Here is a 57,671-nt window from a genome sequence, read left to right on the forward strand (position 1 = left end):
CAACAGTAATACTATTGGACTTGATTGCAGTGACAATGTTTTTTCTTTGGTGTGAGTATTTAAGTAATATAATTTTAACTTTTTCTATCATATATAGAAAGTATTTTTATTGATATAGAAGAATATGGTATACTATATGTTGAGTATTATAATGGAAGTGAATTAAAAGAATATTATTGGTATGAAAAGGGGAAATGATGTTTAATTTTTTTAAAGAGAAATTTAATAAACATATTAGAAAGATAACAGATGAGAATAAAGAAATGATATTAAATATAATATTTAATGAATCACTTGAGTGGGGGAGGAAAAGGATGAGACCCATTAATGAATTAACGATAAAAAAATTCCCCAAACTTAATAGTAATGATATTACCAAAATATCTAAATATATAGAATCTGCAAGGAATGATATTTTTGGACAAATAGAAAAAAATTATTTAATTAATTTAAATAATCTTAAAGAGATTGAAACTTATATTAAAAAAGAAGCTGAATTTCATATTAAAAATAATTATCCATGGATGAATAGTGAAAATATAAAAAGAGTAATCAATCAAGGCTTTTATTATGCATGGCACGGTTAATATTAAATCTTACATAAATGATTTTAGAATAAATAATTGCATATTCGGACTCCAAAACCATATATACAACATGAAGTCTTTTTTAGGCTTCTTTTTTATAGTATAATGTAGTGTAAGGAGTAGGTGGTTAAATGGTTAATTTTTTTAGGGCAAGAAAAATAAAAAATGAATTGCCAAGTATAGAGAATAGCAAAAAATTCTTAAAAGATATGTTAATATTCTTAGGTTCTGAATATGATGTTCAATGCTCAATGATTGAAGAATTTGCACTATGGAATTTATCAGATGATATTGCAAGTGAATGGTATTGGGATTATTTTAGCATCTTTGTAAATGTACTGTTAGAAGATAACATAATTACTGATAAGATTGCTGATGAATTTAAAACAATTGCTGATGAGTTTGATTTGAGGTCTAGAGGCGGAGATTTGTTTGATGAATATATTTGGACTCATGAAGGACTAAAAAATCATGTGTTTTGGTCTGAACAGAGACAAAGAGCAATGGCATTATATAAGTACATGGATAAATTATAATGATATTTAAGCGTTTTCGGTCTCCAAAACCGTTTTATTAGAAAAAGGATTTTGCACAAGTATATAAAAATCTTGTTATTTTATATTTGTTTAAAAGGGAGATGATTTAGATGAAAGGATTTTACGGTGATAAGGTTAATAATAAGTATGGTGTTAAGCAACTTGATGGAAAAATAGAAAGTGTATTCTTTGGAACTTATAGTTTTATGAATCTAATATTATTTTTGTATCTTTGTATTTTTTATCAAATCAAAGTTATTGATATTATAATTTTTATTATAATTATAATTATGAGTTCATTAGTTTCATATATATACAGAAATGTTTATATAAATCAAAAGAAAAGAAAACCTAAAAAAACAGATCAATGGATACCGATTACTTCATTTGTGTTAATTTTGTTTTTTTCATTTATTACTATGTATATGGGGGTTCATATCAGTGAACTAACAAATATAAATCTTTATAAGAATATTGGATTAGCACTTGCGTTTGTTATTGTAATTTTTAGTACATTATTTTTAATCATTAAAGAATAGATACATTGAAAGGGAAAACGCTGTATTTTCGGTCTCTAAAACCGTCAGTTCGGTTTCAATTAACTGAAATAAGCAGTTGTTCATATTAAATATAAGTTATCCAACCTAAATGAGATAAAAGTTCTGGACAAAACTACATTGTTATCAATTTTAATACTCTTTAAATTTCAAAATCATTGCCACTGAAATCAAGTCTCATATCACAGACTCAGTTGCTCATTTACTTGCAATGGTTTTTCTATTGTATATACTAGGTCTACTTCCTACACATCCTATTGATGAAGTGTGAAGCTCCTTGACCTCTCTGTAATGTAGATACTGATTATGCCTTTCACCTTTCAACATAAAAAAACATTGCCACTCTTGAGCAACTGAGTCAATAGTAGTAGCGTTACTATTGTACTTGGTTGCAGTGGCAATGTTATATCAAAATTTTGCAAGAAAATTAGTTTCTATATTAACCAAGGGAGTAATATTAAATTCTATTCCAATAAGTTAAGTAGTCTTATCTTCTTAGGATAGATTTAACTACCAGTTACGATGTTCTTCTGTGATATCATAATCAAAGATAAATCCTAGATTGTTTCCAGTTAAATTGATAAATTCATAAATTAGTTCTCTTTCATTTGTTGGTAGTGTAAAAGTTTTTCTTAAAACCAATACAAAACCTTATATATATTTTGTTTTTATTCTATAATAAGTATCCCCCCCTGTATTTTGGAGGTTGCTCGTTATATTTTTTTATCATATAAATACAAAAAGATAGATACCCCTGATATAATTAAGTCACCACAACCAACCATACAGGGGGTATCTATCATGGTTAAAATTATATCAGTTCTTTCAGTATTTTTAAAGTATTTAAACAAACTACTTTATAAATTTATTCTTTTTCTAGATTCGCACATTATTTCTACACATAGTTCTAAGTCATCTGGCACTTATTATGAACCTTTTAGGAAGTTCACTGTTGATGGTGAACCTATTATTCAGAAGGTTGAAAAGCTAGATTATCAAGAATTGTTTAATGTGTATTTTTTAAAGTACAATAAGCAATTAAAACCTGTTTCTAGAAGAAATCCATCAAAACTTGATTTCAAAGGAAATTGCCCTATTTGTGGTGCTCCTCATGATTACATATATGAAAATAATATTAAATCAAAACAGTTACTTTGTAAGGTATGTAGTCATACATTTACCTTGAATAATGATTTTCTTGAAAAGATTATTTTAAAATGTCCTCATTGTTCAAAGAACCTTGAAAGAATTAAAGACCGTAATAGTTATATTATTTATAAATGTAGACATAAGAATTGTTCCTTCTATTTAGATAAATTAAAGAAATTAACACCAGATCAATTAAAACAATTCAAAAAGAAACCAGGTAAATTTAAACTTCATTATAACTATCGTGCTTTCGATATTAACTTTGATTCCCTAGAACGTGACTCTATGTCTAATTTAAATATGAAGGTTGATTTAGCCAATATCAGACATTCTAAGCATACTCTAGGCTTAATCTTAACGTATTACGTTAACTACGGTTTGTCGAGTAGGAAAACTGCAGCTATCATGTATGATATTCACCAAGTTAAGATTTCCCATCAAACCGTGATGAATTATGCAAATAGTGTTTCTACAATGATTCGTCCCTTACTTGAAAATTACCCATATGATTTATCATCTGACCTTTGTGGGGATGAAACATATGTTAGGGTTAAGGGGAAGAAGCATTATATCTTCTTCTTCTCAGATAAAATTAAAAAGATTATTACTTCTTATCAAGTTTTTAGTAAACGTGATACTTTTTCAGCAGTCGTTTCACTATATCAAACATTCAAAAAATACACTGAACTACCTAAGAATTTGAAAGTAGTTGTGGATGGTAATCCTATTTACAACGTTGCATGGTCATACTTTAAAAGCATGAACATAAATTTCGATTTATTTCAAGTTATAGGACTCACTAATAACACGAAAACAGACAAGGATTACCGTCCATTTAAACAAGTAACTGAGCGTTTAAATAGAACTTTCAAAGACGATTATATCCAAATGAACGGATTTGGTAATATCAAGAGCGCTAATGCTTATATGGTCTTGTTTACAACGTTTTTTAACTTTCTAAGACCACATAAATCGTTAGGTTATAACCCACCTGTTAAATTAGAAGAGTTTGATGATTTACCTCATATGCCAAGCAAATGGCTTTCTCTAATAGATATGAGTTACTCTTATATAAACTAATTCTTAACTAAGGAGTATCTCTATTTAAGCGTATTTGAATATGCTTTTTTTTATTTACATAAAATGCATAGTACGATTAAACTGAGTATTGTAGTCCAACACACTACAAATTCAGTTCTTTTTATTTTTGATTATAGAGTTTTTATGTGTTTTCATAATTTATTTGACACTACCCATTTGTTTCTATTAATTGATAATCAGAATCTTCATTCAGATTATTTAATTCAACTACATATTCTTTTACTATTTTTAAAAAGTCTTCTTTTGTCTTCCACGCTCTAGCATTAAAGTCAAATTCATATGAACATAATCTAAAAGACTCAATATTTTTCTTTATGTTTCGATTCAATGTTTCATTGAATTCATGAAATTCTTTCATTAAATTTACTATTTCTTCTATACTTGAAATTTCTTTATTAATTTTGATTGTTTTTTTCTTTCTTTTCAATTTCTTTTTTTCTTCAATTACATATCCATCATCTAAAACATCAGGATTCATAATTAATGCTCTTGCAATATCATAGATAATACCCAAACCTTCTGATTTAGTAGATCCATAGTACTTGGGTACATAGTTAATTTTATCTCCTTCTATATTGCAATAATCCTTAATTTCTTTTTTAGTTGTTTTCATTTCCTTAGTTTCTTCATCAAATTTACTAGAAGTTACAGAACATCCATATAAAAAGCCAATATCAAAATTTCTTTCTTCTTCTGATAGAGGAATGTTACCAATAACTTTCGCAAAACCAGAGTTGAAGAAATAACCTATTGTTAAGTATGGTCGCATCAACAAATTATTTAAGTCTAGTGGTTTATCAGGCATTTTAACATCATTAGTTGCAATCTTATAAAAAAGAATAACATAATCAGGTTTTCTTTGGTTATCCTTGTCCATTATATTTACAGAAGTACTTAGTACTTTACCATAAATATAACATCCTTTCTGAACCTGAACTACAAAAATATCACCTTCTCTTATTTCACCATCGTAACCTTTAAAAAACAAACCCTTATCTAATAGATTCAACTTCTTAGATAATATATCTAATTTCTTTTTTATTTCCTTTGGTTGTGTTTCATAGGTTTCTAAATACTGCTTTGTAAAATAGTCAATTTGTTGAGTAAAAAACATTTTAATATCCCCCCTATTATTCTAAAAATAGTATTCATTTAATACTTTCACTAATCTTACTCAAATCCCATAAACTCAACAACAATTATACCATATTATTACAGTGCTTATGTAAAAAATAATTATGTGGGGTATTTTGAATCGAATTATTCATTTTATCCATATGATTTTTGCACAGATAAACATCGTAATTTAATAACAGACTTTAAGGTGATTGCATTTGATAAAGAAGGTAAAACTGTAGCACTATCTGAAAAAATGAATTTTAATATTAAGAATGAGTTATACACAAATATATACGGGAGAATAACTTATAATCAAGAGGATAATGAATTTGTAAAAGATACACATACAAGAGATCTTGGTGTAATAGGTTTTATACTTGTGCTGGTTTTATCTCCGATTGCATACTTTAAGTATTTTCTAGTATCTATTTTAATAGAGTATTTTACTGCATTTTTTATGAAATTCAAAAGAAAGTTTACTGCTTTTGTAATATTAGTTAATGCTATTTCTAAAGCTTTGATGTATGCAAGTTACTCACTTAGTAGTATAAATTATTTAAGATTTTTACTTATATCTGAAATTATAATTTATATAACTGAAGGTATTGTGTATTTACTTTTCTTTAATAACGAAGATAAGAAATAAATAATTATTTATACAATAGTTGCAAATACTCTATCTTTATTAGTTGGATTAATTATGTTATGGTTTTTTAAGGATTTTAGATTCTCTTTAATTTTATTCTAATGTTATCAACAATTTTTTAGTAAGCGTCAAATATAACACACATAAAAAATCCTCATTAACTAAAATGAGGATTTTTCTTATGTGTTTAATTTACAATTTTCAGGTAGTTCATCGTAAGCGTCAAATAGGTTCTTTCCAAAGTTATTGGAATTTTATGTAAAAATATGTTATAATAAAGGTATCAAAAGTGGAGGTACCTTATGGACGAAATAATTAAAATGCTTGACGAAAGTCTTGATTACATATCACATGAGTTAATTGATGATACTTTATACATTAATGTAAAATCAAATAAGGAGTCACTCCCATGTCCTCTATGCGGAGAGGAAAGTACAAAAGTACATTCTAGATACAATAAAAGCTTTCAGGACTTGCCATTACAGGGGAAAAAAGTTGTTATTGCACTAAAAAATAAAAATATGTTCTGTACAAATCCAAATTGTAAGAAGTATACATTCTCAGAAAGCTTTGGTTTTATTGATCAAAAAGGCAAGAAAACGAAAAGATTAATTGATGAAATTATACGAGTTTCTTTGACACAAAGTTCTATATCGGCGGCAAAATACCTTTCAGATACGACCGTTGAAATCAAGAAAAGCTCAATTTGTAATTACCTAAAAAAAAACTCTAGTCATAAACAAGAGTGAAGTTAAATATGTCTGTATAGATGACTTTGCGATAAAAAAGAGAAAATCATATGGAACAATTATGGTAGATATTGAAACTAAATGTATTATAGACTTATTAGAATCAAGAGATAGTATGAAAGTTACGGAATGGCTTACTACGTTTCCAAATATTAAACTCGTCTCACGTGACGGCTCAACAACTTATCGCTCGGCTATTGCAGACGCTCATCCTAAAGCCACTCAGGTAAGTGATCGTTTTCATTTAGTTAAAAATTTAGTGAAATCCATATCAAAGTATATGAAACGAATAATTACAGGTCGCATTGAAATACCACTCATATCACAAGATGGAAAGAAACGTTATGATTATCTTTGTGGTTTAAGCCGTAGAGAAAAAATTATTGAAGCCAGGCGTTTATATGCAAAGGAAGGAAATAGCTATGATACGATTGGAAATAAGTTAGGTGTTTCACCAACAACAGTTGCTAAATATATAAAAATGAAGGAAGAAGATATACCTAAAGAGAAAATAACTGTACGTGGAAAAGAGCACATCAACGCCATTTCGAAAGTGGAACAGAAAAGAAATAAGGTGCTAGAATTATGGAATAAAGGGTATACAAAAAGAGACATATCAAAGAAAACAGGATATAGCACTACAAGCATTGATACTTATCTCAAAGGTGAATTCAATCCTGTGCACGGACAATATGGAACAGGCCGAAATGGTAAATTAATGCCATTTAGAGATGAAGTTATTGATATGCGTGCTAATGGGATAACATATAAGAAGATTACAGAACATATAAGGGAAAAAGGATACACAGGAACTGTAGATGGATTGAGATTTTTTATCTCAAAAGAAAAGCGTTTAGCTAAAGACACCTCATCTACAAAAGAACCTACAGAATTTTTAGACAAACGTTTGATCAATAAATTATTATATAAACCACTTGAAAAGGTAAAAGGGATCACGGAGAATCAATTGAATGAATTTTTCAAAAAATATCCAGACATAAAAGTACTCTTTGAAAGACTAAAAGAATTCAGACTTTTGTTACTTGAAGATACAGAAGACAGTTTAAGTAAATGGATTAAACGGGCAAGAGAATCTGAAATTCAGGAAATTGATAGTTTCATTAATGGTATACAAAATGACCAAGATGCCGTAGAAAATGCCATAAAGTATAGTTATAATAACGGTCTAGCAGAAGGAAGTGTTAATAAACTAAAATCTATAAAAAGGATTATGTATGGCAGAAATAAATTTGATCTACTGAGGTCTAAAGTATTATTATTGGAATCATTAAAATGATAGATTTAAGTAAAGTAGGCAAATAAAGTCTACTATTAATTTTTACTATAAATTCAATAACTTTGGAAAGAACCGTCAAATATAACACACATAAAAAATCCTCATTAACTAAAATGAGGATTTCTTATGTGTTTAATTTACAATTTTCAGGTAGTTCATCTGACCAAGGTAATAATGTGTCTAGAATTTGTTCATCATTCAAATCTACATTTGGTAATCTATCAAATAAATAGGTTAGATATTCAATTGGTTTTATATTATTCTCCTTCGCGGTTTCAATAACACTATATATGATGGCACTTGATTTTGCTCCTTTAGGAGTATTAGAGAATAACCAGTTTTTTCTTCCAATCACGAAAGGTTTAATTGATCTTTCAGCTCTATTATTATCAATTTCTAATCTTCCATCAAGTAGGTATCTTCCAAGATTATCCCATTGATTGAGACAATATTTAATAGCTTTACCAAGTTTACAATTAGGTAAAATTTCTTCTGCTTGATTTTTAAGCCATACTAAAAAATCATCCAAAATCTCTCGACTGTCATTATTTCTTATTTCATACTTTTCTTCAGGTGTTAAGTCCATTATTTTATGCTCAATTGAGTATAACTGATTACAGAAAGTTAATCCCTCTTTCGCAATGGACACATCATCACTCGATAGAGCTTTTACTATTTCGGCAAATCCTCTCCTCGCATGTGCCCAGCACCCAACAAGTATTACATTAGGAATATTATGATATCCAGTATATGCATCCACCTGAAGATATCCTTTAAATCCTTCAAGAAACTCTTCGGGATGTTTACCTGCTCTTGTCGTCTGATAATCATATAAAACAATTGCTTTCCCCTCTGAACCTGTTCGATAAAGCCACATGTAGGACTTTGATTTTGCTTCTCTCCCGTTTTCCTTCAATACTTGGGTAGTTGTCTCATCTGCATGTAGGATATCTTTTTGAAGTAATAATTTATGCATACGATTATATAAGATTTCCAACCAAGCAGCACCTTTAATTACCCAGTTAGAAAGATTTTGTCGCGGTAAAAATATTCCCAATCTTTCAAATTGTTTCTCTTGTCTGTAAAGAGGTAACCCATTTGTATATTTTTGATCCATTATATACGCAATTAAAGATGATGAAGCTAAGCTTCCTGGTATTGCAGGATAAGGCATATTAGCTTTTATTATAGGCGTTCTAATTTCACTTTTCTCACATAATCGACAGGATACTATATGACGGATATGTTTCTTGATTTTTACTTTAGGCGGAATAACTACAATTTCAGTTCTTTCTTCAGTACTCATTTCATGAAGTAGAAAACCACATTGTGGACAATCTTTTTCTTCAGGATAATAATGTATTTCTTCAACAGGAAGAGTTTTTAAATAATCAGTACTTTTTTTCGTCCTTTTTTATTTCTAGTATAGGTAATTTTTTCAAGTTTAGGTTCTTCGCGATTTAAATTTGATTCCTTTTCAGCTTCATTAAATAATTCTAGACTTTGTTGATTAGGATCAATTTTCTCGCTAGAAGATCCAAAACGCTTTTGTTGATATAATTTAAAGAACTCTTCATAATTTTTCACTTTATTTTGAAGTTCTACTATTTCAGAATCTTGTGATGAGATATATTCAATTAATTCTTCTTTAGTTAGTTTATTTAAGTCTACTTTTTTCATTGCTTTTCTCACCTTTTTTTGATACTTTATTTTACCATAAAATTAGAAAAAAGTCTAATTATATAAAGAAAAGGGGACTATACAATTCCCCTTTGCTTAACCTCTTTAAAGGCCTTTCCATTACGTATTTCATAACCATCTAAAAACCAATAAAATTCTTTTAAAGTCGCACTTGTAATCTCCTGTTCACTTTTAGGCCAATTAAATTTACCACTTTCTAATCGTTTTTTATATATCCAAAACCCATTATAATCCCAATGTAAAATTTTTAAAATTTGTCTACTTTTATTACAGAAAACAAATAAGTTATTTGAAAATGGATCTAAATCAAACTGTTTTTTTACAATAAGAGATAGTCCATCAATTGATTTTCTTAAATCAGTATATCCTGTCGCGAAATAAACTGTTTTTACGTCCTTGAGGCTAATCATAATTCTGATAACACCTTTACCACATCTTTTAAATGATTCCCGTTGAACCCTGGTTCAACCTTTATATTACATTTTCCTATTTTAATCGTTATACATTTTTCTTCATTCATTTCAACCATTTCATGATTAACAGGAATGGGTATCCAATTAATTTCTTGTGCTTGATTTTCATTTTGATTATTCTTTTTAATCCAATATAGAAGTTGATGTAATTTATACCCATTTTCCCTACACCATTTTGATTTTGATAATCCACTTTTTTGATATTCTTCAATTCTTTCTTTCCATTCAGATCTTAACTTATTATAATTCATTATAAAATCCTCCTAACATATTAGCTAAGAGGATTATCTCATATTATTTTCATAAATTAAATGTGTGCTATATTGTACGCTTACATTTTTTATAACAGCGCCTTATTAATCTTTCTTCAACTGTTTTCTAAAAATGGAGGTTATATTTTAATAAATGATAAGTCAATTTGACCTTTTTGTTTTCCAAGTATCTCCTTCACTTCACAAACTTTTAACCTTGATCAACAATCTGATAAATTCAAGTTATATGAAAGTTCATTGAATTCAGTATGTGCAGAGATTAATAAGATAGTTTCAAAATAATGTTATGATATTAAATCATGTGATTTAACAGAAAACCAACAAAAGTTCATTGATCATTAATAAAAATTTATTCGATTCTAATCAATATGAATTTTTATATAGAATATTCAAAGCAAATGATACTGAATACTTGAGATATATAATTATAGATACAATCTAGTGATAATTTTAGAACAAAAGGAAATTTACTAACGGATTTTAATAATTTTAATAAAAGTAAAAGAAATAAGGAGTATATACATGAATGTTGTAAGAGAGATATTTAACAATTTAAATAATAGGAATGTAAATGATGCCATAGCTATTTTAACTAAAAACTTAGAATTAATTGAAGAACAGCAAAGAGTTAAAATTGATAATTCATCTATTGAGCATGCTGTTAAACTTTTACACAAAAATAAGTATGAAAGTATGTTTTGGGAATCGATAATTTTTTCACTTGATATTGAATCAATAACAGATGAATTAATTTTATATTTAATTAAATATAATATTGCTACTTCAGAATTAGCGCACTCAGATATTGGTGATAAATGGTTACTTATTTTAGGAAAGGAATATATAGAAGCATACCAAACATTAATTGTAAGATATTTTACTAATGGTAATATATATTATAAAAGTAAACATGCTACAGTTATTGAATTTGAAGAACTTCTAGGTGAAATAGGTGTTAATGAGTATTTAATGGATTGGGTAGTAGGTAGCCACTATTTAACTCCAGATGATATCAAGAAATTAGATTTACTGTATAAATATATAATTAATAATACTAATTTTGATAAAGAACTAAAAGATAAAACTGAAAAATACTATTTAAATAAAATCAATATTTTCCAGTCATAGTAAAGTTCAGCATTTATATTATTTCAAGTAAACCATTGCAACTGTAATCTAGTCTAACATCACAGACTTAGTCGCTCATTATAGGCAATGGTTTTTTTGTTGTTATAACATAGGTCAACTTGCTACACATGTTATTGATCAAAAGTTAGGCTATAACACCTATTAATAGGATGTAAAGCAATTTGTCCTCAAATCAAGTCTTTCACTGTGAAGTGAACATTATTGTGACATTTTTGATTGTTAATATTAAATACTATTTTATTATACATTTTTTAAGTATAATGTAATTATAAATATTATCTTAAAATTTAGGGGGGAACTATGATTACATTTGATGATATCATGAAGGAAATAGCTAAGAAAGAAGCAGAATATAAGAAACTTAGAAAAAGTGAGGTAGCTTCAATACCTGATTATGAGTTAAGAGAAGCGGTAATATACTGGATGAGAGGGATGTTTAAAAAGGATTGGTCTGATGAATATGAGGTAATTAAAAAATTGCCTAAATCTTGTCAATATGTTTATTCTTGTTGTGCTATTATGGATGAAGTATTAAATGGGGGATTTGAACAACTATACGTTAACTCAACAGCAAGAGATATAGAAACAGCTTTACACGGATTTATAGATATTGGAACTGAAGATATTTTTAACTACTAGCAGAATCTCTTAATATTTACAATCAAAATACAGATATTATTGAAGGACATGATGATGGAACAGTTGAAAATTTTTCTAAGTTATATGAAGAAGAACTCTTTGATAAATAAAACAATGAATTCAGCGATGTAGAAGTGAACTTTGAACAAAAGCTAATTGCATATATAATAAGTAATGGAACTTCTTTCGGGTTCTAAGCGTTATAACATAATCTGTCTTTATGCAACCATATAGGAACAATCTATTGTCCCAATACAATATAACATCAAAAAGAGCGATATCATATTAATCGCTCTTTGTTATTGAACTTTATCAAATTGCCTTACCTTTCACCATTGTAAATACTAACAATAACATGTTTACTTAGGTGTAAATACTTTTGAGTTGTTCTTAAGGTATTGTTACCTAATAATAATCTTAGTATATCTAAATCTTCACCCTTTCTTATAATATTTGTAGGAAATGTATGTCACCATTTACTTAGGGGGAGTACAATGCATATATATTCTAAAAAGAACAATATTAAAAGAAAGAAATTAAAATATGCTCAGGTCTCTCCTTTTGTAGTAGAAAAATATATACCGGATAAATAATAATTAGAAGTCTTTGTAATCTCAATTTTGGAGCGAAAATCCTTGTGTCGGCAATTCGATTCTGCCCCGAACCACCATTTTAAATTATTGTATCTATGTTTTTATATTTATAGATAACTATTATCAATCATTAATTATTATCTGAATCTGTAGAAATTTGTCATTTTTATCAAGAAGTTACTACAGTTATATTTACAATTACACGCTTACATTATATAATTAATATATTATGATTTAGGAGGAATATTTATGAAATGTAAGCTATTTTTGGTAGCATTCGTAGCATTATCTTTACTAACTGCATGTAGTAGTAAAGAAAAAACAGAATATGAGATTTTCAATGAACTATTTAGTAAAGCTGTAGAAAAAATAAATGATAGTGACAGCTATACATTACATGAAAATTCATATTATAACTTTGAAATTAATTCAAAGACTGTAAGAACATCACTAAAAACAACATCCGATGTGATAAGTGATCCTTACTATTATAAAGGATTAATTACACAAAATATTAGTAATGTTGGAAAAGTAGATTCTCATGTCTTAGTTTTACAAGATGGTGAAAACTATAAAATGTATACTAAGGTTAATGGTTACGTTGCCGAGAATACACAAACAAAAAAAGAATTTGAGAAAAATCATGTAAATAATGAATTAAATATCACTTTAAAAAGAATACCTGAAACAGTAGAAAAGATAGAAGAAAAATCGGTAAATGATGAAAAAATCGTAACTTATGAAACGAAATTTACATTAAATGACATAGAGTCAGAAGATCAGATATTATTTGACCAACTTCTTGAATTTTATATTAGTGATACTTCAACTAATACAGATTTATTGGATATTGAGATAACTGAAACAATCGTATTAAATCATACAACTGAAGAATTTGTTTCTATTTCGTATGATATGACAGATTTTTTAACTAAAGCATTTAATGATTACTTAAATATACACAACCTAGATTGGGATATATTAAATCCTATAAGTGGTTATTCATTTCAATTTAGTAATTTAAACAATGTTAGTAAAGATACAACATATATCAATCAAATGACCAAATAAAAATAGAATGAAATTTCGAGGCTGCTGAAAAAGTCTCATCAAATTATGAATTGGGAAGAGTATATTAATTACTCTTCCTTTTTTCATATAAATACAACGAAAAGAAAGTGAAAAATGATATAATGAAGGTAGAAAATAATTTGAAATTGGTGATAGTATGCTACCTAATAAAGAACTTGTCTTAAGTCCATACAGTAAGTTGTATGATATTGTGGTTCTAAAGAATCATATATTAAGAAAATTTAAAGAATTAGTGGATTTTGAATTTGTTTATGAAGAATTAAAAGATAAATATACAAAGGATAATGGAGCGACAGCGAAATGTCCTATTTTTATGTTTAAATTATTATTATTAAAAGTAATGTATCCAATGTCTGACCGAGATTTAGTTGAGCAAGCACAATTAAATATGGCATATAAGTATTTTTTAGAAATAGCTCCAGAAGAAACAGATATTATCCATCCAACAAGTTTAACAAAGTTTAGAAAGTTACGATTAAAAGATGGAGAATTATTAGATAAACTAATTTCAAAAACAGTAGAGCTAGCACTAAACTTAGGATTAATAAAATCAAAACAAATAATAGTAGACTCAACACATACAAATAGTATGTTTAATTATAAATCACCACTTGAAATCTTAGAAGAGAAATCAAAAAATTTACGAAAAGTAGTATATAAGACTGATGAAAGTTATAAAGATAAGATGCCTGAAAAGCCAATATCAAAGAATATAGACGATCATATAAAATACTGTAATGAATTAGTTGAATTAATTAGAAATGATGAAAATTTACTAATCAGAGAAAATATTAGATTAAAAACAAACTTATTAGAAGAAATAGTAAATGATAATATTGAAGAAATAAATTCAATGGTAGAAAAGGATGCAAAAGTAGGACATAAATCAGCTAATACATCATTCTTTGGATATAAAACACATATCGCGATGGTGCCAGAACGAATTATCACAGCGGCAGTTGTGACAAGTGGAGATAAACACGATGGAAAGCAAGCAAGAGAATTATATGTGAAATCAAAAGAAAATGGAATTGAAGTTGATGCTTTTATAGGGGATGGAGCGTATTCAGAAAAAGAACTAATAGAATATGCGAAAAAAATGAATTTAAATTAGTTTCAAAATTGAGTAAAACAGTATCTAAAGGAAATAAAAGAAAATGTGAGGATTTTGAATATAATAAAGATGCGAAAAGATATGTATGTAAAGCAGGTCATATGGGAGTTAGAGTTGCACTACATGGTAAAAAGAAACATGAGATAGAAGGAACTCCATTGCGAGAAACGCATTATTTTGATGTAGAAAAATGTAAAACGTGTCCATTTAAAGAAGAATGTGGATATAAAGAAGGACAAGATAGTAGATCTTATACAGTTACATTAAAGAAGGATAATGTTCATGCAGAACATGAAAAATTTCAAGAAAGTAAAGAATTCAAAGAATTAGCAAAAGAAAGGTATAAGATAGAAGCTAAAAATTCTGAATTGAAAAATAGTCATGGATATAAAAGATGTCAATCCCATGGCCTTTTAGGTATGCAGATACAATCAACAATGACAATATTCGCAGTAAACTTGAAAAGAATTGTAACACTAATGGGATAGAATATATCTCATTCTTTAATAGAAACAATAAAAAAGTTAGAAAATGAAGTTAAATCATTTCTAACTTTTTTTATTTAATATTAGTTATCTGAAAATAGACTAGATTTTCAGCACCCTCGAAATTTCATTCTATTTTTTTATATCAATTGGATTGTAAATTATTTCCTAGTTCTTTTTGTGAATGATCTTTTCCACTGCTGATAAAAGTTACCCTTTCAGCGATTAAATCAGGATAATTTATTTTTTTATTGGTATCTATTTCTATTGACTTAGTAATAAGTCGTCCTTTTATACCGATAATACTCCCTTTTTTACAATGATTAGCTGTTGCTTGAGCGACTCCTTCCCATAATGTACAATAAATAAAATCAGTATCATATTTACCTGTTTCATTATTTTTGTAACTTCTATTTACTGCAAGAGTAATGTGAGACACTTTTTTTTCATCACTAGTTGTTTTAACTTCAGGATCTTTTACTAAACGTCCCACGATAATCACTTGATTTAACATCATATCCACCTCATTTTTATTATTTTATTAATACTGCATATATTATTACGATTAAGTTTCATATTTTTCCCTTTTTTTCACAAAAAAAGTGTTAAATTAGTTTATAATAAAACAAGTGAGGGTGATAATAATGTCACGGAAATATTTTAGTAGTTCAAGTTTAAAAATTATCGCGATTAGTTTGATGTTAATCGATCATATAGCTGCATCAAATTTATATAAAATATTGGCTAATGCACACTATTTTCAATTACCTGGGTATCAATATTCTATATATGTTTTCATGAGATTAATTGGTAGATTAGCATTTCCAATTTTCGCATTCCTAATCGCAGAAGGTTTTTATTATACCAAAAATTTTAATCGTTATCTTACAAGATTGTTTATATTTGCGTTAATTTCAGAAATACCATTTGACTTAGTATATAATCATACTCTTTTTTCGTTTGATTATCAAAACGTCTTTTTCACACTAACAATTGGACTTATTGCGATTTATTTATTCAATTTATTCAAAGATAAAAGTATTTATATAGGATATATCACTTTATTTTTATGTGGCATATTATCAATTATTTTAAGGACTGATTATAGTTTTGCGGGTATTCTTATGATTTTTTGTTTTTATTATTTCCGTGGACATTTTATTAAAATAGTGATGAGTATATTTTTTATTAATTTTATATTAATCTATGATTCACTTTATCATTTTGATATAATGGGTATTATTCAAATATTTTCTGTATTATCACTAATCTTTATCTATTACTATAATCATAAAAGAGGATATCGTTTAAAATACTTATTCTATTTATTTTATCCTGTGCATTTATTAGTGTTGTATTTTTTAATTAATTATTGTAAGTAAAGTTAATGAGATTTAGGGTGTTTTATAAGGGAGTTAAAAGCAGATGAATAAAAATATAGAAAAGACAATAAAAAACTTAGAAAAAAATAATATTCATAGTATATTTATTGATAATAAGGAAGATGTCTTAAATTATCTTGATAGGTTTATTAGAGATAAAGATAAGGTTTCTGTTGGAGGTTCAATCACTTTATTTGAACTAGGAATTATTGATTATTTAAGAAATAGAGACATTATGTTTTTTGATCGTTATGAGGAGGGATTATCTAGTTTAGCTTTAAAAGAAATCTTTCGAAATTCTTTTTTTTCTGATGTATATTTAACCAGTTCTAATGCGATTACAGAAGATGGCTATTTATATAATGTTGATGGAAGAGGTAATCGTTGTGCAGCGATGATTTATGGCCCAGATAAGGTGTTAGTGATTGTAGGTGTAAATAAAATTGTTAGAAATGTTGAAGAAGCAATTAAACGTGTTGAAAAATTTTCAGCACCATTAAATGCTAGACGTATAAATAAAAAAACACCATGTGTTAAAACAGGTGTATGTTCTCATTGTGATAGTAAAGAAAAGATATGTAGGGATTATGTGTTAATCAAAAATTCAATTCCCAATCGAATATTTGTATTGATTGTAAATGATAATTTAGGTTATTAAAAAACTCGTTAATTAACGAGCTTTTTTTAACATGTTTATTATTGAATACCGTGATGTTCTTTTTCAATCATTTTAATAAGCATATGAGTAAGGGAATGTCTTTCTTCTTGTGTTCCCACTTCCCATAGTTGTTTTAATAGTTTTTGTTCTTTATTTTCTGTCTCGACATTGTTCATTAAAAAGTCACCAACTTTTTTACCAATATCAGTAATTGTATCTTCTGATAGATTCAATTTTTCTGAAAAATGGATTACCTTATGAAGAGTACTTTTCCATTTGTCAAAATCTTTTATTGTTTCAACATTTCCTATATCCATTTAATAACCTCCTAATACTATTTTTAGAATTTTAAAAAAAGTTATGAGTATTAATTTAGAAAATAATAAAAAAATAGTATTAGGTGAATGTGTATGTTTAAATTTGTTAAAAAAAATAAAATTGTAAATAAAATAAAAAATAAATATCCTAGGAAAACGAAATTTATAAGAGAGGTTTTTAATATCTTAGGGGAAAAAGAAGTGCGATTATTAGCACCATATATTGCGTTTTTTATTTTATTATGCTTTATCCCTATTATCACATTAATATTTGAGGTTGTATACTTAACAGTTAATAATAATCGTGAGGTATTAAGTACTTTAAAAGATGTTTTACCTAGTCATGTTTATACGGTTTTAGATAAATTAATTGGGCATAATAGTGGTCATATTAGTATTTTAACAATCACAAATATTATTTTATTATTTGTTGCTTCACAAATTTATTTATCTTTTTATACAAGTTATTTATTAATTTATGATGTCAAAGCAAGACCACATTATATAAAAGATCGTATTATTGCTATGATTAATACCATTCTATTAATTTTACTAATTTTCTTTTTATCAATGATTACTGTATTTAATAATTATTTATATAAGTTTTTAGAAATATATATAGTTAACTTTACTGTGATTTCATATTTGTTTAATTATATAAATTTAGTTTTAAGTATCATGATTATTAGTTCGATTGTAACTTTTATGATGTATTCTATTCCTGATATTAGACAAAGAGTGAAAGATGTAATTCAAGGGGCATTATTTGTCACCTTTGGTTGGATACTTGTTTCATTCGGTTTTAAAATTTATACAGACCAATTTGTTAATTATCAAACGGTTTATAAAACATTTGCATCAGTAATTGTATTTGTTACTTGGATTTATTTATTAAGTTATGTACTAATTATTGGAATTGTGATAAATAGGGCTAAAATTACCACTTATGAAATGAATGAAACAACCAAAAATATTAATGAATACACCGGAGGGAGTGAATATTGATGACGATAAAAATCAAAAAAACAATCGGTGTATTTTTCTTATCACTTGTTATTAGTCTATTTCTAAATCAAATTGTTAGTGCGAATACTACAACTTATGGATGGGGTATGAAACCCGGAAGAAATGGAGAAAAACCAGATGTAGGACAGTTATATGAGTCTATTATTTCAAGACATAATGCGTTTTACATTGATAAAACAACTTCAAAAAGAATTTATTTAACTTTCGATGCAGGCTACGAAAATGGATATACTTCGCAAATTCTTGATGTCTTGAAAAAACAAAAGGTAAGTGCTACATTTTTTCTTGTAGGGGATTACTTGAATAAAGAAGAAGAGTTAGTCAAACGGATGGTCAAAGAAGGACATTATATTGGTAATCATACTTGGTCACATCCAGACTTAACAAAATTAAGTAAAGAGCAGTATGCTGAACAATTAAAAAAATTCGAAGATCGTTATACTGAAATCACTAACAAAAAGCTAATGAAAATTATGCGACCACCATCAGGCACATTTAGTGAAAAATCACTTAAAATAGCCGATGAATTAGGTTATTGTAATATATTCTGGTCATTAGCATATAGAGATTGGGAAATAGATAGACAACATGGATGGAAGTATGCTTATAATCAAGTGATGAATAGAATTCATCCTGGCGCGATTATCTTGATGCATCCAGTATCAAAAGATAACGCAGAAGCTTTAGAGAAAATCATCATTGATTTAAGAAAGCAAGGTTATGATTTCGTACCTATTACGTCGTTATTTATGCCTAAAACATTATATGTAAATGGTTTTTAAAACCCAAAAAGGTATGGATTTTGTCCATATCTTTTTGTTTAAATAATATTTTTTAAATTAAGAAAAAGATAAAAAATATTCAATATATATTTAATTAAAATAAATATTATAGTATAATAATATAATAGATATTAATTAAGTCATAAACTAAGAATATTAATCAAATAAATACAATTAATTTACAAATAATGGTATAATAATTATAGATAAAACGATTTGTTTATGGAATAATCAATTCATATAATATGAAATAGATGGGGAAGTCAAGTTAAATAATTTTATTTTTGCTTAAGTTATAATCTGGGGGCTTTTTCGGCTCCTTTTATACTTAATGATATTGTGGAATGGAGGCGATATAGATGAGAGTTAACACAGGGCAATTTAGTGAGTCATATTTACCTATCTTAGATGGCGTTAGTACGATTGTGACAAATTATGCTGACTTACTAAATAAGAAATACGGAAAAACAATAGTTGTTGCACCAAATTATCCTGATTATGTGGATGATAAATCATATGATGTCATTCGATATAAATCAATCGCAATACCCAAACGTCCACCTTATCGGTTAGGATTACCTAAATTAGATAATCAATTAAAAGAAAAATTGAAACAACAAAATTTAGATATTCTCCATGTTCATTCGCCTTTTAGCTCTGGTAAAATCGCTTTGAAAATCGCAAAAGAAAGAAATATTCCAATTGTTGCGACATTCCATTCTAAATTTTATATGGACTTTAAAGAGTCTTTTAAAGTTGATTTTTTGGCGAAACATTTTGTTAATAAAATTATCCATTTTTATAATCAAGTAGACCGTGTTTATACAGTCAATTATTCTACGATAGATACATTAAGATCTTATGGATATAAGGGTGATGTTGAAATAATTAAAAACGGTTCTGATTTTGTTTATGATGAAACGAACTTAATTAAAGATAGAGAGTATATCAATCATCTATATGAGATTGAATCAGATACAAATGTATTATTATTTGTTGGGCAACATATCTGGCCTAAAAATATTAAATTAATAATAGAAGCATTAGCGAATCTAAAAAAACTAAGACAAAAATTTAAAATGTTTTTTATTGGAGACGGATATGCTCGTGAAGAAATGATTAAACTAGTAGAAGAGAATAAATTAAACCGATATGTTGTATTTGTTGGGGAAATAAATGATAGAGATCAATTAAAGAAATACTATAATCGAGCGAATTTGTTTTTATTTCCATCTGTTTATGATACATCAGGTATTGTTATTAGAGAAGCAGCTAGTTTTCGTTGTCCTTCTTTAGTATTAAAGGGTACCAATGTTTCAGAAGTGATTAAAGATAATTACAATGGATATTTATCTGATAATAATAGTTTATCTTATGCTCAACGTATTATATCAGCATTAAATGATCGAAATAAAGAAAAGGTAGGGTTAACTGCACAAGAAACATTAGCCACTAATTATGAAGAAATTATCGATGAAGTTTATGAAATGTATTGTGAAATAATAAAAGCAAGCAAACAATATTGATGAGGTGAAGCAAATGAAAGATAATTTTCAGACATTACTTACAATAAAACGACTAGGAATCAATGGTGAAGGAATCGGTTATTATAAACGCAAAGCAGTTTTTGTTGATGGTGCACTTCCTAATGAAAAGGTTATTTGTCAATTTACGAAAGAGCACCGTAATTATTTAGAAGGAAAAACAATTAAAATTATAAAACGTTCAGAAAATCGTGTGGATGCACCATGTCCCTATTTTGGAAGATGTGGTGGTTGTCAACTTCAACATTTAGATTATAAAGAACAATTAAAAATGAAAAAAGATATTGTTATTCAAGCATTAGAACGTTATTTACCGAATTATGAAAATTTAAATATTAATATTAAAGATACAATTGGAATGGATAATCCTTATAATTATCGTAATAAAGCCCAAATGCCAGTTGCTTTTGATGGAGACAAAGTCGTTACAGGATTATACGAAGCGAATTCTAATCGTTTGGTTCATATTAATAAATGTATCATTCAAGATGAGATGGTAAATAAAGTTGTTAATACAATTAAACAACTTTTAATTAAATATCATATTATGGTATTTAATCGTCGTTTTAAAAGTGGTATTTTAAGATATATATCAGTTCGCTATATTGAAAATACCAAACAGTGTCAAGTGGTTCTTGTATTAAAGGAAAAAGATTTACAATATATGAGTAAAATAGCTCATGATTTAATGCAAGAAATACCTGAGGTTACTTCTTTTTACGTTAATATTAATCCTGAAGTAAGAACCTTTGAAATTTATGGAAAAGAATATATTCATATTACTGGTAGAAAAACAATTGAGGCTAAAATTGGTGAATCTAAGTTTATTTTATCACCACAATCTTTTTATCAGCTAAATACAGAACAAACAAAAGTCTTATATGATGTTGTAAAAAATACAATTGCCTTTAAGAAAACAGATAAAATCATTGATGCTTATTGTGGAGCAGGAACGATTGGTATTTATCTAGCAAATGATGTAGAAGAAGTTCGTGGTGTTGATAAAACAACGCAAGCAATCAATGATGCCAAAAATAATGCCGCATTAAATGAATTAAAAAATACCCGTTTTGAAGCAGGTGAATCAGAAAAAATAATTCCAAAATGGATTGAAGAAGGGTTTAAACCAGATATTTTAATCATGGACCCACCAAGAACAGGAATTGATGATAAATTACTAGGTGTTTTACGTAAAGTAAAAACCAAAAAGGTAATCTATATTTCATGTAATCCATCTACTTTAGCAAAAGACTTAAATGAATTAAGAAAAGTATATCATATAAAATCTATACAACCAGTTGATATGTTTCCACAAACGTCACACATCGAGAGTGTGGTATTGCTAGTAAGGAAATAGTGTTATATATAAGGTTTTTTAAATATAAGGTGTTTATTTAAAGTTGTAATTATGTTCCCTCATACTGAGAGTATGGGGGACTTTTTTATTATGGGGGTCGTACTAGCGATTCAATAACTATAATTAAGGTAATACATTAACTAAATCAGAACATAAAAATGGTGATGAATTGCAGACTTTTGATTATATATCTCAAATCCCCCTTTTAAAACTGATTTTAGTGATATGATAGAAAAGCTAAAAACAGATAGATTTAATAGATTTTTTGCAGGATTACCTAAAATTCCTAAAAAAATAAGAATAAATGCCTATTTATGAAACATTCTTACAACATGTATTTAGTTCATTAAAAGATGGTGGAAAAGCAGCTGTGGTTGTTCCAACAGGATTTGTTACGGCAACTGGGGGGATACCTGAATTAGGGCTTCTTGCATTATTTTCAAAAATACTCATAACTGGTGGAGTAATGCTCGGTATAAGTGCGGCTATATCTGGATACCAATCCTATAGGCAAGGATATGGGTTTGGACGTGGTTTTTCAAGTTATATAAATCATGAATGGGCTCTGAGTGTAGCTATAGATTCAGTTTTGTTTTTGGGCATAGTAGGATTTAGCAAAGGTGTGGCATTTGTTAAAGCTGGTAGTAAACACGAACTACCAAATGTCAATTGTGCAAGTGAATGTTTTATTGAAGGTACACTAGTTAAAACAGAAGATGGAGATAAACCAATTGAAGAAATAGTATGTACACCTGAACATCCATTTTATATACTTAATGCTACGGATGATACTCCAGTAGTTAAATTTGAAGGTAAAGAAAATGTAAATGGAAATTGGGTAGCAGCTAAAGATTTAAAATCGGGTATGCAAGTATTGTTAGTAAATGGGACTTATGCTACAATAAAATCATTAGATGTTGAACATCTTGAAACACCAGAAACAACATATAATTTTGAGGTAGAAGATTATCATACTTATTATGTTGGTAGTGAAGGAATACTTGTTCATAATGCTTGTTACTTAGACCCAAGCGATATTAGATATACACAAGATTCTATCGGTAATACATTTGGCAAGAAAACCAGTCATCCTGGTCAGAGTATTGACAATTTAATTGATTCACTAAAAGCAGGAACAGTTTCGCCTGATGATATTCCAGCATTAAGAGTATTTGAAAATGACGGATATATTTACTCAATGTATAATCGAAGACTGTTTGCTTATAAAACTGCCAGTATTAAAAGTGTTCCTGTGGAATGGGCAAGTAGAAGTAGTATGACCCATGAATGGACTGGTGACGGAATAGATATAGTGGTAAGAGGAGGATGTAGATATCAATGAAAACAAAGATAGTTTATAAAGATTTTCAAATAAACACTGTGCCGTTGGAAACTATTATTCTTGATGAAAGTGGAAAACAAGAAAGTTGTATATTATTGGATGATGTTAATGAGAAACGATGGAAAATTGTTTTTAAGGTGTATCAAGCATTAAAAATAACAACAATGGATTGCGCAAATCTCAATTTCTTTAAGGGTGGAGACTTTGATGATGCCTGTTTTGTAGATGGCGAATCTCATTCTGTCTTTCGTAAATTTATTATGGAAGTTGAAGACTCTAAATGGATTAAAGAGTTAAAAGCAATATTAAAAAAATCTGATCCGAGTGCTGATTTTATGGACAAAGCAAGGCATTTTCTTTTACCATTATATGATAATGTAATTGAAATCATTGCATGGAATCTTGAATTGGAAGAAATGAAATAAAATTTAGAAAGTAGAATGTTTAAGATTATCTTTCTACTTTTTTAATAAATTATTATTTAAAGAGGCGAAAATATGAATGAAATAGAATTAAGTAAATTTATTAGTTTAATTTTAAGGCATAAACCTGAAATAATTAATATAAAGTTAGATGATAATGGTTGGGCAGATGTCGAAGTATTAATAAATGGTATTAATAAAAAAGATTTTAATATTAATATGGGAATACTAGAACGCATTGTTGAAACAAATAATAAGCAACGTTTTGCATTTAATGACAATAAAACGAAAATCAGAGCTAATCAAGGTCATTCAATAGCTGTTGATGTTGAATTAGAAGAATTAATTCCACCTGATATTTTATATCATGGAACAAGTAAACGTTTTTTAGAAAATATATTAAAAGATGGAATAACTAAGCAAAATAGAAATCATGTTCATTTATCTGCGAATGTAGATACTGCTTTAATTGTTGGTAAAAGACATGGCAACCCAATTGTGTTAAAAATAAATTCAAAACAAATGTCAAATGACGGAATTAAGTTTTACAAATCAAAAAACAATGTTTGGTTAACAGATTATGTAAATTCTAAATATTTTATAAATTATTTGCTGTGAACATTACCAAAGTTTAATTTGCGTAAAGGATATTTTTCTATATAAAAACGACCCCATTCACTATAAATTCTTAGTAGAGGGGGGCGTACTTTTACGCAAAATCTCTTATTTACGCGTAATATTAGTAATACCACAGTTTAAACACACGTCGAGAGTGTGGTAATGATAGTAAGAAAATAGTGTTATATTTAAGGTTTTTTAAATATAAGGCGTTTATTTAAAGATAAAAGTATGTTCCCTAAATGGAGAGGAGAAAGGAAATGTCCTTAAATCTAGAAAAGAAAAAAAAGCTTATTAGAGAAATAATTCAGATGTGTGAAACAGCAATTACTGAATGGGAAAAATGTATTTGCACTGGTATTATTAGTGACATCTCATGTGATAGTAGAAATGGACTTGAGTTTTACTATAATCAAGTTAAAAACATGATTTTACCAGAAATGAAGCAATTACTGATTTGTGCAGAAGAAAAAGGAACCCTTAAAGAACATAGCGATAAAGGAGCGAAATATATTCATATACTAATTGATTGCTGGGAACTCAAAGCACCCTTATCCAAAAAGATTTTAGAACTTTCACAACAGTTAAACCAGTAAAGAACATAGTTATTGAATATATGAAAAAGTTATAATCCAATTAATTTAATATAACCTTAATAATAAGTAAAAATTAAAGTTTTTCATATAGGGAGTGATTTCGCTTCTGTTTCAAAAAACTAAATAATATCAAGTATTTTTAGATATTTATAGTATACATAATTCTTAAACAATTTTCATCAGTAATTGACAGTTATGTTCATATATAATTCTTTTTTTGAAGGTGAAAAACAATGAATGGAAATAACTTAGTAAAACTATTAAAATACATAAAAAAGTATATTGTAGTGATTACTATTTAAATCAATTAAGATATAAAAGACTAGATCCAAGTAACAAAAAGTGATGTTTTCACATTGTTGTTACTTGGATTTTTGCTTAGTATAAATAGTTTAAAATTAATTTTGCTAAAAGGTTATTTTCTTTTAAAAAACGACCCCCTTACTAAAAATATCAAAGTGGGGGGTACATCTTTACGCAAAAGTAATTGTATTCGCGTACTATTAGCAACACTACAATCTAAACACACGTCGAGAGTGTGGTATTACTAGTAAAGAAATAGTGTTATATATAAGATTTTTTAAATATAAGGTGCTATTTTGAGGTTTTAAATATGTTCCCTCATACCTAGAGTATGGGGGACTTTTTTATTATTGGGGCTTACTAGCAAATCAATAACTACAGTTTTGTTAATATACTATTATGCAAAAATGTATAAGGTTTTTAGTGAAAAGCACCCCCTCTGCCTTAAATAAAGCATTAGATTAGGTAGATAAATTAACTTGCGTAGTGAATGTTAAAACAATAGGAAAGATATTAAGGGTGAAATAAATATTGTTAAATAAAGATATCTAAGAAAAAGATAGACATTGAAAAATAAATGACTTATGATATAATAATAAAAGCATTTTAACTTATGTTTTTTGTCTTGAAAAAAAGAGAGGCATGGATATAATGAACGATAAAAAGCAAACTCTACGCAACACAGTAAGAGCAACTAAATATATGCTCAGCTTTGTTTGGAAAGAAAAAAGTGGGAAACATTTTATATTTATAAAAGGAATAATGGCTCTTCTTAACGCTCTCTTTCCGCTTGTTTATACCATTATGCCTGGGTTAATCATCAACGAGTTGATGAACGAACAAAAGATAAATACCTTGATAATATACGTTGGTATTTTGATAACAACGCCTGTTGTAAGTCAGATTATAAACTTTGTTGCGAATAAAAATTTATCAAAACTCAGTTTAGAATTAAACTTAAAATTTGATACGGATTTTTTTGACCATGTTGCAATGATGGATTATGAAACGCTTGAAAAACCCGATATACAGATTTTAAAAGAACGCGCACAGAAAACATTATCTGATGTTGTTGGTGTTGTCAATCAGTTTAGTAGTCTGATGTTGGCAGTTTTCACTCTAATTGCTATTTCGTCTATTGTTATAACACTTAATCCTTTAATTTTAGTTCTGATAATTTGTATCATGTATGTAAACTCGTTGATTACAAAGCGAGTAAATTACAAAAAACATCTTCTCAGTCAGGAATTAAGTAAGTATGAGAGGTATCAAGGCGCATATACATATATGTTAGATCATTTCTCTTACGCCAAAGAGGTTCGTTTATTTAGCATAAATTCATTATTAATTAACATGCTTACTGGGAGCAAAAAAGAATCCAATAAACTTGAATTAAAGTATCAAGTTAATCAAGGTATACCAGCTACATTTCAATCTGTTACAAATTTTATACTGCAACTTGCTCTGTATGCGTATCTAATATACTGCGTAATAGATTGGGGGCTTTCTATAGGTAGCATGACGATTTATTTGGCAGCAGTAGGGCAGTTTTCAGGGTCTCTAGGTAATGTTTTCAACTCATACCTCAGAATTGCAAACAGCAGTCTGAAAGCACGAGAATTAATGGAATTTTTAAATCTCCCATTAAGACAGTATAAAACAGGAAACAAAACGCCGAATTATGATGGAAATTTAGAAATTGAATTCAAAAACGTATCGTTCAAATATCCTGGCAGTGAAATTTATGCCTTGAAAAATATGAACATCACTATTCGCAGAAATGAAAAATTGTGCATAGTCGGAGCTAATGGTTCTGGCAAGTCGACATTTATAAAGCTTTTAACAAGACTCTACTTTCCGACAGAAGGAGAAATATTGTTTAATGGCATTAATATAAATGAATATGATTATAAAAAATATCAACGGTTGTTTGCTCCGGTATTTCAAGATTTTGCTAGATATTATATGACACTCGGAAAAAACATCGTATTAGCGAATAAATATGACCGTGAACAACTTGATAAAGTTTGCTCCGAGTGCGGTCTTTTATCATTGGTAAAAAAAATACCAAAAGGTTATGATACTCAGGTTGGTAAATGGATTGACGAGGAAGGATTTAATCCATCTGGTGGCGAAGAGCAAAGAATGGCTATTGCAAGAGCATGTTATCACGGAGGAGAGATCTTTTTACTTGATGAGCCGACTGCGTCTCTCGATCCAGAGGCTGAGTATGAAATTTACACACAATTTAACAATATGATAACTAATAAAACTGCAGTATTAATTACACATAGATTGTCTGCGGTGCAATTGGCTGATAAAGTCGCAGTTTTTGACAACGGAAGCCTGATTGAATATGGAACACATAAGCAGCTTTATCGCATTGGAGGTGTGTATACTAAAATGTTCGACAAGCAAGCGGAGTTTTATCGAGATAGTGCACAACATTTAGTGAAAAAGTAAAAGGATGTGATGATCTGCTTAATGTGTTGTTCATTGCCCTTGATTTGGAAGCAAATATGAGATTTGCCAACTTTACGAATATATCGAATGATGAAAGGTAATGTTTTTTAAATATAAGGTACTTATATAAAGATAAAAATATGTTTCCTGATACTGAGAGTATAAGGGGGACATTAATGTTACAATAGGATTTTTATGTTTATTGATGAATTAGGTAACATATCATATCTATGTGAAAGGGAATGGAGAAATTTTATGAAGAAGATTAAATTTATAGCTTTAATTTCAATTGTTATTTTATGGAGTGGAAATTATATTCTTAATAGTTTTGATTTTTATAAGGTAAATAAATTAGAGAAGAAATACAATCAATGCAATGTAACGTTAATAAAGGAAGAAAACATAAAAAAAAGTAAATATATATTATATAAATCTGAATGTCCTTATGAAACTATATATTCAGCTGACATGGCAAAACGGAATTTCTTTGGAGGTTATAATTTTATAGCTCTTAATGCTAACTCTGGAAGTATTCTAGATGATGAAGCAAGTTTTATTATTGACCCAGATAATGAGTTAATTTTTATATTTAGTGAAGCAAATAAAATAAAAACAAAAATTGAGTACTATTATATTGACGAAGGAGAACATTATAATCAGTCGGATATAAATGAAAAAGAGATTATTATAAATTTCTCTGACTCAGATGCACGTATTAATGGAGATGATGATCAATATTATTATAAGATCTTAACGTATGATGATCTAAATATAAGATTAGAAGATTCAAAGAAAGTCATAATCTCTAGAACATTCATATTCCCTGTACTTGAATAGTTTACTTATCTTTAAAAGCACTAAAAAACACTTTTGTTGGATTTCTAAGTGAGTAAATGAAAAAATCTATCGGTGTTACCACAAAATGTACAGAAGTAATATAAATCTCACTTTATTCACAAGAATATATTTCTTTACAAGAGATTTATTTATATAAAAGAAAACAGGTATTTTAGTTTTAACCCACTGGGTGAAGTAAAAAACCTGTTTTTTAGTTTTATAAACATAAAAAAGCAATTTTTTTGTATAATTTCTTTGCATAAAAACAAACCAAAAAGGAGCTTTCAAATAGCAAGTATATCATGATTATTTCATGCCAAAAAGGGAATTAAAGAATATTTGAATATCAGTGAAAAATTGCCTTACTAATAAATACAACTTAAGTTAAAAATCTAGATAGGGAATTTCAATAATAATATTAAAAACTATCTTAAGATAGTTTTTAAGTGACCAAATGATATGAAATAACTAATAATAGAATGATTATAAGTAATAAAGTTGTAGAATCAGCTATTCTATACAAAAAGAAGCAAATAAAATTACATTATAGGAAAACTTAAAATAAAATAATTTGCTTAATATTCATATATAAAGTATAATGTAGATATAGCATAAATATTTTAGGATAGGTGAAATCATTATGAAAAAAATGAGAAAAATATTTAAAATTATCAGAAAAGCATTAATAATATTTATTGGAGTTTTAATCCTGTTTTTATTAGGACTTTTTATTTGGAATAAAATTCAAATAAAAAAAGAGATAAAAAGATATCCTGTTATAGGTGAAATGGTTGAGGTCAATAATCATAAGATACATGTTTACACCGAAGGCTCAGGAGATGAAACTTTAGTTTTTATGTCAGGAAGTGGAACTTCCAGTCCATTTTATGACTTTAAACCATTATGGTCACAACTAGTAAAAGACTATCGAATAGTGGTTATTGAAAAAGCAGGCTATGGTTGGAGTGATGTATCTAATGTCTCTAGAGACATTGATTATATTCTTGAGGAAACACGCTTAGCTCTAAGTATATCAAATATTGAAGGACCATTTGTTCTTGTTCCACATTCAATGTCAGGATTAGAGGCTATTAGATGGGCTCAAAAATATCCACTTGAAGTTAAAGCAATAATTGGTTTAGATCCTGCAATACCAGCTAGTTATGATGAAATAAAAGTTCCATCACAAGCTAATCTAAAAATAATTAAATTTGTGGCTGACATAGGTATTTTAAGATTAATACCAAGCATTATTGAAAATTCTGATGCTGGTAAATCTGGACTTTTATCTGATGAAGATATAAATGCATTTCGTAGTATTTTATATCGGAGAACAACGACTACTGATATGATAAATGAAGCAAAATTAGTTTTTGAAAACGCACAAAAGGTAAGAGAATCAGGAATCCCTAAAAGTACACCAATGTATTTCTTTATTTCTAATGGTAAAGAAGTTGGAGTAAGCAATTGGAAAGAAATATTATCCAGTTATGTTAATGAACTTGAAAATGGAAAATATGCATATTTAGATTGTGGACATTATGTACATAACATTGAAACTGAATATATTAAAAATGAAATAATTAATTATCTTAATGACCTTGATAATAATAATTAATCAGTATTTACACTAGGTTTTTTCCTATCCACTGCCTTAACCGCTGGTAGTGTTCTAGGTTGCACCTATTGTTTCAATAAATATTATAAAAGGAAAAAAATAATATGTGGTAAACAATCCGTTTCATTTGGAGATTCATATTTATACAATTATCATAATTCTTATATTCGTGTAAAACTAGGCATACATTATTCAAAACACATGTCGAGAGTGTAGTATTGCTAGTTAGAAAATAACAAGATATATTAATATATATTATAAAATTCATGTAAAATATTTGTTCCCTTAAACATCCTAGTTTAAGGGGATTTTTTTATTAAGGGCGTCAGAGATACGTATTTGCGTAGTTGTACTTTATTATGTTAAGATTATAAATATAATAGAATGTAATAAATAATGAACTATTGAAATAATTAATGCAGAGTGGTACTATTCTAATTGTATAGCGGTAAAATATAGCTGAATTACATATAATTTAATGATTATGAAACTGTAACAATGAGTTAAGTCAATTGGCCTTTTTTAATCTTGTTATTCATAAATTGTAGCATCAGTGATATGAGTTATTATCTTGTGATGTATTAGTAATATAGTTAAAAAGACACCCTAAATTTACTTAAAAACACAATTTATTTTGGATTGTAATAATAATATAAGTAAATTATAATAATAATTAATTTATATAACATGTGGGAGGAATAGTGATGGGAGCTTGGGGACCAAAATTATATGAAGATGATGTAGCTATAGATATTAAAGATGAGTTTAGAAATTTATTAGAAAGAGGGAAAACTACAGAAGAAGCCACTGAAATACTAATAAGAGATAACCAAGATACAATCGATGATATGGATGAAGGACCTATTTTCTGGTTTGCATTATCAGACACTCAATGGAATTTAGGAAATTTATTACCATTTGTAAAAGAAAAAGCAATAGAGCATTTTAGAAATGGTAGTGACTTAAGAAGATAGGAAAAAGAAAATCCAAAACAAGCTATAATAAGGAAAAAGGTATTAGAAGAATTGGAATTGAAATTAAATTCACCTAAGCGTGAGGTTAAAAATAAGAAAACTCGTAAAATGAGAAAGAAAAAAATTAATTTGGGAGATATATTTAGTATTCCATTACCAAATGGTAAATTTGCATTTGCAAGATTATTTAAAGAGAATGTAATCGCAGTATATAAGAAAACTTATACAGATATAATAAAATTACCATTATCAGAAGATTATCAATTTATAGTGGGTGTTTATCAGGATTTGCTTCAAGATGGTATTTGGAAAGTAGTGGATAATAGACCATTTGAATCCGAAGAAGATGCATGGGTTAGAGGGTTTATAAAAGATCCTATAAATGGTAAATACTCTATGTATTATAAGGGTAAAATCATTCCTTCTACAGAAGAAGAATGTAAAGGATTAGAACAGGTGGCAGCTTGGGATAGACATCATGTAGTAGATAGGATAATGGGTGATAATAAATGGAATATATCTTAAATATTTACTTTGCCAATTTAAATGGTAAAAATAATATAACCAACTAAACCACTAACACTTTTAACAGTTGGGTTTCATATTTTTACATAATTGCATCTGTATTTAATTTGAAGTAAAAAATTATTATAAATTACTTAAAACTAGAGAGACTATAGTCCAAACACACATCAAGAGTATAGTATGTTGAAAGAAAATAACAAGATATATTTTAATAATCTCGCTAAATTCAATTTAAGTGTTGATATTTTTTTATTGTTACATCTATGATGTAATAAGTCACTTTATAATGAAATTATAAAGTGAGGTAATTAAAATGATAAATAAAATAGATTTAATTAATGAATTAAATAAACTATCTACAAAGAATTATGAAGATGTTTTTAGTTTCATTATGTCTTTCAATAACCCTATAGAATCTAAAAGCGATATTTGTTTGAATTGTCCACATTGTGGTTCAGTTGAGTTTGTTAAAAATGGAAAAACAAACAAAGGAATTCAAAGATACATTTGTCGCGAGTGTAATAAATCATTTTGTGATACATCTAACACTCTTCTTTATAGAAGTAGATGTACTGAAGATATATGGCTAAAATTTATTGATTGTGAAATATCAGGATTATCTTTAAAAGAAACTGCTTATTATACTAATTTAAGTGTCACAACTTGTTTTTATATGCGACATAAGCTTTATAAAGCAATCAGAAACTTAAAGATGAAGGAAACTTTATCTAGTAAAGTTGAATTAGATTGTATTTATACAAAGATAAATCTTAAAGGAACCAAACCATCAAATATGCCTAGACATAGTAAAAAGAGAGGTAATACATCTGCATATTCAGGTATATCTCATCACAAAGTATGTATTGTCGCTGCAATCGATGAAAATGATAATATGTTGCTTGAGATAGCTGGAGTTGGATCGGAATCAATGGAAAAATACACTAAATATACCGATAAATTTATGGATACAACTTTAATTATTTCTGACAGTAAACCATGTATTCAACAATTTGCGAATAATTTAGGTGTTAAGAATGATAAAGTTCCTGTGATAGCCAATAAAAAACGTTATACTACTAATCTGGGTAATAGTTTAGGTGATTTTAATCAATTGGCTACCGGGATTACTAAGATTATAAAAAATAGTCATGGTGTATCTATAAGACATTTACAAGATTACTTATCGTTTTACCTATATAAAAAACAATTACATTATAGAACTAATCGAAAAGATCATGCAAATATAATGTATAACTTATTAAAATACAATCATCATTTATCTAATAAGGATACGTTAAATTTTGATTATCCAATATCTTTAAAAGATGTTTTTATGAATATCGATATGGGATTTTTGCATAATCATCAACACTTAAATTGAAAAGAACGAAAAAAATCAAAAAAAGATAATCGATTTGATGATAATTTTATGTTAAATAATAGTTTACATGAAATATTACTAAGGATTGTTATGAAACAATGTGATGTAATTGAAAGTATTAGTGCAACAATATTACAATTTTTTAAAGAAATTAAGCAGGATATTCGTTATTTCATAAGTGCAATAAAAATTATACAATTCATGGAAATAAATAAATTAAATTATTGTTTTCCAAACTTTGTAAATTCGCATAAACCGACTATAAATGCATTAGGATTATATGATATTGGTTTAGCCACTTATATTAATTGTAATCAAATTAAAAACACTGTAATTGAGAATGACTTTAATTATAATAGTTCAAATATATTTTTTGTTTCGGGTATTAATCAAGGTGGAAAAACGACGTTCTTAAGAAGTATTGGGGTATCTCAGCTATTTGCTCAAGCAGGTTTAGTTGTACCAGCAAATGAATACTCATGTACTGTTTTTAATACGATCATCTCATATTTTAATAAATCAGAAGACACAACATTAGAAAAAGGTAAATTTAAGGAAGAATTAATAAGATTAAAAGACAATTTAAAGCTTCTTGACAAAAGCAATTTAATTTTATTTAATGAACCTTTCTCTAGTACAACTACAATGATAAGGGTAGATTTATCACTAGATATTATAAAAGCTTTATCACATACAAATTCAATTATAATATTTGTAACACATTTATATGAATTGACGAGAAGAGTAAATGAGCTAAATGATTTTATGAAGGACAATGCAAAAATTACTAATTTAGTTTCATTAATAAAAGAAGATAATCGTAATATTGTAAGGCATTTTAAAATTGTTCCTGGTGAACCAACTAAATATATTGATATTCATCAGTTTGAGGAAAGTATTACAATAAAAAATTAAAATCCATTGATTATAGACAAAAAATGAAATTTAAAAGAAAAAACAACAGTATGTAGGTTTTGAAAAAAAAGGTCCTACTGAAGGAGTTTCAAAACATAAACCAGGTATTAGGTTCATTTATAAGTATAATGGTGCACGATATAGAAACAAGTCGATTGCATCTTACAAAGAAACAAATATACTAAACCCGTTTGTGGATTTGCCAGATAAATAAAATAAAACCTTTATACTAGGGGTTCTACTATTTCGCAAAACTCAGTCTAAACACATGTCGAAACTTTTGTTTACTAGAGCGAGGATAAAAATTTAAGTCATCAAAATTATAGAACGATGACTTTTTTAATTTGTAGTTGTTAAGAAAAATTATAATTGCTATAATTAAAATTATGAATAGTATTTTATTAGGAGATAATGTTATGTATGTTAGAGTTTATGACTTAAAAAATAATAGATATTATAAATCTATAGTTTATGGAATAGTTGATGGTTATATTAAACAATTTATTGTTTTAAATCCTTTTCTTAATGCATTTGAACTTGTTGATTATATTGATAAACGAAATAAAGAATGTAATACGTTCATAAATATGATTAATCCTGATAAAAGTGAGTGGGTTAGTTTAAAAAACGCTTATCTTTTAAAATATAAAAAGTACTGTAAAGAAAAGAATGTTAAATTTTCTCTTGAAGCATTCAACGGATATGAAGATATTTATAACAACTTTGAGTTTATGGAAAAACTGATAAGAGATAAATTAGTTCCAGTTGAAAATTTGAATGTTGAATTAAGAAACCTTGATGATGAAAATGAATGGCATTATATTAGAACACAAGATGATGCTAATGAGTTTTTAAAATTATTTGCTAACTTTCATGATTCTACATTAGAAAGTTTAAATTACACTGAAGATAATAACACTCGTAAGTTAAATGTGATTTTTAATAATACTTGTTGGTATGGAATTGTTGAATTATGCTTCGAAGGCTTAATTGCGATGAATTTAAGACCTGCTGGTGACAATTGTTTTAGATACTTGTATTCAGGATGTTTAATCGTAAAAGATGAATGCGTGTTTTGGGCAGATGAATACCTTGAAGATGAGGATTTAAACTACGAATATAACTTTATAAAAGCATTTAATGTTAAATGGAAAGATATCGAAGGTACTAAACAGTAGATTTCAATTTAGTTTTAACTGTTGAAAAATTTATACTCCATATGTATCACTATAAAACTATGCACGTATCAGTAATTTTGTAGCTAAGAAATCTCATGTTGAGAGTGTGTTCTGGTTAATAAGAAATAAATAAATATATCTTAATGAAATTATGTTCCATCAAATAAAAGAACTGAGGGAGTTTTTCTATTAAAGAGGATTGCACTAGTGAAACAATAAGTACAGTTTTCCGTATTGTATATTATTTTGCGTTCCTGCTTTTCTCTTTATCTGCGTAGACTCCGACAAATATCCAACCTGGATTGTTAAAAGGTACGTTGTCTAAGTAGAATAACCACACTTTTCAATCCTTAATTTAAAAATTATATTAAAATCAAATAGATTATGTCTCGTTTTATTGTTATAATGAGTTATGTTAGATGAATAAGAATATATTTCCATTCTTGTGATTTAAGTATTGAATGAGCTGAAGTAATAGGGGGGATTATAAATGAAAAAATGTTACTTACTATTTGTTTTATTTTTATCAATTTTTATTCTTAGTGGTTGTGTTAATGAGACGCACAAAGAACGAAGTACGGAACAAGGACAAATTACAACACAAGTACAAATGACAGATGAACAAAAACAACTAAACACTTTATTACAAAATGTGGAAACACTTATTAATGAACAAACCAATTATACCTTGTCTACATCGGTTGCGATTCGCTATTACAAACAAAGAGATGCCATTACCTATACCGAGAATACCTTAAACATAATCGAAAAATTTGATTTTGAACATATGTCTTATGAATATGGATATTATCAAAAGGTAGGTTATGAGAAAATTGAAGAAGGTAAAGAAGCTTATCGAATAGTTGATGATCGTCGGGTTTCCTTTCAACTGTTAGATGGTACAACTAAGGTTGATGAGATAACCCCTTATGGTGGAAACTTTTCGAATGATGCACTAATGAACCTGAAAATTTTGATGAAGAATTTACCACAAAGTACTGTTACCATCGACAATGTGGGGAGGTTAGTCGTACAACAATCGTTATTTAACATGACTGATGAGTTGAAAGAGTCAAAACTCTATGAACTGGGGCTTACATATTCAGAATTAGAAAAGAAACTTCATTTTATCTTTGATTATGATACGGAAGTAAATGCATTAACAATTACAGTTCAAGAAGATCATTTCCCATTAAGCGAGATGGCTTACAGTCATGCTGAATTGAAGTATGTCATGACTTTCAATGATTTTGGGTCTACAGAGATTATTTCTTCAGTTGTAGATTATAATGGTAAAGTTGGATCAAGTGAAGAAAGTGTTTTGTTATACAGTGATTTTGAGGATCTATTTACTATTTCACATACAAACTATAACTATTATAAAATTCGTGTGAACAAACCCTCTATCTATCGCTTAGAATGGGTTAATGGTCGTAAAAAACCTTATATTGTATATAAGAGTGTTTATAGTAATCATGAATGGATCGATGATGAAGCAATCTACATTGAACCAGGTGATTATATAATCAAGGTATATGACCCATTTAGGTTAAAGAAGGAAGACTATATTAAACATAGTGATTACCAAATCGATTATACCCAAACGTTCACCTTCCAACCTCAGGGGCCATTTGACTATACAAAACTGTACATTCACACCGGAACTAATTATCGAAAGTATGCAAAAATAAAATTAAGCGATAATGGTCAGTTTTATGATTCATTACTGAACAAGGAGCAATACCAAGTTGTTAAAGATGAAAATGGCTATTACTATACAAATGGTGATCTATTCTACTTAATGAGTAGTGATGGCAATCCAGTTACAGTAGAAGTTACTTATTATGAAATTCATGAAAAAGACCAGGCTCCGACTATCACCACTACCTATAGTGACTATTACTATTCTAATAGAGAATATCGTGATATCATTACCTATCATGTTCTAAAAATCAATCAAGCAGGCGATTATATGATTAGCGCAAATTACCTAGACAATCATCCTTCAGCGAATTTGGTCATCACCGATCAATATGGAGACTTGCTGTTTGAAGGTGAAAATCATCCGGTTGTTCACTTAGAATCAGGTATGTATTATGTTTACCTCAATACAGATGATGACTGCTTCTATCAGATGAAATATACGAATATATCTGAATTTGAGTAACATTTTAATTAATTATTAAGAAGGATATGTGTTCCCTCATAACAAGAGTATGAGGGATTTTTTTGTCGAGCGACGATATTAGTCAACTGAAAGTATTTTTAAATGTAATGATAATAATTATATTTGTTTCTTTATATAGGAAATAATGTTTAGAATACATTTGATTAATAAGTTTCGATAAAATTATGATGAATTATTTGCTGGATAAAACATATAGATATAATTGTTTAAAGATAATAAAGAATTATAATAAATGTTCTCTATAAGTGATTTATAAAATGAAAAGGTGATATAATTGACAAAAGGTATTTTAAAATAATAAATTTTCTGAGTTTGTCAAGGGAGATGTAGTAAAATAGTTAACCTCTAATATTATTTATAATTTAGGGGTTTTTCTTTTGAAAAAAATTGACTTATACTGTTGACTTTAACCTAAGGGGAAGGTTTAAACTGAAAAAAGAAAGGAGTGATAATTATGTGTAAAACAGTTTTATCAGTAAAGCATCTAACTAAGAAATATAAGAACTTTTGTGCAGTAAATGACTTAAGTTTGAATGTAAAAGAAGGACAGATTTTTGGATTGCTAGGTCCTAATGGAGCAGGTAAGTCAACAACTATAGAATGCATTATTGGAACAAAAAAATATGACATAGGTAGTGTTGAAATATTAGAAAAGACAATGGAAGAATCAAAGAAAGAAATATGTCAAGAAATTGGTGTGCAATTTCAAGCAAATTTTTTTCCTGATCGAATTCGAGTGGGAGAAATGTGTGAACTCATTGCATCTCTTTATAATGAAACAGTTGATTGGAAGGAATTACTCAAACAATTTGGACTTAGTGATAAGATTAATCAAGATGTTGAGAAATTATCAGGAGGAGAAAGACAAAAGTTATCAGTCTTACTAGCTCTAATTAACCAACCTAAACTTGTTTTTCTAGATGAATTAACAACGGGACTAGACCCTATAGCTAGGAGAGAAATATGGAAGTTATTAAAAACTTTACATGAAAATGGGCTAACCATCTTTTTAACATCGCATTATATGGATGAAGTAGAGTATTTGTGTGATGAAATAATAATTCTAAATAAAGGAAAACAAGTGGTTAAGGGAACTCCAAAAGAAGTGATCATAATGTCAGGAATGGATAATCTTGATGAAGCTTATATGAAATATATTAGAGAGGAGAATGAAGATGAATGCTTATAAAACCTTGTTCAAAACAGAGTTTAAGTTAGCTATCAGAGAGTTTTCTGGAGTCTTTTTTGGAATAATTTTACCAGTGGGGATTATTATCTTACTAGGTTCAATATATAAGGATAAACTTGTTCATGAAAACTCGAATATTACATTAATTCAACAAGCAGTCCCAGCAGTTGTAACTATTGGAATATGTGCTTTTGGCTTAATGGGAATCCCGATTACTGTATCAGGTTATCGAGAAAAAAAGATTCTTAAAAGGTTTCAAGTAACACCTACATCACCATTTATTCTATTGTGTGTACAGTTTTTTACCAATCTTGTTAATGCATTAGTTTCTTCAGCTCTAGTATTAATAACTGCAATTTTTTTATTTAAATATCATATGGAAGGGAACTTTTTGAGTTTCATATTGATTTATTTCTTAGTCACTTTCGCTATCTTCTCCATAGGCATTTTAATAGCAAGTGTAGCAAATTCAATGAAAACTGCCAATCTATTATGTACTTTAATATATTTTCCAATGTTTTTACTTTCTGGTGCAACTATTCCATTTGAACTCATGCCAAAAACATTACAAAATGGTGCAAGTATTATGCCTTTAACCCAGGGAATAAAGGTATTAAAAGAAGTATCTTTAGGTAATTCACTAACAGAATTTTTTGGAGAAGTAATATTCTTGTTTATTGTAGGTTTAATATGTATTATAATATCAATAAAGACTTTTCGTTATGACTACAATCAATAATATATTATACATGGGTAATTGCCCTAAAAGAAGGTGTATAAATGTATCAAATAGGAATATTTTCAAAAATGAACCGTATTACTACCAAAACATTACGTCACTATGATGAAATTGGGTTATTAAAACCAGCATATATCGATGATTTTACTGGATATCGCTATTATTCAAGTAATCAATTACCAAGATTGAATAAAATACTTACACTCAAACAAATGGGAGTAAGTTTATCTGAAATTTTAGAAATTATTGATGAGCCAAAAGGTGTGGAAGTTTTTCTGAAATTAAAAGAACAAGAGCTAAAAGAAAAGATAAAACAAGAACAAAAAAAACTTCTTCATGTAAAAAACTATCAAAAAAGAATTAGAGGTGAATTAATTATGAAATATAATCCTGTTATAAAATCTCTACCTGAAGTAATTGTCGCATCTATGCGTATGATTTCACCAAGTTATAATTACTATTTTGAAGTAATCCCAAAGATGGGAGAAGAAATGAGAAGACTTGGGGCAGTATGTGCTATGCCAGAATACTGTTTTAATATTTATCATGACAGTGAATATAAGGAAACAGATATCGATGTAGAAGTGTGCGAGGCAGTAGTAGAATTTTGTGACGATTCTGAAATGGTAAAATTCAAAAAGATTAATTATGTAGAGACAGCAGTTTGTGTCTTGCACAAAGGTCCTTACTCCCTCTTACGTGAGGCTTATAATTTTGTATTTGAATGGATTAAAGATAATGGATATGAAGTAATAGGAGAACCTCGAGAATCCTATATTGATGGAATTTGGAATACAGAAGATGAAAGTGAATGGCTTACTGAGATTCAGATTCCAATTGCTAAGAGATAATTATCAAAATTACCGAAAATAATTCGACCAAAGATTTTTCGTTTATATAGGTAACTATCGTTCTCTTAAGAAATTTTTGATTTTATGATGTAGGTATTAATTTGAAAGTTAGAGAGGTCTTCTTTTTTTATAGAGATACCTCTCTTCTTTAAGTTATCTAATACTTTGAACATATTTTTTTACTCATCATTGTACACTTCAAACTTATATTTAGGTGTATTACTACTTTGATAAACTATTATTTCGTGAAAAATTAGGGAATAACATTACAAACACACGAGGAGAGTGTTATTTTATTTTCCCTAATACCAATGAGTATCGGTTTATTTAATTGGATTGTATTAGTGAAGTAACAGTAACACCCTTGTGTAAGGGTATCCTTATGCACAATTTAAATAAAATATATTCTCAAAAAATTATACATTGATATAATTCGTTTCACCAATTATAATAATAATTATGTTGGACATTAGGAAGGGGAATTAATGGAATATATTTCAACTCAAGAAACTACACGATAATAGCCAATTATTTATCATGATATAAATTCAAAGAAATACTGGCTAATTTTTGAAGTATGTAAGGAGAAAATTGAAGAAAAATAAGAAAATAATTAAGTTAATAATAAGATATAGGAAACAATATAATTGTATGTTGCTTTTTTTTATGTCCATATGGGCATGTTTTAATAAAAATCATGACAGTTCAATAATATAATGCAAGAAAGGAATATATATGAATAAAAGTTTATCGAAATTGGAAGTATTTTCTATTGTATTAGGTGCTATTATAGGATGGGGTGCATTCATGTTGCCTGGTACTAAATTTTTATCTACTGGTGGTGTAATTAATACAGGAATTGGATTATTTCTTGGGGCACTTTGTATCATTGGTATAGAGCCTAGTTATCACATTATGATACAAAACACTAATGAAGGTGGTGGAGAATTCAGTTATGTTAATAAACATATGGGATCTAATCATGGTTTTATTGTAGGATGGTTTTTATCTTTAGCTTATTTAACGATGATTCCTCTAAATGCTTCAGCATTTCCTCTTGTAATTAATAAATTATTTTATGGTGTTTTAAATTTTGGTTATCTTTATACAGTAGCAGGAGATCCTGTTTATGTAGGAGAAATTTTAGTATCTTTTATAATTGTCATCATTTTTATGTCTATTAATTTAAAAGGGATAAAAGAAACAGGCAGAGTTCAAATGTTTATTATTCTAGGACTGATAAGTTGTGTTCTCATTATTTTTATAGGAATGATATTTAATACAGATGGTTATCAATTTAAGGAAACTTATATCTCAAATTACCAATTTGATTTAAGCCAAATCTTAAAAGTTTTAGCCATTACTCCATTCTTATATGTAGGATTTGATGCCATTCCTCAATTAGTCAATAATTTACATTTCGATAGAAAAAAAGCAACCATTCTTGCAGTAGTGTCACTATTAATGGGAATGCTAATTTATAATATACTTAATATAACAACTGCATTGGCATATACACCCAAACAAATATTAACACTAGATTGGGCTTTAGGTAGTGGGGTTTTAACCAATATTGGAATGATAGGATTTATTTTATTAATCTTAGCTTTAAGTGCTGCGGTATCAAGCGGGATAAATGGATTTATGATTTGTTCTACTAAGTTAATTGGTGCTATGGGTAAACACAAAGTATTACCCTATGAGTTCAGTCAAACGAATAAGAATGGTTCCTTAAATATTGCGATTATTTTTGTAACTATAATCAGTTTTTTTGCTACATTGTTTGGAAGAGAAGTTATTATATGGATTGTTGATATGTCATCTTTGGGTGCAGCAATCGCGTATTTTTATGTTTGCTATGTAACCATAAAAATATATAATAATAAGCCAAGTATTAAAATAAAAGGGATAATAGGAATGGTAATCAGTTTATTTTTTATTTTTCTCTTACTTGCACCATTTTCAACAGCCCATTTAAGTATGCCATCTCTAATAGCTTTAATTACTTGGAGTATTATTGGGTTAATTTTTTGGTATAGAAGAAAAACACGAGTCTATTAAAAAGTAGTATCATATGTTTTATGTAAATATTTTCTAATAAAAATCATGGTAGTTATATATGGTTTATTCAAACTGTAAATAATTACCATGATTTTTTTATTGAACAATATTTGTGTATTATGCTATTCTTGCTAGGGATAATTTAATTAATTATTTCACAAAGTGTAGAGGAGGATTAGGGATGAACAAAAAAATACTTATCGTAGGTGGTGTAGCTGGTGGCGCATCTACTGCAGCTAGAATCCGTCGATTAGATGAAAGCGCTGAAATAATAATGTTTGAAAAAGGACCACATGTTTCTTTTTCTAATTGTTGTTTACCATATCACCTAAATGGGCTTATACCAGAACATGAACAACTTGTGTTAATGTGTCCTGAACAATTTTATAATCAATATCGCATTAATGCTAGAGTTAATAATGAGGTATTAAGCGTTAACCGTGAGAAGAAAGAACTAACAGTAAAAAATGTAGTTACTAACGAAGTTTATATTGAAAATTATGACAAATTAGTTTTATCACCAGGAGCTGATGCGATTGTTCCACCGATTAGTGGAATCAAAAATGCTGATGTATTTGTTGTTAAAAACGTCGTTGACATTGCAAAACTAAAAGGATTTATCGTTTCTAAGAAAGCAAAAAATATTTCAGTTATTGGTGCAGGATTTATTGGTCTAGAAGTTGCTGAAAATTTAAAAGAAGCAGGATATAATGTAACACTAATTGAAGCAGCTAATCAAGTAATGAGAAATCTTGATGAAGATATAGTTCAAATTCTTCATAAAGAAATTTATGATCAAGGTATTCATTTGATTTTACATGATAAAGTTGTTGGTTTTAATGGAAATAATATAACCTTAGAATCAGGACAAATTGTTGAATCCGATGCAATTGTTATGGCAATAGGGGTAAAACCAAGTATTAAACTTGCAAAAGAATGTGGGCTTGCAATTAGTGAAAGAGGCTGTATTAAAGTAGATCAAAATTACCGTACAGAAGATAAAGATATTTATGCTGTAGGTGATGCAATTGAAGTAACAAATGCTATTTCAGGAAAGAAAGTACACTTGCCACTTGCAGGACCTGCTCAAAAACAAGCAAGAGCTGTAGCAGATCATATATATAATATTCCAGTTAATAATACAGGTTATATCGGTTCATCATGTATTAAAGTCTTTGATTATAACGCAGCTTCAACAGGTTTAACATCTAAAAGTTGCGATGCTTTAGGAATTCAGTATGATACTGTGTATATTATTCCACAAGATAAAGTTGGATTAATGCCTGGTAATCATCAACTTCATTTTAAATTAATTTATGAAGTTCCAACAGGAAGAGTAATAGGTGCACAAGCTGTAGGAAAAGGTAATGTTGATAAGCGTGTGGATATTGTTGCTACACTTATTAAAATGAATGGGACAATTGATGATTTAAGAGATTTAGAACTTTGCTATGCACCACCATTTAGTACAGCTAAAGATGTTGTTAACCATGCAGCTCTTGTAGCACTTAATCTAATGAAAGGTACATTTAAACAAGTACATGTTAGTGAAGTGCGTAATCTTGTAGAAAACAATGCTTATATCATTGATGTAAGAGAAAAACATGAGTTTGAACGAGGTCATATAATTGGAGCAGTAAATATTCCACTTAGTGAACTTCGTGATCGTATTGCAGAGATTCCAAAGGATAAGCTAGTATATGTTCACTGTCGTAGTGCACAAAGAAGTTACAATGCTGCTTTAGCATTAGGACATTTAGGTTTTGATAATATCTATAATATTTCTGGAAGCTATTTAGGAATAAGTTTCTATGAATATTTTAATGATCAAACAACAGATCGTAAGCCAATTGTTACAAAATATAACTTTAATTAATGTGATGGAAGGAGAAATTTGTTATGAAAAAAACTGTGGAGTACTTTTTAGGATTTGTTTTATTAACAGCAATTGTTCTATGGGGACGCTTTGGTTTAAGTAATTCAATGTTATTCTTTAGACTACTTGCAGGACTAGGATTAGGTTATGCACTTACTCGTTCGCTTTATGGATTTGCAGGTAGTGTTAATCGTATGTGTCATACAGGTTCAACAAAACTTATGCGTGTTTTAGTAGGTATGTTTTTAGGATCAGCTATTGTTACAGCAGGTATTTTATTAATGCAAGACCCAGCTGGATATGATCTTTGGGTAAATCCGATTAACTTAGGTCTAATATTAGGTGGTCTATTATTTGGATTTGGTATGGCATTTTGTTTCTGTTGTGCATCAGGTGTACTAACTGATCTTGTTACCGGTTTACCAAGAGCGCTTATTACTCTAATATTCTTTGGATTAGGGGTATTTCTTGGTTTCCCAGTGCAATCGACTGCAGGATGGGTAAAAAATTCTTGGTTCACAACAGCTGTAGGGGAAAAATTATATGGTGGAGTTTACCTTCCAGACTTATTTAAATGGGATGGTTTAAATGGATATCTAGGTGCGATTATACTAACTGCCATTTTATCAGGTATTGTTGTTTTAATTGCTAAAATATATGAAGATAGAAGAAAAGCAAGAAAAACTTACACAGGTACAGAAAGTGAAATAATTCAATATCAGACTTATCAAGATGATGAAGAACCATTTAAATTATTTAGTAAAAAAACATATGAGAAATTATTCGTAAGACCTTGGACACTTGGAGTAGGGGCAACAGTTATTGGAGCAATCTTTGTACTTCTTATGAATGTAACAAAAGCTGGTTGGGGAGCTTCTACACCTTATGGTTTCTGGTTTGGTAGACTGCTTACTTTATTTGGAGCTTCTCCTGAAAAATTAGCTTCTTTTACAAATAAACCAGTTGGTGTTTATACAATGCCATTCTTTGATCATCCGATTAATGTTCAAAATGTGGGTATTATCTTAGGAACACTTATTGCATTACTTCTTGCAGGTAATTTTGTTAAATCATTTAAAGGTGGTCTGTCAATCACATTTAAAGATGGTATTATCTTTGCTATTGGTGGACTTTGTATGGGATTTGGAACAAGACTTTCAAATGGTTGTAACGTAGGTGCATTATATACACCAATTGCTAATTTCTCTTTATCAGGATGGATATTCTTCATTTTCCTAATTGGTGGAGGAATTATTGGTTATAAAGTAAATAAAAAACTTGTAGTAAAAAAATAATATGTTAGTTTTAAAGAAGCTATGGTAAATCATAGTTTCTTTTTTTTGTTTAAATAAGGATTCATGACATTCTATACAGGAGATATGAACAGAGCAGAAAATTCTTATAGAATTTAACCCAAGTTTACAACTTTGAAAATCGAAACAATTTAAACATATCACAATGTATTCTTGACCACCTATATAAAAAGTATTAATATAAAAGTACTAAATATACGGGGAGGATTTCATGGACGCGATTAAAATTAATAAGAAAACTTTTACATCGACACTTTTAATTCTATTTCTTTTATTAATAGGCTCAGGCATTCTAACACAAATTATACCCATGGGTAGTTTTGATTATAGGGAAGTTGATGGAACGATAATAGAGGGTAGTTTTAATTATCTAGATGGTGAAAGATTACCTATTATTAAATGGTTTACAGCTCCGTTTGAAGTTTTAGGAACTAGTGATGGACTCATAATAATAGTCATCATCGTATTTTTACTAATTGTGGGTGGCGCACTTTCTATCCTTAATAAAGCAAATGTTTTGAGTTCAATAATTAATATAATAATCAATAAATACGCAAAAAACAAATACTTTTTACTTCGAGTTATAATTCTTTTATTTATGTCGCTTGGAGCTTTTGTAGGAATTTTTGAAGAAGTTATTCCTCTTGTTCCACTGATTATTTCTCTTGCGATAGCACTTGGTTTTGATGTGATGGTGGGATTAGGGATAAGTTTAATGGCAGCTGGTTTTGGTTTTACCGCAGGTGTTTCAAACCCATTTACTATCTTGGTTGCGCAAGAACTTGCAGATTTACCTCTTTTTTCTGGCGCTTTCTATCGTATCATAATATTTTTAATCACTTATGTTGTGGTATCGCAACTCATCATTATGTATGCAAGAAAAGTTGAAAAACCAATAGAGAAAATTGAAAATGCTGAGGTAAATATTAATAAGAGAACATTATATTTTTTTACTGTAAGTATCAGCTTAATGTTTGTTGTCGTAATTACTTCACCGTTTATACCGATGTTAAGTGACTATAATTTACCTATTATCGGATTTTTATTTTTATTAATTGGGATAGGTTCAGGTCTGACTTCCACATTAGGAATTAAAAAGACATTTAATGCATTTATAAATGGTGCTTTAATGATGTTACCTGGAGCAGTATTAATTTTATTAGCTAATGGTGTTAAACATATTATTGTGACTGGGAAAATAATGGACACAATTTTATATGAAATATCAGAACGAATTATTCATTTGTCACCTTTTAACGCCATCTTAATGATATACCTTGTTGTTTTTATTCTTAATTTTTTCATTGGTTCTGGTAGTGCTAAGGCATTTTTAGTAATGCCACTCATCGTACCTATAATGGATATGATGAAAATATCAAGACAGATGTCAGTACTGGCATTTCAATTTGGTGATGGTTTTTCTAATATTCTCTATCCAACTAACGCAGTATTATTGATTGGGATTGGACTCGCTAATGTTAGTTATGTGAAATGGTTTAAATGGGTATTGAAGTATCAAATTGTAATGCTCATTATTTCAATTATTTTCTTATGGATAGGGTTAAAGGTGGGATATTAGAATGATAACTTACAAAAATGCAAGAGATAATTTTCTAAATTTGTATGAAGAACTGTCTAGTAAACATAATATATTATTAAAAAACTATCCAATTGTTGATGATCTAACGATGGATAGTATCGAGTTTGTTCCTGAAAATAAAGAAAAACTACTGTGTATAACGACAGGACTACATGGAATAGAAGGCTATTTAGGTAGTCTATTGATTGAAGAATTTATTAATAAGTATATTAAACAAATAGATTTAAAAACAACACATATTGTTTTAATCCATAGTATTAATCCCTATGGAATGAAATATAGAAGAAAAGTTAATGAAAACAATGTTGACCTCAATCGAAATTTTCTAAAATCTTTTCAAGATTTACCAATAAATAAAGGATATGAGAAAAATAAGACCTTTCTACTACCTAAGAAGTTAGGATCTAATCTTATTGAAAAATTCAAATTCTATTTTGGTGTTATAAAACTGATGTTAACTTCTAATAAAACTGATATTAAAGAAGCAGTATTACTTGGACAGTATCAGTATCAAAAAGGTTTTTATTACGGGGGAAATAAAAAAGAGAAATCTACTAGTATTCTTTCAGATTTATTTAATCAATTTGTGAATGAAGATTATCAGCAAAGAATATTCATAGATATCCATACAGGTTATGGACCGAAAAATCAAATGTCAATTGTTAATTCACCACTTGAGAAAAGAACAGTTACTGAAATGATAAGTGACTTTAATTATCCACTGATACAAAAAACTGATGGAGATGATTTCTATAAAATTAATGGTGATATGGTGGATTATTTAAATGCATTAATTAAAAATGATGATTATGCTACTTGTTTTGAATTTGGAACACTTGGTGATAGTACCTATGCCCAAATTGAATCACTTAGATTGATGATACACGAGAATTGTGTATTCCATATGAAAACAAATGAAAAAATGACAAAGAAAATAAAAAATGAATTCATCAAATTATATTCTCCAAATGATGAAGATTGGTTACAAAAAGCTAAGCAAGATTTTCATCAAGCGACAGATGGGATATTAAAACATTATCATTATATTAAATAAAAAAGAGACTAAGGATAACATATCACAGAAGATTAAGCTAGTTAGATAAACGGAGGTAAATGATGATTTATATCGCATTATTACAAGGAATTAATGTAGGTAAACACAACAGAATTAAAATGACAGATTTAAAGCATATGTTTGAATCAAGAGGATTAAAAAATGTACAAACCTATGGTCAAAGTGGGAATGTCCTTTTTGAATCTGAAAAAGACGAATTATATATACGTAAAATGATTGAAAAAGAGATTATGATCATATTTAAATACGTTGTTCCTGTTGTTTTAAGAACGTCAGAGGAAATGGAACAAGTTATTTTAAATTGTCCGTTCTCTAAAGAAAAAATACGAAAAGCAGAATTAGCTACAGGTGAAAGTACGTATGTATCCTTTTTAAAACAGGTTCCCTCACCTGAAAAGGTTGAAATAATAAAACCATATAATGATGAGGGTGATGAGTTTCAAATTATTGGTCGGGATGTATATCTTTTGTTTTTGCATCAAAGTATTAGAAACTCAAAACTTGGAAGAAATCTAATAAAGCTAGATATTCACGCAACAGTACGTAATTGGAATACAGTAATGAAACTTAATGTATTAGCGAAAAATATGTTGTTAAAATAAATACTTTGAATTAAGCTCTTGTTACATCTAAGTAGTGGGATTTTATAAGTTTATTATAGAATAAGATAATAGATTAAACATGAGAAAACAAAAATGAATAAAATCGCTATAATTTTTTAATTAATTACCATAAGTTATTTACTAATATAGAGTTGACTTATTTATGTATAATTGGTAATATTTAGATAAAGAGTGGGGAGGTGTGATTTTATGTTTATTTTTTTAACTGGTGAAGTAAATCAACTAGCAGTTTTTATTGGTGCAATAGGTATAGGTGTTATAATGGGATTAATTCCTTTATTAGTTGGAATATCTAAGGATCAAAAAGGATTAGGTATTGCTGGATTTATTTCATGTATTATAGGTGGATTCCTATTAGGTATTTTCTTAGCACTACCAGTAGCTATAGTGTTTTTAATTACTATTTTAGTTCATGCAAAAAAAGTATAAGGTAAAATTATTATATTGAACATCTAATCCATCGAAATTTTCCAATTTGGAAGATATGCTTTAAGGATTAGATGTAATCTTTATCAGAATAAAAGTTGTTGAAATAGGTTTTTATTTTGTTGGAGAAAAGAATCTTTGAATAGAAATGAGAAAATTAAAAAGGAGTGAAAATCATTAGGTTTTCACTTTTTTTATACTACAATATTTGTACTAACAATTTTATGACTTCCATTTTAAATCCTCACCGGGGTTGAAAAGAAAAGGGGCTGTAAAAAAATAGTTTTTTAAAACTATGGAGCGATACAGGAGGGTGCTGAAAATCTAGTCTATTTTCAGATAACTAATATTAAATAAAAAAAGTTAGAAATGATTTAACTTCATTTTCTAACTTTTTTATTGTTTCTATTAAAGAATGAGATATATTCTATCCCATTAGTGTTACAATTCTTTTCAAGTTTACTGCGAATATTGTCATTGCTGATTGTATCTGCATACCTAAAAGGCCATGGGATTGACATCTTTTATATCCATGACTATTTTTCAATTCAGAATTTTTAGCTTCTATCTTATACCTTTCTTTTGCTAATTCTTTGAATTCTTTACTTTCTTGAAATTTTTCATGTTCTGCATGAACATTATCCTTCTTTAATGTAACTGTATAAGATCTACTATCTTGTCCTTCTTTATATCCACATTCTTCTTTAAATGGACACGTTTTACATTTTTCTACATCAAAATAATGCGTTTCTCGCAATGGAGTTCCTTCTATCTCATGTTTCTTTTTACCATGTAGTGCAACTCTAACTCCCATATGACCTGCTTTACATACATATCTTTTCGCATCTTTATTATATTCAAAATCCTCACATTTTCTTTTATTTCCTTTAGATACTGTTTTACTCAATTTTGAAACTAATTTAAATTCATTTTTTTTCGCATATTCTATTAGTTCTTTTTCTGAATACGCTCCATCCCCTATAAAAGCATCAACTTCAATTCCATTTTCTTTTGATTTCACATATAATTCTCTTGCTTGCTTTCCATCGTGTTTATCTCCACTTGTCACAACTGCCGCTGTGATAATTCGTTCTGGCACCATCGCGATATGTGTTTTATATCCAAAGAATGATGTATCAGCTGATTTATGTCCTACTTTTGCATCCTTTTCTACCATTGAATTTATTTCTTCAATATTATCATTTACTATTTCTTCTAATAAGTTTGTTTTTAATCTAATATTTTCTCTGATTAGTAAATTTTCATCATTTCTAATTAATTCAACTAATTCATTACAGTATTTTATATGATCGTCTATATTCTTTGATATTGGCTTTTCAGGCATCTTATCTTTATAACTTTCATCAGTCTTATATACTACTTTTCGTAAATTTTTTGATTTCTCTTCTAAGATTTCAAGTGGTGATTTATAATTAAACATACTATTTGTATGTGTTGAGTCTACTATTATTTGTTTTGATTTTATTAATCCTAAGTTTAGTGCTAGCTCTACTGTTTTTGAAATTAGTTTATCTAATAATTCTCCATCTTTTAATCGTAACTTTCTAAACTTTGTTAAACTTGTTGGATGGATAATATCTGTTTCTTCTGGAGCTATTTCTAAAAAATACTTATATGCCATATTTAATTGTGCTTGCTCAACTAAATCTCGGTCAGACATTGGATACATTACTTTTAATAATAATAATTTAAACATAAAAATAGGACATTTCGCTGTCGCTCCATTATCCTTTGTATATTTATCTTTTAATTCTTCATAAACAAATTCAAAATCCACTAATTCTTTAAATTTTCTTAATATATGATTCTTTGGAACCACAATATCATACAACTTACTGTATGGACTTAAGACAAGTTCTTTATTAGGTAGCATACTATCACCAATTTCAAATTATTTTCTACCTTCATTATATCATTTTTCACTTTCTTTTCGTTGTATTTATATGAAAAAAGGAAGAATAATTAATATACTCTTCCCAATTCATAATTTGATGAGACTTTTTCAGCAGCCTCCGATACAGCTCCTTTTTCTTTTTATAAAATATTGGTAAATATAGAAAAATGCTCATTATGAGCATGTTTAAAAGGATTTTCAATGAAAACCCTATTTTCAATATTTAATTGTTTCATTTATTGAATTAATCTTTTTTTCTTATTGTGATATTTGTACAAGTTATATCCAGTAGAAACTAATAATAATTCTAATCTTACAGAATCCATACCTCTTCTTACTATTCTTTTGTACCAACGGTCGTATTTTATTACTCCAAAGGTACCTTCAGATTGAATAGATCTATTCTTTCTTAATTCAATTCCTAATTCACTTTTTAAGTTATTCATAACCTCTTGGTGTAATGATGTTAATTCCTCATTTAGTTTGATAATTCTATTCCCTTTTGATCTATGACATTCTGACCTAAGTGGACAATCAGTACAATCTTCACACTGATACAATTCTTCTGTTCGTCCATATTTATTCCCACGTACAGGTCTTGTTTTTAAAAATGAAATCTTTTATTATTAGGACAGACTAGTTGTCCGTTCTCATCTTGTTTAAAATTAAAAGGTTTAAAAGGATTATTTATATATTTCTTATCTTCTGTTGACTTCTTATAAGTAGAGAATTTTTGATACAATTCTATACCATTTTCTTTACAATATAAGTAATTATTATAGCTCCCATATCCAGCATCACCAACAGGATAGGTGGGATATTTATAATAATGAGTTTTGAAACTTTCTATTAAAGGTTTGAAACAATCTGAATCTGAAGCATATTGAAATGCATCACAGACACTTATATATTCATCTGAAATACCTAATTGTATATTATAAGCAGGTATTAGTTGATCATTTCCCATATAATCTCTTTTTACTCGCATAAATGTGGCATCTTTATCCGTTTTTGAATAACTATTTCGTTTATCACCACATGTTTGAATATGTTCTGCATATTCTTTTAATTTACTTAAATACCGCTCTAATTTTTCATAATACCTTTGAGTATCACTCTTTCTTTTCCCTTTCCCATGAACAAATGTAGATAGATCTATTTTAAATCTATTCTTGAAATCATAAAATATTGATTCGAAATATTCTATCTCATATTCTTCACGAGTAGAATAACTAGTCATTTCATAATTTAGAAAAGTACTGTTTATTTCATCTAATAAAATAGTTATCTTTCTATATAATTTTTCTCTATTCGTTGTACAAGCTTTCTTCCATATCCAAGTATATTTATTGGCATTCGCTTCAAACTTCGAACCATCTATGTATACAATATCAGTATTTACATTATCTTTGTCAAAGATATATTCATTAATATCATAAAATATTTCTTCAATACTACATTTTAAGTAATTATTAATAAAATTAGAGAACGTCATATGAGTAGGAGTACTATTCTCGTCTCTTAATAAATGCATAAATCTAATATCTGTTTTACATAAAGACTCTAGTTCTCTTAAAGATGTGTAACCTTTTAACATAAAACCAAATAGTGTTACCTCTAACAAAGTGACTAAATTATAACCGATGCGACCTCTAGATTCTATTTTATCGGTTATTAGGTACTTTTTTAAATTACATCCCTTCATTACCTCATCAAATGTATAGATAGGATCATCAAACGGAATAATTGTTTGAATTTCCAGTGGTAAAACTAGTTGTTTTAGTGTATAATTATTTGTATAATTTAGTACTTCAGACATACTTAAATTATACTAAAAAAAGGAACTTCATTCCAGATTTATTAATCTAGAATTTAGTTCCTTTTTTGTTTATTGAGAGCTATTTATTTTTTACAGCCCCTTTTTTTGTTTCAGTTATATTTTTTGTAAACTAAAGAACTGAGTTTATTCCCTGTGTAATCAATAAACTCATTTCTTTTGATAAGTCCTCTAAATCATCTGTTCTATCAGAATTAAACCATTGTTGATAGGTATCAATAACTCCTGATGTTATAAAAGTCAAAGCATATGATAATTTATCAGGTCTTTTTTTAGTATCTTCTTGATATATTTTGATTAATTCGTTTTTGAAAAGGATTTTTAATTTATTTAATAATTTGCTTGATGTTGTTGAAGATAATAAAAATTTACGGAAGCTTATTTCTTCATTTAATTCATCTGTAATTGCTTTTAAGAAAATATAGGGATTAGTTTTAATAACTTTAAGATCAAATTGATTCATTAAAAGGTATAACTTTTCAATAATTTCATTTTCGATAGTTTCTAAAACATCATATATATCATAAAAATGTAAATAAAATGTTTTTCTATTTATATCAGCTTCATCAGTTATTTGTTTTATTGTAATTTTTTCAATATCATTTTCTAGCATTAAGTTCATAAAAGCTAGTTTTATTGCTTTTTCTGTTCTTCTACTTCGACGATCATTTTTATTCACAATTTTCCACCTTCTGTTACATAATACACACTATCTATAGTATATGGGTATTAAGCAATAATCAAGACTTTTTTGGTTATTGAATCTTACTATCCTTATATTATATTATATTTAATGTGTTTAATCAACATATGTCTATAATGATGGAGGTGTCAAAAATAAAATATGAATATAAGATCATCGTAAAAGCTTTGTTTAGTAAACTAAGAGGAAAATTAGTAGTAGATATAAGCAATAACATTATGAGTGGTTATTTTTACTTGTTTAGAAAAAAGCAGATTATCAAAGAAATACATTTAGTGGATAATCACTTTAGATATAATGACTATGTATTAACACCAATTGGAAAAATTCCCTATTTGTGTGAAGGTGTAATTGATGAAATGCAAATAAATGGAACTATATCTACCAAGATAAGTAAAATGAAAATTGAAGGTTATAGAATAAAGGAGAAATAAGTTATGAAGAAATTAGCTGATGGAATTGTTAAAAGCAGATATGTATTGATGTTAATATTTGCTGTTTTAGTTGGGGTATCAATTATATTAATACCTAAAGTAAAAACAAATTATGATATGACAAAATATTTGGATGAAGATTCAAAAATTGTTGAAGCATATGAAAAAATGGAAGAAGATTTTGGTAAAAACGGTAGTGCTCAGATAATGATTAATGATATTACTATCGACGAAGCAGAAATTGTTAAACAAAAAATTGAAAAAATCGATGGTGTTGATACAGTTGTTTTTGATAGCACAAGCGAAAAGAGTTATAAAGATGGAAAAGCATTATTTCAAGTATTTTTAAAGGACGGAGATTTTGATATTGAAGTTTATGATACTGTTGATGCTATTGAAAAGGCGTTGGATGGATATTCACCATCATATTATGGAGCAGCGGTTGTTTCTAAATATATGAGTGAAGCTGCACATGAAGATATGGCTAAAATATTAGCAATTGCGTGTGTTATTGTATTTGCAATTTTACTTCTTACTTCTACATCATGGGTAGATCCAATCATGTTTACAGTAGTAGTAGCAACTTCTATTTTTATAAATTTAGGGACGAACTATTTCCTTGAAGAAATATCATTTGTTACGGGTTCAATCTGTGCGGTAATGCAGCTTGCACTAGCAATGGATTATTCAATTATTTTACTTCAAAAGTTTAATGAAAATGTTAAAAAAGGAATGGATAATAAAAAAGCAATATCTGATGCATTAAAAAGTTGTTTCTCACCTATTTCAAGTAGTAGTTTAACAACGATTGCTGGTTTAGTAGCATTAATGTTCATGCAGTTTACCATTGGTTTAGATGTTGGAATAGTTCTTTCAAAAGGAATCGTTATCAGTATACTTACTGTATTTTTGTTAATGCCAGGCGTATTATTATTATTTGCTCCATTAATTGAAAAGACAAGACATAAAAGTATTTTCAATGTTATTACAGAAAGAAAAGAAGCTAGCAATAAACATTTAATTGTTAAATTTCAATATAAGACAAGATATATTATCCCAGTTATTTTATTAGTATTAATTATTTGTGCTGGTATCTTAACAGCAAATTCTGATTACAGATATTCTCTTGATACTGCAAGAGATAAAAATGCTCAAATAAACGTAGATGATAGAAAAATAGAAGAGGCCTTTGGTATTCAAAATTCACTAGTTGTTTTAGTTCCAAAGGGTGATCATAATAAAGAAAAAGAAGTTATTGATGTTATTTCAAATTATAAAATTAATGGTAAAAATATCATTAATAATAGTCAAGGAATGGTTTCTACTGGATTATATGATGAGTTAACTGCAGCTCAAATCGCAAATGTATTTCATGTAAGTGAAGATATTGTAAATTCAGCTTTTCTTGCAATGGATAAAAAAGTGACTGATAAAGTTATAGTAAATGATTTCTTAAATTATATTAGTACAGAAGAGTATGCCATTGGACTTGCTAATAGTAAGCAAACAGAATTAGATGTAAAATATGAACAATTAAAGCCATACTTTACTAATATTTCAAGTACTGAAATTGAAGAACAATATTTAATAAATAAAGAAGTTATTCAATTAGTATATCAAGGTTTAGGTAAAGATGTAACAAAAGATAAAATATCTATGTACGAATTTCTAAAATATATTAATGAAAATCAATTAATTAATAATATATTCGTTGCTAAGGAAAATACATTAACTGAAAAATATAATTCAATTAATACAGAATTAAATATGGCTACAGTTAAAGGTCTTTATTCATTAACTGATGAACAAGTACAAGGTATATTCTTTCAAATAACAGGTGCTGTACCAACAGTTGATACTATCATTTACAATTATCAACTCGTACAATATTTTTATAATGGATTGGATCAATTGCCATTTAATGCTGAACAAAAAGCACAGATAATTGGTGCTTATCAACAAATGTTTACTGAATTAACTGCAACACAAATAAGTGTTTCCTATCCAGTGTTTAATGATGAAACAATGGGATTGATGTTTAGTGCTTACTCAAAAAATTATGAAACTGATACATTACCTGTTTATCAACTAGTCAACTTTATGCATATGAATAACATATTAACTAAATATGGACAACTTGCACAAACAGAAATGGATGGAAAATATGCACAATTAGCACCAGCGGGTCTTGAGTTGACAAAAGCTAATATTATAGAAAATTATGGGATTAGTGATGAATTAGTTCAAGATGTATTTACTAAATTAAATGTTACTGACAAAGTTAGAACGTATGAACTAGTAGAATATTTATCTCAAAATAATTTAGTTGCAACAACAGGTGTTGAACTTCAAAATATAATTGATGAAAAGTATGACCAATCACTGCTTGCTGATAAAATGTTTAATGGAAATCATTATACACGTTTACTATTCAATATGAATTTAGATGTAACTGGTGATGAGGCATTTGAAGCAATTGAAAAATTAGAAAAAGAAATCAATAAAATATATGATGAAAGTTATATTCTATCAGAAAGTGCTAACTTCTTAGAAATTAAAGATATATTCTCTTCAGATTCAACAGTAGTTAGTCTCATCTCATTCTTTAGTATTCTATTAATAGTTATGCTTACCTTTAAATCAGTTAGTATTCCGGTTATTTTAACATTAATAATCCAAGGATCAATTTGGATAGGGATGTCATTTAGTATCTTAAACGATAACCCAGCCTTCTTTGTAACCTATATGGTAGTAACATGTATTCAAATGGCAGCAACCGTTGATTATGGAATTCTATATACAAGTAGATATCTAGAGTATAGAGAAACAATGGGTAAACAAGAAAGTGCTAATGAAGCATTAAGAACATCACTACCTACTATCATTACTTCAGGAAGTATTCTTGTTATCGCTTCATTTATTGTTGGATTAGTAAGTTCTGTATCTGTAATATCTGACTTAGGATTAATATTAAGTAGAGGATGTTTAGTATCAGTAATAGTAGTAATATTTACATTACCACAAATATTATTATTATTTGATAAATTGATTGCTAAAACAACTTTGAAAAAGAAATTCTATTGTAATACAGAAAAAAATTAATATAAATATGTACTGCATTTAGAAAAAAACATTAATTAATAATAACATAAAAATAAAAGGAATATCATTGAGGTATTCCTTTTATTACTTTATCTGATTTAGATTAATTAATCATTTAGTTTGACGATACAATGTAATTGTATTCTGGCCTTCCTATATTACCATAATTTTGTCTAGATGACACATATTTACTGTTTTCTAAATAGTCCATATATTTTTTAATTGTGACGTTACTAATTCCG

General features: G+C 28.0%; 48 protein-coding genes and 4 pseudogenes (1 of these 52 running past the window's edge). 42 read left to right on the forward strand and 10 right to left on the reverse strand.

The window, feature by feature from the left end:
* Positions 1-197 precede the first annotated feature (197 nt).
* From KHQ81_00005 to KHQ81_00020, 4 genes are all read left to right on the forward strand, one after another.
* Complete coding sequence (locus tag KHQ81_00005) at positions 198-587, forward strand: hypothetical protein (GenBank protein ID QVK18143.1); 390 nt, start codon at positions 198-200, stop codon at positions 585-587.
* Positions 588-718: 131 nt separating this feature from the next.
* Positions 719-1,123: a hypothetical protein gene (locus tag KHQ81_00010; GenBank protein ID QVK18144.1), complete on the forward strand. Its 405-nt coding sequence runs from the start codon at positions 719-721 to the stop codon at positions 1,121-1,123.
* A gap of 110 nt (positions 1,124-1,233) precedes the next feature.
* Complete coding sequence (locus KHQ81_00015) at positions 1,234-1,662, forward strand: hypothetical protein (protein QVK18145.1); 429 nt, start codon at positions 1,234-1,236, stop codon at positions 1,660-1,662.
* An 819-nt stretch (positions 1,663-2,481) separates the two neighbouring features.
* Positions 2,482-3,909 (forward strand): DDE-type integrase/transposase/recombinase, encoded by a 1,428-nt coding sequence (locus KHQ81_00020; GenBank protein QVK18146.1) that lies wholly within the window; start codon positions 2,482-2,484, stop codon positions 3,907-3,909.
* Between the two features lie 169 nt (positions 3,910-4,078).
* Here the strand turns inward: KHQ81_00020 and KHQ81_00025 are convergent, their stop codons facing one another.
* Positions 4,079-5,044 (reverse strand): hypothetical protein, encoded by a 966-nt coding sequence (locus KHQ81_00025; GenBank protein ID QVK18147.1) that lies wholly within the window; start codon positions 5,042-5,044, stop codon positions 4,079-4,081.
* 126 nt (positions 5,045-5,170) lie between these two features.
* On the opposite strand from KHQ81_00025, the gene KHQ81_00030 reads away from it, so the two are divergent.
* From KHQ81_00030 to KHQ81_00040, 3 genes are all read left to right on the forward strand, one after another.
* Positions 5,171-5,695, forward strand: a complete 525-nt coding sequence (locus KHQ81_00030; protein ID QVK18148.1) for a hypothetical protein — start codon at positions 5,171-5,173, stop codon at positions 5,693-5,695.
* A 302-nt stretch (positions 5,696-5,997) separates the two neighbouring features.
* Positions 5,998-6,444 carry a transposase family protein gene (locus tag KHQ81_00035; GenBank protein ID QVK18149.1) on the forward strand — a complete coding sequence of 149 codons (447 nt, stop codon included), beginning with the start codon at positions 5,998-6,000 and terminating at the stop codon, positions 6,442-6,444.
* Positions 6,431-7,741 carry an ISL3 family transposase gene (locus KHQ81_00040; GenBank protein ID QVK19505.1) on the forward strand — a complete coding sequence of 437 codons (1,311 nt, stop codon included), beginning with the start codon at positions 6,431-6,433 and terminating at the stop codon, positions 7,739-7,741. Before KHQ81_00035 ends, KHQ81_00040 begins: the two co-directional genes overlap by 14 nt.
* Positions 7,742-7,865: 124 nt before the next feature.
* On the opposite strand, the pseudogene KHQ81_00045 reads toward KHQ81_00040, so the two are convergent.
* The 3 genes and pseudogenes from KHQ81_00045 to KHQ81_00055 all read right to left on the reverse strand — a co-directional run bounded on the left by KHQ81_00045 (position 7,866) and on the right by KHQ81_00055 (position 10,166).
* A pseudogene (locus KHQ81_00045) lies at positions 7,866-9,421 on the reverse strand (IS66 family transposase).
* Between the two features lie 77 nt (positions 9,422-9,498).
* Positions 9,499-9,852, reverse strand: coding sequence for an IS66 family insertion sequence element accessory protein TnpB (tnpB, locus tag KHQ81_00050; protein QVK18150.1), 354 nt, complete (start codon positions 9,850-9,852; stop codon positions 9,499-9,501).
* The gene (locus KHQ81_00055) at positions 9,849-10,166 is read right to left on the reverse strand and encodes an IS66 family insertion sequence element accessory protein TnpB (GenBank protein QVK18151.1); all 318 of its coding nucleotides are present in this window, start codon (positions 10,164-10,166) and stop codon (positions 9,849-9,851) included. Before KHQ81_00055 ends, tnpB begins: the two co-directional genes overlap by 4 nt.
* Positions 10,167-10,709: 543 nt before the next feature.
* On the opposite strand from KHQ81_00055, the gene KHQ81_00060 reads away from it, so the two are divergent.
* The 4 genes and pseudogenes from KHQ81_00060 to KHQ81_00075 all read left to right on the forward strand — a co-directional run bounded on the left by KHQ81_00060 (position 10,710) and on the right by KHQ81_00075 (position 15,262).
* A complete protein-coding gene (locus KHQ81_00060) occupies positions 10,710-11,315 on the forward strand; it encodes a hypothetical protein (GenBank protein ID QVK18152.1) in 606 nt (201 codons plus the stop codon).
* 321 nt (positions 11,316-11,636) lie between these two features.
* Positions 11,637-11,975, forward strand: coding sequence for a DUF4375 domain-containing protein (locus tag KHQ81_00065; GenBank protein QVK18153.1), 339 nt, complete (start codon positions 11,637-11,639; stop codon positions 11,973-11,975).
* 842 nt (positions 11,976-12,817) lie between these two features.
* Entirely contained in the window at positions 12,818-13,639 is an 822-nt protein-coding gene (locus KHQ81_00070; GenBank protein QVK18154.1) for a hypothetical protein, read from the forward strand.
* A gap of 157 nt (positions 13,640-13,796) precedes the next feature.
* Positions 13,797-15,262, forward strand: a pseudogene (locus KHQ81_00075) (IS1182 family transposase).
* Between the two features lie 142 nt (positions 15,263-15,404).
* On the opposite strand, the gene KHQ81_00080 reads toward KHQ81_00075, so the two are convergent.
* The gene (locus KHQ81_00080; GenBank protein QVK18155.1) at positions 15,405-15,773 is read right to left on the reverse strand and encodes a single-stranded DNA-binding protein; all 369 of its coding nucleotides are present in this window, start codon (positions 15,771-15,773) and stop codon (positions 15,405-15,407) included.
* Positions 15,774-15,903: 130 nt separating this feature from the next.
* Between KHQ81_00080 and KHQ81_00085 the strand changes: the two genes are divergently transcribed.
* Positions 15,904-16,641, forward strand: a complete 738-nt coding sequence (locus tag KHQ81_00085) for a hypothetical protein (protein QVK18156.1) — start codon at positions 15,904-15,906, stop codon at positions 16,639-16,641.
* A gap of 43 nt (positions 16,642-16,684) precedes the next feature.
* Positions 16,685-17,299, forward strand: coding sequence for a lactate utilization protein (locus KHQ81_00090; GenBank protein ID QVK18157.1), 615 nt, complete (start codon positions 16,685-16,687; stop codon positions 17,297-17,299).
* Between the two features lie 38 nt (positions 17,300-17,337).
* Here KHQ81_00090 and KHQ81_00095 read toward each other — a convergent pair whose 3' ends face one another.
* Complete coding sequence (locus KHQ81_00095; protein QVK18158.1) at positions 17,338-17,616, reverse strand: DUF3243 domain-containing protein; 279 nt, start codon at positions 17,614-17,616, stop codon at positions 17,338-17,340.
* 93 nt (positions 17,617-17,709) lie between these two features.
* Between KHQ81_00095 and KHQ81_00100 the strand changes: the two genes are divergently transcribed.
* The 27 genes and pseudogenes from KHQ81_00100 to KHQ81_00230 all read left to right on the forward strand — a co-directional run bounded on the left by KHQ81_00100 (position 17,710) and on the right by KHQ81_00230 (position 49,441).
* Positions 17,710-18,621: a YihY/virulence factor BrkB family protein gene (locus KHQ81_00100; GenBank protein QVK18159.1), complete on the forward strand. Its 912-nt coding sequence runs from the start codon at positions 17,710-17,712 to the stop codon at positions 18,619-18,621.
* Positions 18,622-18,632: 11 nt separating this feature from the next.
* Complete coding sequence (gene pdaA / locus KHQ81_00105) at positions 18,633-19,424, forward strand: delta-lactam-biosynthetic de-N-acetylase (GenBank protein ID QVK19506.1); 792 nt, start codon at positions 18,633-18,635, stop codon at positions 19,422-19,424.
* Positions 19,425-19,777: 353 nt separating this feature from the next.
* Positions 19,778-20,950 (forward strand): annotated as a pseudogene (locus KHQ81_00110) (glycosyltransferase).
* 13 nt (positions 20,951-20,963) lie between these two features.
* A complete protein-coding gene (gene rlmD, locus KHQ81_00115) occupies positions 20,964-22,325 on the forward strand; it encodes a 23S rRNA (uracil(1939)-C(5))-methyltransferase RlmD (protein ID QVK18160.1) in 1,362 nt (453 codons plus the stop codon).
* A gap of 304 nt (positions 22,326-22,629) precedes the next feature.
* Positions 22,630-23,667 (forward strand): hypothetical protein, encoded by a 1,038-nt coding sequence (locus KHQ81_00120; protein QVK18161.1) that lies wholly within the window; start codon positions 22,630-22,632, stop codon positions 23,665-23,667.
* Entirely contained in the window at positions 23,664-24,092 is a 429-nt protein-coding gene (locus KHQ81_00125) for a hypothetical protein (protein ID QVK18162.1), read from the forward strand. Before KHQ81_00120 ends, KHQ81_00125 begins: the two co-directional genes overlap by 4 nt.
* A gap of 72 nt (positions 24,093-24,164) precedes the next feature.
* A complete protein-coding gene (locus KHQ81_00130; GenBank protein QVK18163.1) occupies positions 24,165-24,707 on the forward strand; it encodes an RNA 2'-phosphotransferase in 543 nt (180 codons plus the stop codon).
* Between the two features lie 260 nt (positions 24,708-24,967).
* The gene (locus KHQ81_00135; GenBank protein ID QVK18164.1) at positions 24,968-25,303 is read left to right on the forward strand and encodes a hypothetical protein; all 336 of its coding nucleotides are present in this window, start codon (positions 24,968-24,970) and stop codon (positions 25,301-25,303) included.
* A 954-nt stretch (positions 25,304-26,257) separates the two neighbouring features.
* Positions 26,258-28,069, forward strand: coding sequence for an ABC transporter ATP-binding protein (locus KHQ81_00140; protein QVK18165.1), 1,812 nt, complete (start codon positions 26,258-26,260; stop codon positions 28,067-28,069).
* 255 nt (positions 28,070-28,324) lie between these two features.
* The gene (locus tag KHQ81_00145) at positions 28,325-28,906 is read left to right on the forward strand and encodes a hypothetical protein (protein ID QVK18166.1); all 582 of its coding nucleotides are present in this window, start codon (positions 28,325-28,327) and stop codon (positions 28,904-28,906) included.
* A gap of 649 nt (positions 28,907-29,555) precedes the next feature.
* Complete coding sequence (locus KHQ81_00150) at positions 29,556-30,524, forward strand: alpha/beta hydrolase (protein ID QVK19507.1); 969 nt, start codon at positions 29,556-29,558, stop codon at positions 30,522-30,524.
* Positions 30,525-31,228: 704 nt separating this feature from the next.
* The gene (locus tag KHQ81_00155) at positions 31,229-31,498 is read left to right on the forward strand and encodes a hypothetical protein (GenBank protein ID QVK18167.1); all 270 of its coding nucleotides are present in this window, start codon (positions 31,229-31,231) and stop codon (positions 31,496-31,498) included.
* Positions 31,499-31,606: 108 nt separating this feature from the next.
* Positions 31,607-32,023: a hypothetical protein gene (locus KHQ81_00160; GenBank protein QVK19508.1), complete on the forward strand. Its 417-nt coding sequence runs from the start codon at positions 31,607-31,609 to the stop codon at positions 32,021-32,023.
* A 313-nt stretch (positions 32,024-32,336) separates the two neighbouring features.
* Positions 32,337-33,404: an IS1 family transposase gene (locus tag KHQ81_00165; protein ID QVK18168.1), complete on the forward strand. Its 1,068-nt coding sequence runs from the start codon at positions 32,337-32,339 to the stop codon at positions 33,402-33,404.
* 48 nt (positions 33,405-33,452) lie between these two features.
* Positions 33,453-34,319, forward strand: a complete 867-nt coding sequence (locus tag KHQ81_00170) for a hypothetical protein (protein QVK18169.1) — start codon at positions 33,453-33,455, stop codon at positions 34,317-34,319.
* 416 nt (positions 34,320-34,735) lie between these two features.
* Positions 34,736-35,497: a hypothetical protein gene (locus tag KHQ81_00175; protein QVK18170.1), complete on the forward strand. Its 762-nt coding sequence runs from the start codon at positions 34,736-34,738 to the stop codon at positions 35,495-35,497.
* Positions 35,498-35,987: 490 nt separating this feature from the next.
* Positions 35,988-37,664, forward strand: coding sequence for a hypothetical protein (locus KHQ81_00180; protein ID QVK18171.1), 1,677 nt, complete (start codon positions 35,988-35,990; stop codon positions 37,662-37,664).
* A 475-nt stretch (positions 37,665-38,139) separates the two neighbouring features.
* Entirely contained in the window at positions 38,140-38,874 is a 735-nt protein-coding gene (locus tag KHQ81_00185) for an ABC transporter ATP-binding protein (protein ID QVK18172.1), read from the forward strand.
* Entirely contained in the window at positions 38,861-39,613 is a 753-nt protein-coding gene (locus KHQ81_00190; GenBank protein ID QVK18173.1) for an ABC transporter permease, read from the forward strand. Before KHQ81_00185 ends, KHQ81_00190 begins: the two co-directional genes overlap by 14 nt.
* Positions 39,614-39,654: 41 nt before the next feature.
* Entirely contained in the window at positions 39,655-40,464 is an 810-nt protein-coding gene (locus KHQ81_00195; protein ID QVK18174.1) for a MerR family transcriptional regulator, read from the forward strand.
* A 735-nt stretch (positions 40,465-41,199) separates the two neighbouring features.
* Positions 41,200-42,525 (forward strand): APC family permease, encoded by a 1,326-nt coding sequence (locus KHQ81_00200; GenBank protein QVK18175.1) that lies wholly within the window; start codon positions 41,200-41,202, stop codon positions 42,523-42,525.
* Between the two features lie 181 nt (positions 42,526-42,706).
* Complete coding sequence (locus KHQ81_00205; GenBank protein QVK18176.1) at positions 42,707-44,401, forward strand: FAD-dependent oxidoreductase; 1,695 nt, start codon at positions 42,707-42,709, stop codon at positions 44,399-44,401.
* 23 nt (positions 44,402-44,424) lie between these two features.
* Positions 44,425-45,696, forward strand: a complete 1,272-nt coding sequence (locus tag KHQ81_00210; protein ID QVK18177.1) for a YeeE/YedE family protein — start codon at positions 44,425-44,427, stop codon at positions 45,694-45,696.
* Between the two features lie 229 nt (positions 45,697-45,925).
* Entirely contained in the window at positions 45,926-47,293 is a 1,368-nt protein-coding gene (locus KHQ81_00215; GenBank protein QVK18178.1) for a YfcC family protein, read from the forward strand.
* A gap of 1 nt (position 47,294) precedes the next feature.
* The gene (locus KHQ81_00220) at positions 47,295-48,368 is read left to right on the forward strand and encodes a DUF2817 domain-containing protein (protein ID QVK18179.1); all 1,074 of its coding nucleotides are present in this window, start codon (positions 47,295-47,297) and stop codon (positions 48,366-48,368) included.
* Positions 48,369-48,427: 59 nt separating this feature from the next.
* Complete coding sequence (locus tag KHQ81_00225; GenBank protein QVK18180.1) at positions 48,428-48,991, forward strand: DUF1697 domain-containing protein; 564 nt, start codon at positions 48,428-48,430, stop codon at positions 48,989-48,991.
* A gap of 210 nt (positions 48,992-49,201) precedes the next feature.
* Complete coding sequence (locus KHQ81_00230) at positions 49,202-49,441, forward strand: hypothetical protein (protein ID QVK18181.1); 240 nt, start codon at positions 49,202-49,204, stop codon at positions 49,439-49,441.
* Positions 49,442-49,865: 424 nt separating this feature from the next.
* On the opposite strand, the gene KHQ81_00235 is transcribed toward KHQ81_00230, so the two are convergent.
* From KHQ81_00235 to KHQ81_00245, 3 genes and pseudogenes are all read right to left on the reverse strand, one after another.
* On the reverse strand, positions 49,866-51,332 hold the full coding sequence (locus KHQ81_00235) for an IS1182 family transposase (protein QVK18182.1): 1,467 nt from the start codon (positions 51,330-51,332) through the stop codon (positions 49,866-49,868).
* Positions 51,333-51,589: 257 nt separating this feature from the next.
* A pseudogene (locus KHQ81_00240) lies at positions 51,590-53,172 on the reverse strand (transposase).
* Positions 53,173-53,302: 130 nt separating this feature from the next.
* Positions 53,303-53,869, reverse strand: a complete 567-nt coding sequence (locus KHQ81_00245) for a TetR/AcrR family transcriptional regulator (protein QVK18183.1) — start codon at positions 53,867-53,869, stop codon at positions 53,303-53,305.
* A gap of 131 nt (positions 53,870-54,000) precedes the next feature.
* Between KHQ81_00245 and KHQ81_00250 the strand changes: the two genes are divergently transcribed.
* Both KHQ81_00250 and KHQ81_00255 read left to right on the forward strand, forming a co-directional pair.
* Positions 54,001-54,327 (forward strand): hypothetical protein, encoded by a 327-nt coding sequence (locus KHQ81_00250; GenBank protein ID QVK18184.1) that lies wholly within the window; start codon positions 54,001-54,003, stop codon positions 54,325-54,327.
* A gap of 3 nt (positions 54,328-54,330) precedes the next feature.
* Positions 54,331-57,429, forward strand: coding sequence for an MMPL family transporter (locus tag KHQ81_00255; protein ID QVK18185.1), 3,099 nt, complete (start codon positions 54,331-54,333; stop codon positions 57,427-57,429).
* A 115-nt stretch (positions 57,430-57,544) separates the two neighbouring features.
* On the opposite strand, the gene KHQ81_00260 is transcribed toward KHQ81_00255, so the two are convergent.
* On the reverse strand, positions 57,545-57,671 hold the final stretch of the coding sequence (locus tag KHQ81_00260) for a response regulator (protein ID QVK18186.1). 545 nt of this gene lie beyond the right edge of the window; the window shows 127 of its 672 coding nt (coding positions 546-672); its start codon lies beyond the right edge, outside the window; it ends in the stop codon at positions 57,545-57,547.

Source organism: Mycoplasmatota bacterium (assembly GCA_018394295.1).
Lineage (GTDB): Bacteria > Bacillota_I > Bacilli_A > Haloplasmatales > Haloplasmataceae > JAENYC01.

Excerpts from the sequence above, each read along its gene's own strand:
- KHQ81_00005 (QVK18143.1), top strand. The coding sequence starts at position 198 with ATGTTTAATTTTTTTAAAGAGAAATTTAATAAACATATTAGAAAGATA.
- KHQ81_00010 (QVK18144.1), top strand. The coding sequence starts at position 719 with ATGGTTAATTTTTTTAGGGCAAGAAAAATAAAAAATGAATTGCCAAGT.
- KHQ81_00015 (QVK18145.1), top strand. The coding sequence starts at position 1,234 with ATGAAAGGATTTTACGGTGATAAGGTTAATAATAAGTATGGTGTTAAG.
- KHQ81_00020 (QVK18146.1), top strand. The coding sequence starts at position 2,482 with ATGGTTAAAATTATATCAGTTCTTTCAGTATTTTTAAAGTATTTAAAC.
- KHQ81_00025 (QVK18147.1), bottom strand. The coding sequence starts at position 5,044 with ATGTTTTTTACTCAACAAATTGACTATTTTACAAAGCAGTATTTAGAA.
- KHQ81_00035 (QVK18149.1), top strand. The coding sequence starts at position 5,998 with ATGGACGAAATAATTAAAATGCTTGACGAAAGTCTTGATTACATATCA.
- tnpB (QVK18150.1), bottom strand. The coding sequence starts at position 9,852 with ATGATTAGCCTCAAGGACGTAAAAACAGTTTATTTCGCGACAGGATAT.
- KHQ81_00055 (QVK18151.1), bottom strand. The coding sequence starts at position 10,166 with ATGAATTATAATAAGTTAAGATCTGAATGGAAAGAAAGAATTGAAGAA.
- KHQ81_00060 (QVK18152.1), top strand. The coding sequence starts at position 10,710 with ATGAATGTTGTAAGAGAGATATTTAACAATTTAAATAATAGGAATGTA.
- KHQ81_00065 (QVK18153.1), top strand. The coding sequence starts at position 11,637 with ATGATTACATTTGATGATATCATGAAGGAAATAGCTAAGAAAGAAGCA.
- KHQ81_00070 (QVK18154.1), top strand. The coding sequence starts at position 12,818 with ATGAAATGTAAGCTATTTTTGGTAGCATTCGTAGCATTATCTTTACTA.
- KHQ81_00080 (QVK18155.1), bottom strand. The coding sequence starts at position 15,773 with ATGTTAAATCAAGTGATTATCGTGGGACGTTTAGTAAAAGATCCTGAA.
- KHQ81_00085 (QVK18156.1), top strand. The coding sequence starts at position 15,904 with ATGTCACGGAAATATTTTAGTAGTTCAAGTTTAAAAATTATCGCGATT.
- KHQ81_00090 (QVK18157.1), top strand. The coding sequence starts at position 16,685 with ATGAATAAAAATATAGAAAAGACAATAAAAAACTTAGAAAAAAATAAT.
- KHQ81_00095 (QVK18158.1), bottom strand. The coding sequence starts at position 17,616 with ATGGATATAGGAAATGTTGAAACAATAAAAGATTTTGACAAATGGAAA.
- KHQ81_00100 (QVK18159.1), top strand. The coding sequence starts at position 17,710 with ATGTTTAAATTTGTTAAAAAAAATAAAATTGTAAATAAAATAAAAAAT.
- rlmD (QVK18160.1), top strand. The coding sequence starts at position 20,964 with ATGAAAGATAATTTTCAGACATTACTTACAATAAAACGACTAGGAATC.
- KHQ81_00120 (QVK18161.1), top strand. The coding sequence starts at position 22,630 with ATGCCTATTTATGAAACATTCTTACAACATGTATTTAGTTCATTAAAA.
- KHQ81_00125 (QVK18162.1), top strand. The coding sequence starts at position 23,664 with ATGAAAACAAAGATAGTTTATAAAGATTTTCAAATAAACACTGTGCCG.
- KHQ81_00130 (QVK18163.1), top strand. The coding sequence starts at position 24,165 with ATGAATGAAATAGAATTAAGTAAATTTATTAGTTTAATTTTAAGGCAT.
- KHQ81_00135 (QVK18164.1), top strand. The coding sequence starts at position 24,968 with ATGTCCTTAAATCTAGAAAAGAAAAAAAAGCTTATTAGAGAAATAATT.
- KHQ81_00140 (QVK18165.1), top strand. The coding sequence starts at position 26,258 with ATGAACGATAAAAAGCAAACTCTACGCAACACAGTAAGAGCAACTAAA.
- KHQ81_00145 (QVK18166.1), top strand. The coding sequence starts at position 28,325 with ATGAAGAAGATTAAATTTATAGCTTTAATTTCAATTGTTATTTTATGG.
- KHQ81_00150 (QVK19507.1), top strand. The coding sequence starts at position 29,556 with ATGAGAAAAATATTTAAAATTATCAGAAAAGCATTAATAATATTTATT.
- KHQ81_00155 (QVK18167.1), top strand. The coding sequence starts at position 31,229 with ATGGGAGCTTGGGGACCAAAATTATATGAAGATGATGTAGCTATAGAT.
- KHQ81_00160 (QVK19508.1), top strand. The coding sequence starts at position 31,607 with ATGAGAAAGAAAAAAATTAATTTGGGAGATATATTTAGTATTCCATTA.
- KHQ81_00165 (QVK18168.1), top strand. The coding sequence starts at position 32,337 with ATGATAAATAAAATAGATTTAATTAATGAATTAAATAAACTATCTACA.
- KHQ81_00170 (QVK18169.1), top strand. The coding sequence starts at position 33,453 with ATGTTAAATAATAGTTTACATGAAATATTACTAAGGATTGTTATGAAA.
- KHQ81_00175 (QVK18170.1), top strand. The coding sequence starts at position 34,736 with ATGTATGTTAGAGTTTATGACTTAAAAAATAATAGATATTATAAATCT.
- KHQ81_00180 (QVK18171.1), top strand. The coding sequence starts at position 35,988 with ATGAAAAAATGTTACTTACTATTTGTTTTATTTTTATCAATTTTTATT.
- KHQ81_00185 (QVK18172.1), top strand. The coding sequence starts at position 38,140 with ATGTGTAAAACAGTTTTATCAGTAAAGCATCTAACTAAGAAATATAAG.
- KHQ81_00190 (QVK18173.1), top strand. The coding sequence starts at position 38,861 with ATGAATGCTTATAAAACCTTGTTCAAAACAGAGTTTAAGTTAGCTATC.
- KHQ81_00195 (QVK18174.1), top strand. The coding sequence starts at position 39,655 with ATGTATCAAATAGGAATATTTTCAAAAATGAACCGTATTACTACCAAA.
- KHQ81_00200 (QVK18175.1), top strand. The coding sequence starts at position 41,200 with ATGAATAAAAGTTTATCGAAATTGGAAGTATTTTCTATTGTATTAGGT.
- KHQ81_00205 (QVK18176.1), top strand. The coding sequence starts at position 42,707 with ATGAACAAAAAAATACTTATCGTAGGTGGTGTAGCTGGTGGCGCATCT.
- KHQ81_00210 (QVK18177.1), top strand. The coding sequence starts at position 44,425 with ATGAAAAAAACTGTGGAGTACTTTTTAGGATTTGTTTTATTAACAGCA.
- KHQ81_00215 (QVK18178.1), top strand. The coding sequence starts at position 45,926 with ATGGACGCGATTAAAATTAATAAGAAAACTTTTACATCGACACTTTTA.
- KHQ81_00220 (QVK18179.1), top strand. The coding sequence starts at position 47,295 with ATGATAACTTACAAAAATGCAAGAGATAATTTTCTAAATTTGTATGAA.
- KHQ81_00225 (QVK18180.1), top strand. The coding sequence starts at position 48,428 with ATGATGATTTATATCGCATTATTACAAGGAATTAATGTAGGTAAACAC.
- KHQ81_00230 (QVK18181.1), top strand. The coding sequence starts at position 49,202 with ATGTTTATTTTTTTAACTGGTGAAGTAAATCAACTAGCAGTTTTTATT.
- KHQ81_00235 (QVK18182.1), bottom strand. The coding sequence starts at position 51,332 with ATGCTACCTAATAAAGAACTTGTCTTAAGTCCATACAGTAAGTTGTAT.
- KHQ81_00250 (QVK18184.1), top strand. The coding sequence starts at position 54,001 with ATGTCTATAATGATGGAGGTGTCAAAAATAAAATATGAATATAAGATC.
- KHQ81_00255 (QVK18185.1), top strand. The coding sequence starts at position 54,331 with ATGAAGAAATTAGCTGATGGAATTGTTAAAAGCAGATATGTATTGATG.